The sequence below is a fragment of the Burkholderia sp. FW306-1C-G01B genome (assembly GCF_058781685.1).
The window spans coordinates 56,890-111,946 of the sequence record NZ_JBYSWZ010000020.1; the positions used below are offsets into that span (position 1 = coordinate 56,890).

A 55,057-nucleotide genomic window follows, 5' to 3' on the forward strand; every position below is an offset into this window, starting at 1 on the left:
CGCGCTCGCCGTCGAACGCGAGCGTGCCGCGCTCGAACGGAATCGTCTGCCACGCGCCCGGTTCGAGCCGCTCGCAACTGCGCATCACGACGCGGTCGACGCGGCCCGGTGCAATCGGCGCGACGAGCGGCGTGCCGGCCGTCGTGCCTTCGTCCGCGAAGCGCATCGCGAGCCCGTGCGGCGCGCTGCGCTCGAGCGGCGCCCATGCGCCGCCGAGCGCGGACAGGCCGATGCCGTCCGGTTCCGCGAACGTCAGGTAGAGCGAGTCGATGTCGTCGGGCCCCGAAATCGCGCGGGCGCCGATGAAGCGCTGTCGCGCCGCGCACACGTCGACGAGCGCAATCTCTTCGCGCCCCGGCTGTGCACCCGCCACGCAGCGCACGACGAGCCGCTTGTTGCGCGTGAACGCAACCTCCGCCGGCACGGCGCCGGTCGCGGCGAGTCCGGCCGCGACGCCTGCGACGGTCGCCTCGCGATGTTCGGGAAAGGCGTTGTTGGTGCCGGTGGACAGCGCGACGAGCGGCGTCGCGCCGCAACACGCGGCAACCGCGCGATGGGTGCCGTCGCCGCCGAGCACGACGATCAGCGCCACTTCCATCCGGTGCAGGTACGCGGCGCCGGCCTGCGTGTCGGCGACGGTATCGGTGATCGGCAGGTCGACGAACTCGACCTCGGGCCAGCGCTCGTGCGGCGCGACCGCGCGATGCGTATCGAGCGCGCGCAGCAGCAGCGTCGCGATGCCCGTCCGGTCGCGCAGCGTCAGCACGCGCTCGACGCCCATCGCGCCGAGGCCGGCCAGCAGGCGCACGATCATGTTCGCCTTCTCCGCCGTCGGAAACACGGATGCATGCGTCGTGAGGCGGCGGATGTCGCGCCCCGATGCGGGGTTCGCGATCACACCGACGGTAACGGGCGTCGTCACGGGTTTGTCTCCATCCAGTTGACCGGCACCGGCGCATTGGCGCCCGCTCCGGCCCTGCCTGTTTCGTCCGCTGCCATCGACGGGCTGCGGATCGTCGTCGCCGACGCGACTGCGCCGAACTTGCCCGTGATCTCTGCAAGCGGCGTGCCATCGTGTGTGCAATGACCGCGAAACCCGCGCGCACGCTGGCGCGGCGGGCATGCACGTGTTCCGGGTTCGCGACCGTGACGACGCAGCGCGTGGCGAATCCACCCGTGCGTCTCACGTCGTCGTCGCGACGACGCGCTCGTCGCGGCGCCTGCGCAAGCGTGCCGCGCTGCCTGCAAACCCTGCGTTGATGCGGCGTGGCGCATGCCGCGACAAGCCGGACGACCGCTGCGCGCCACGCATGCGGGCGTCTCAACCGCGCGAGACCGGGCGAGAGACACATGAGACGAACGTCTCACGCGTGCTGCGTGCTGCGATGCAATGTGATCCGCCGGACCGGATGTGCTACAAGAACATCGAATTCCCCGCCGTACGGAACCGGAGTCGACCATGCCCTACGCCGTCCCCCAGGCCCAGCACGCCGACCGTGTACTCGGCGCGCTCGCCGGACGCCTGCCCGCGCCGGCCGATTCCGCGCGCCTCGTGTCGTCGTGGCAACGTTCGCTGGAGCGCTACTGTCTCGATCCCGCCTCGTCGATCGGCCCGCGCGTGCTGACCGCGTCCGAGCTGCGCGAAGTGCGCGACAAGGAGGAAGCTTTCCTGCGCGCGTCGGGCCAATGCCTGACGCGGCTGCACGACATGATCCGCGTCGCCGACTACTGCGTGATGCTGACCGACGCGCACGGCGTGACGATCGACTACCGGATCGACCGCGAGCGCCGCAACGACTTCCGCCATGCCGGGCTGCACATCGGCTCGTGCTGGTCGGAAAGCGAGGAAGGAACGTGCGGCGTCGCGAGCGTGCTGACCGATCTCGCGCCGATCACCGTGCACAAGACCGATCACTTTCGCGCGGCGTTCACGACACTCACCTGCAGTGCAGCGCCGATCTTCTCGCCGGGCGGCGAACTGATCGGCGTGCTCGACGCGTCGGCCGTCCATTCGCCCGACGGCCGCGACAGCCAGCGCCTCGTCTACCAGCTCGTGCGGCAAAGCGCGGCGCTGATCGAGGACGGCTACTTCGTGCACAGCACCGCGCAGCACTGGATATTGTTCGGGCATCCGAACCGTCACTACGTCGAAGCGCAACCCGAGTGGCTGATCGCGTTCGACGAATGCGGCAATATCGTCGCCGCGAACCGGCAGGCCCGCGACGCGCTGCCGGCGCTGCGCGAACCGCGCCATATCGACGAGATCTTCGACGCAACCGAGATGCCGCTGCGCGATGCCGCGCGGCTCGACACGATCGTCGCGCTGCGGCTGCGCGCGACCGGCGCACCGCTCTATGCGCGGCTGCGTGCGCCGCTACGACGCGCCGGCCGCGAGCCCGGCACGGTATCGCGGCGCGCGGGCACCGCGCCACGCCACGTCGGCGCGCTGACGCCGTTCCTGCACAGCAGCGACGCGCACATCGCGCAACAGGCAGAGCTCGTGCTGCGGGTCGCGAGCAAGCGGCTGCCGATTCTCGTGCTCGGCGAGACCGGTGCGGGCAAGGAAGTATTCGCGCGCGCGATCCACGACGCCGGTGCGCGGCGCGCGCGGCCGTTCGTCGCCGTCAACTGCGGCGCACTGCCGGAAGCGCTGATCGAGAGCGAACTGTTCGGCTATGCGGCCGGCGCGTTCACCGGCGCACGCAAGCACGGCGCGCGCGGCAAGATCGCGCTTGCCGACGGCGGCACGCTGTTTCTCGACGAAATCGGCGACATGCCGCTCGCGCTGCAGACACGGCTGTTGCGCGTGCTCGCCGACGGCGAGGTCGTGCCGCTCGGCAGCGACACGCCCGTGCGCGTCGACCTCGACGTGATCTGCGCGACGCACCGCGATCTCGCGCGCATGGTGGCCGACGGCACGTTCCGCGAAGATCTGTATTACCGGCTGAGCGGCGCGACGTTCGAACTGCCGCCGCTGCGCGAGCGCGCAGACGTGCGCGACGTGATTGCCGCCGTGTTCGCCGAGGAAGCGCAGGCGACCGGCCACGTACTCACGCTCGACGCGACGCTCGCCGAACAGCTCGCCGCCTATCCGTGGCCCGGCAACGTACGGCAGCTGCGCAACGTGCTGCGCTATGCGTGCGCGGTGTGCGACACAGCGCGCGTGACGCGGCGCGACCTGCCGGCCGACCTCGCCGCACGGCTCGGCGGCGCCCCGGCCGGCGCACTGCCCGACGACGAGCGCGGCCGCATCGTCGCGGCGCTCACCGCGCACCGCTGGCGGCCCGACGCGGCCGCGCAGGCGCTCGGCATCTCGCGCGCGACGCTGTACCGGCGGATCGCGAAACACCGGATCGTCGCGCCGCACCGCGCTTGACGCGCGGGCGCGACCGGCATCATGCCGCGTGCGCGGCCGCTTCGCTTGCGTTCCCGGCCCCACCGGCCGCTTCGTCGCGCCGCGCGAACACCTCGTGCGCGGCGAACAGCGCGTTGAGCGCGGCCGGGAAACCGGCGTAGACGGCCATCTGCATGAACACCTCGACGATCTCGTCGCGCGTGCAGCCAACGTTCAGCGCGGCCTCGATATGCACCTTCAACTGCGGCTGCGCATTGCCGAGCGCGGCCAGCGCCGCGATCGTCGCGATCTCGCGCGCTTTCAGATCGAGCTGCGGCCGGCTATAGATGTCGCCGAAACCGAACTCGACCAGGAGCCGCCCGAAATCCGGCGCGATCGGTGCAAGCGCCGCGATCACGCGTTCGCCCGCTTCGCCGTCGATTTCCTTCAGTTTGTTCCAGCCGCGCGTATAACGATCTTCAACGAGTTGTTCCATCGTGTCCGTCCTGTTCCGATTGAGAGTGAGAAGGTGTCGCCCGTCGTTCCGTATCGCGTTCCCGCGCCTCGTAGTACGCGATCTTGTCGCCGATCGCGTCGAGGCTCGCCTGCAGTTCCGCGATATGCACCCGCACCGCGTCGCGATGCGCAACCAGCAACCGGCGCCGCGCACCGAACGTCGGCTCGCCTTGCGCGCGCAGCGCCGCGAACTGCTGCATCTGCGCGATCGGCATGCCGGTCGCCTTCAGGCGCATCACGAACGCCAGCCAGTCAAGGTCGGCCGGCGCATAGAGCCGGTGCCCGGCCGCCGTGCGCGAAATCGCGCGCAGCAGGCCGGCCTGCTCGTAATACCGCAGCGTATGCGTCGACACGCCGGTCAGCTCGGCGACTTGCCCGATCGTCAGCGGACCGGCGGCGGAAGGTTTGGATACGGTTTTCGACATGGCAGGAACAAGGTTAGGAGTTAGAGTTCACTCTAAGTCAAGCCCTGTCGAACAGCCAGCGTCGCGATAACCCGCGATTCCCCCTCGACACCGTAAAGAATGGTCAAAAACGCCGCCCGGCGCGGCTCTCGGCCTTTACAGCGACGCAAGCCTTCAGCAAGATTCGGTCAGCCTGTCTTAAAAAGGGCACGCATTTGTCCTATGCTTAACGGCGACGCCCGGCCAGGTCTCGCCCCGCCGTCCGTTGCAACAGCCATTCATCCGTCAGAACCAGGGAGCCTTTGCCATGCTGAAAAAGCTGCTGATGCTGTTCGTCGCGCTATCGCTGTCGCTCGCCGCAGGCTTTGCCGCGGCCGTCGAAGTCAACACGGCCGACCAGGCCGCGCTCGAAGCCGTGAAGGGTCTCGGGCCCGTCAAGTCGAAGGCGATCATCGACGAACGCACCAAGAACGGCCCATTCAAGGACGCCGACGATCTCGCAAATCGGGTGAAGGGCCTCGGCACGAAATCGGTCGGGCATCTCGAGGAAAACGGCCTGACGATCGGCGGCTCGTCGACGCCGCCGAAAGGCGTGAAGCTGTCGAAGCCGGCCGCGACGACGTCGGCCACCACATCGGCAACGACGTCGGCAGGCACCGCATCGACGTCCACGACCGCGACCGCCGGCACGACGGCTACGGCGCCGGCCCCGGCGGCAAGCGCGCCGGAAGCGGCAACGAAGCCGGCGAAGACCAAGCGCGCGTCGAAGAAGGAAAAGGCGGCAGCGGCCGCAGCGGCATCGGCCGACGTGGGTGCGAGCGCACCGGCCGCAGCGTCGTCCGCGAAGGCGGCGAAGGGTTCGAAGAAAAAGAGCAAGAAGGACAAGGCAGCCTCCGCCGCCGCGGCGTCGGGCGCCTGATGTGCGCCGCGCGCGCGACGGCGTGCGCGCGGCATTCGTTCAACGGGCGCCCTTATTGCGGCGCCCTTATCGGTAAAGGTGAAGAACCATGGGTCTCCTCGACATCGTAGGCGGTCTGATCGGCGGCCAGGCCGGCGGCAACTCGCAAAGCGCGCTCATCGCGACCGCGCTCGAATTCATCAACAACCAGCCGGGCGGCCTGAACGGCCTGATCGAGAAGTTCCAGAAAGGCGGCGCCGGCGAGGTCATCGGCTCATGGGTCGGCACCGGCGAGAACCAGCCGATCTCGGCCGACACGTTGCAGAACGTGCTCGGCTCGGACGTCGTCGGTTCACTCGCGAGCAAGATCGGCATCGATCCGGGTCAGGCCTCGTCGATCCTCGCGCAGGTGCTGCCGCACGTCGTCAACAGCGCGACGCCGAACGGCGAAGTGCCGGCCAGCGGCCAGATCGATACGTCGAACGTGCTCGGCACGCTGACGCAGCTCGCCGGCATGTTCGGCGGCAACAAGCAGGCCTGAGCCCGCGCCGCTTCGCGGCCCCGCTTCATGGCCCCCGCTTCACGGCCCAATCGGGCCGCTCCATATGCAAACACCCCGCCGAGGCGGGGTGTTTGTTTTTGCGCGCCCGGCGCGAACCGGGCGTGCGGCCAGTGGCCGGCGTTCAGTGAACGACGCGGTCGAACACGAACTTGCCGTCGTTGACGTCGACCGGAATCACGTCCTTCGGACCGAAGCGGCCCGCGAGGATGAGCTTCGCGACCGGGTTCTCGATCTCCTGCTGGATCGCGCGCTTCAGCGGCCGCGCGCCGAACAGCGGATCGTAGCCGACCTTCGCGATCTGCTCGAGCGCCGCTTCCGACACGTCGAGCGCCATGTCGAGCTTCGCGAGCCGGTCGTGCAGGCGCGCCAGCTGGATCTTCGCGATCGACTCGATGTTGCTGCGGTCGAGCGCATGGAACACGACGACGTCGTCGATCCGGTTCAGGAACTCGGGGCGGAAATGCTGCTTCACCTCGAGCCACACCGCGTCCTTGATCTCGTCCTGCGGCGCACCGGTCATCGCCTGGATCACCTGCGAGCCGAGGTTCGACGTCATCACGATCACCGTGTTCTTGAAGTCGACCGTGCGCCCCTGCCCGTCCGTCATGCGGCCGTCGTCGAGCACCTGCAGCAGCACGTTGAACACGTCCGGATGCGCCTTCTCGATCTCGTCGAGCAGGATCACGCTGTACGGCTTGCGGCGCACGGCTTCCGTCAGGTAGCCGCCTTCCTCGTAGCCGACATAACCCGGCGGCGCGCCGATCAGCCGCGCGACGCTGTGCTTCTCCATGAACTCGCTCATGTCGATGCGGATCAGGTGCTCTTCCGAATCGAACAGGAACGACGCCAGCGCCTTGCACAGCTCGGTCTTGCCGACACCCGTCGGGCCGAGGAACAGGAACGAGCCGTACGGACGGTTCGGATCGGCGAGACCCGCGCGCGAACGGCGGATCGCATCGGCCACCGCGCTGATCGCCTCGTCCTGGCCGACCACGCGCTCGTGCAGCTTTTCCTCGATGTGCAGCAGCTTCTCGCGTTCGCCCTGCATCATCCGCGACACGGGAATTCCCGTCGAACGCGACACGACTTCCGCGATTTCCTCGGCGCCGACCTGCGTGCGCAGCAGGCGCGGACGCGTCGGGTTGTGCTGCTCCTGCTCTTCGGCCTGCGTGACCTGCTTCAGTTGTGCCTCGAGCTGCGGCAGCTTGCCGTACTGCAGCTCCGCGACCTTCTCCAGCTTGCCTTCACGCTGCAGCCGCGCGATGTCCGCCCGCGCCTTCTCGATCTCTTCCTTGAGCTGCGCGCTGCCCTGCACCGCGGCCTTCTCGGCGGTCCAGATTTCCTCGAGATCCGAATACTCGCGACCGAGCCGCTCGATCTCTTCCTCGATCAGCTGCAGGCGCTTCTGCGACGCTTCGTCCTGCTCCTTCTTCACGGCTTCGCGCTCGATCTTCAGCTGGATCAGCCGGCGGTCGAGCTTGTCCATCTCTTCGGGCTTCGAATCGATTTCCATCTTGATCTTCGAAGCGGCTTCGTCGATCAGGTCGATCGCCTTGTCGGGCAGGAAGCGGTCGGTGATGTAGCGGTGCGACAGCTCGGCCGCGGCAACGATCGCCGGGTCGGTGATGTCGACGCCGTGGTGCAGTTCGTACTTCTCCTGCAGCCCGCGCAGGATCGCGATCGTCGCCTCGACGCTCGGCTCGTCGACGAGCACCTTCTGGAAACGGCGCTCGAGCGCGGCATCCTTCTCGATGTACTTGCGGTATTCGTCGAGCGTGGTCGCGCCGATGCAGTGCAGCTCGCCGCGCGACAGCGCCGGCTTCAGCATGTTGCCCGCATCCATCGCGCCTTCGGCCTTGCCCGCGCCGACCATCGTGTGGATCTCGTCGATGAAGACGATCGTCTGGCCTTCGTCCTTCGCGATGTCGTTGAGCACGGCCTTCAGGCGCTCCTCGAACTCGCCGCGGTACTTCGCGCCGGCGAGCAGCGCGGCCATGTCGAGCGACAGCACGCGCTTGCCCTTCAGCGTCTCGGGCACTTCGCCGTTGACGATCCGCTGCGCGAGCCCTTCGACGATCGCCGTCTTGCCGACGCCCGGCTCGCCGATCAGCACCGGGTTGTTCTTCGTGCGGCGCTGCAGGATCTGGATCGAGCGGCGGATTTCGTCGTCGCGGCCGATCACCGGATCGAGCTTGCCCGAACGGGCGCGCTCGGTCAGGTCGACCGTGTACTTCTTCAGCGCCTCGCGCTGGCTTTCGGCATCCTGGCTGTGCACCTGCGAGCCGCCGCGCACCGCGGCGATCGCGGCTTCGAGCGCCTTGCGCGTGAGGCCGTGCTGACGCGCGAGCTTGCCGGCGTCGCCCTTGTCGTCGGACACGGCGAGCAGGAACATCTCGCTCGCGATGAACGTGTCGTTGAGCTTCTGCGCTTCCCTGTCGGCCTGGTTCAGCAGCCCGGCCAACTCGCGGCCGATCTGGATGTCGCCGCCCGTGCCCGTGACTTGCGGCAGGCGCGAGATCGCTTCGTTCAGCGCGCCTTGCAGCGCCTGCACATGAACACCCGCGCGCGACATCAGCGAACGGGCGGAACCGTCGTGCTGCGCGACCAGCGCCGCCAGTACGTGAACGGGTTCGATGTATTGATTGTCGCGGCCTGCCGCAAGGCTTTGCGCGTCCGAGAGTGCTTCCTGGAACTTGGTGGTGAGCTTGTCGATTCTCATTTTGTCGAGACCTCCAATTTTCGATTAACACCAAGATGAGGATGGTTATGCGGCTTTCAAGCGAAATTCGGGTTGATTCAGCGCAAAAATCGCTGGATGGCAATGCCGCGGCCCAGAGGCGGGACGCGGCCGGATCGCGGGACGCGGTGCTCGCGTGTCAGCCGGCCGTCGACGGCGGCTCGACGGGCGCAGGCGATTCGTCCGGTGACGGTGCGGTGCGCACGAGCGCGACCGGGCGGATGCCGAGCAACGCAGCAAGCGGCGACGCGGGTTCGACCAGTTCGCCGAGCGTGTGACGATCGAGCTCGGCGAAGAACGCATCGCGCGCGGCCGCCAGCACCCCCTTCAGGCGACACTGCGGCTCGATCACGCAACCGCGCGACTCGCTGCCGTCGGTCGAAAAACAGCCGACCAGCGCGAAGTCGTTCTCGGTCGCGCGCACGACCTGGCCGACCGTCAGCAGCAGCGATTCGGGGAACAGCCGCAGCCCGCCGTTGCGGCCGCGGACCGTGTCGACCCATCCCAACTCGCCGAGCTGCTGCACGACTTTCATCAGATGGTTCTTCGAGATGCCGTAGGCATCCGAGATCTCCTGGATCGTCGCGAGCCCCTCGCCGCGCACGGCAAGGTACAGCATCACGCGCAGCGAATAATCGGTGTAGTCGGTGAGTCTCATGGGCGAATACGGAAATGATCGATCGTGCCCCGATTGCGCGGGCCGGGCCGGCCGGGACGCGCGCCGGGCCGGCTGACGGCCCCGTTCCGCGGCCCCGGGTTGCCCGGATGGCGCGAGCACAATAAGATGCGTTACATCCGCACGTTTTCCAGGGGTTGTTGGACGCTATTTTGCGTCAAAATCCTGCCGGCGTCCTGCGCGTTGCCCGCGCCGCCGCTTCGTCGTTGCCTCGATCTCCCGGCCCTTTTTGCCATGACCGCCCTGCCTGCCTCGCCCGAAACCGCCCCGGCCCGCCCTCGCGATGCCGAGCCGACCGAAGACAACATCCGCGATCTCGTCTACGCGTTCTACGACCGCGTGCGCGCCGATCCGCTGCTCGGGCCCGTGTTCGACGCGAAACTGGCCGGCCGCTGGGACGACCATCTGCCGAAGATGGTCACGTTCTGGTCGAGCCTTGTGCTCGGCACCAAGGGCTATCGCGGCAACGTGCAGCAGGCGCACCAGCCGCTCGACGGGATCGAGCCGGCCCATTTCAGCCGCTGGCTGTCGCTGTTCCTGAAGACCGTCGAGGCGCGCTACGCGCCGCCTGCGGCGATCCGCTTCATGGAACCCGCGCTGCGGATCGCGCAAAGCCTGCAGTTGAGCCGGTTCGGCTGGGATTACCGGATTCCGCCCGAGCAGCAGGCGCTGCTCGATGCGATCGCGCCGCGCCGCCGCGACGCGGGCGACGATCCGCACGCATTGCCGTCGCGTGCCCGCGGCGAACCGTTTCCGACGAAGATCATCGGGCGCAGCGCCGATCCGGACGCGTAACGCGCACACATCGCGCGCGACGTTTGCGCACATGCGGCACATCGCCGCACCGCGCGGACGCCGCGCTCAGCGCGGCGTGTTGCCCGATTCGACGCCCCAGCGCGCGAGCGCCGCATCGTCGGTGCTGCGCGCATCGACCCAGCGCTCGCCGTCAGGCGTCGTTTCCTTCTTCCAGAACGGCGCTTCGGTCTTCAGGTAGTCCATCACGAATTCGCACGACGCGAACGCATCGCCGCGATGCGCGGCGACCGTCGCCACCATCACGATCTGGTCGAGCGGCAGGAGCCTGCCGACCCGATGCACGATTGCGACGTCGACGCCCGGCCAGCGCCGGCAGGCCTCGGCGGCGATCTTCTCGAGCGCCTTCTCGGTCATCCCCGGATAGTGCTCGAGCTCCATCGCGGCGACCGAATCGCCTTCGTTCAGGTCGCGCACGGTGCCGACGAAGCACGCGATCGCGCCGATCTTCGGATTGCGCGCGCGTAATGCCGCGACTTCGGCGTTCAGATCGAAGTCGTCGGTCTGGATTCGTATCGTTGCCATCACACGCTCCGGTCCCATGCCAAGCTCAACCGCCCGTCACCGGCGGAAAGAACGCGACCTCGCAGCCCTCGGTGAGCCGCGTGTCGGGATCGGTCATCTCGTGGTTGCACGCCATGCGCAATGCGCGCCCTTCGGCGAGCGTCTCGGCCCACGCACCGCCGCGCACGCGCAGCCACGCGCGCACGTCGCCGACGGTCGTTACGGTGTCCGGCACGTCGGCCTGCTCGTCGGCGACGCCCAGCGCTTCTCGTACGCTTGCAAAAAATTTCAGCTGAATCTTCATGGTTCGGGAAGCCGCCGCGTTACGACAGCAATTCGGAAAACGGAATGAAACGCACGGTCTCGCCTGCGCTGATCGCGTGCTGCGGCGGATTGTCGATCAGGCCGTCGCCCCAGACCGTCGACGTCAGCACCGCCGAGCTCTGGTTCGGGAACAGATCGAGGCCGCCGGCCGCATTGACGCGTGCGCGCAGGAATTCGTTGCGCCGGTCGCCCTTGCCTTGCGAAAAGTCGGCGCGCAGCGACAGCGCGCGCGGCGCGACGTCGCGCACGCCGGACAGGCGCAGCAGGAACGGCCGCACGAACAGCAGGAACGTGACGAAGCTCGATACGGGGTTGCCGGGCAGCCCGATGAAGTGCGCATCGGGGCGATCGTCGCCGCGCCGCACCGCGCCGTACGCGAGCGGCTTGCCGGGCTTCATCGCGATCTGCCACAGCGCGAGCCGCCCTTCGGACTCGACGGCCGGCTTCACGTGATCCTCGTCGCCGACCGATACGCCGCCGCTCGTCAGGATCACGTCGTGATCGCGCGCGGCCTCGCGCAGCGTGTCGCGCGTCGCGGCGAGCGAGTCGGGCACGATCCCGTAGTCGGTCACGTGGCAGCCGAGCCGCTCCAGCAGCCCGCGCAGCGTGAAGCGGTTCGAGTTGTAGATCGCGCCGGGCTTCAGCGGCTCGCCCGGCATCGTCAGCTCGTCGCCGGTAAAGAACACCGCGACGCGAATCCGCCGTGCGACCGACAGTTGCGCGCAGCCGACCGATGCGGCAAGGCCGAGCGCCTGCGGCGTGAGCCGCGTGCCGGCCGGCAGGATCACCGCGCCCTGCCGGATGTCCGCGCCCTGCGCGGTGATCCATTCACCGGCCTTCGGCGTATGCAGGATCTCGACCGCATCGCCGTCGGCCGACGTCTGCTCCTGCATCACGACGGCGTCGGCGCCCGGCGGCACCGTCGCGCCGGTGAAGATCCGCGCGGCCGTCCCGGCCGCGAGCGGCACGGCCGGATGACCGGCCGGAATCCGCTGCGATACCGGCAGACGCCGCTCGCCGTGCAGCAGGTCGGCGACGCGCACCGCATAACCGTCCATCGCGCTCGTATGCATCGGCGGCACGTCGAGCGGCGAGCTCACGTCGGCCGCCAGCACGCGGCCGAGCGCGTCGAGCGTGGCGACGGTTTCGGTGCCGGGCAGCGGCTTCGCGGCATCGAGCAGCGCGGCGAGCGCCTCGGCGGTCGACAGCATCGGCGCGCGCGGCGCCGCGGGATTCGGGTTCGACATCGATGGAATCGGGGAACGTTGGAGTCAATACCTCATTGTAGCGACGCCGTCGCGCGGGCGCGCGATATGGCGGACATGCGAGAACTGTGATCGTCGCGAACGCGCGGGTCTGGCACCTGTTTCGCGCGACGTTCGGCTGCAGACGCGCGGCGGGCTGCCGAACGCCTGCATATCGCAGTACCGCTGCACCGCATCGCCAAACGAAACGGCCGGAACCCCGATCCGTTCGACGAATCGGCATTCCGGCCGTCCTGCGCAACCGGGCCCGCGGGCCCGGCCGTGCGTCATGCGCCCGTGTGCGCGGCGATGAAGTCCTTCACCTGCTGCGCGTCGGCCTTCACGACCTCGAAGCGCTGCGGCAGCGCCTCGAGCCCGTCGAATGCGGCCGGCCGCTCGGCTTCGCGATCGAGCGCTTCACGGATCGTCTCGCCGAACTTGATCGGTTGCGCCGTCTCGAGCACGACCATCGGCACGCCTGCGTCGAGATGTTCGCGCGCAACCTTCACGCCGTCGGCCGTGTGCGTATCGATCATCGTGTCGTAGCGCGAGAACACGTCGCGGATCGTCGCGATGCGGTCCGTGTGGCTGCTGCGGCCCGACACGAAGCCGAACTCCGCGACGCGCGCGAAATCGCCGCTCGCCGCGAGGTCGAAGCCGCCCTTCTCCTCGACGTCGCGGAACAGCTGCATCACGCGCGCCGGATCGCGGCCGAGCAGGTCGAACACGAAGCGCTCGAAGTTCGACGCCTTCGAGATGTCCATGCTCGGGCTGCTCGTGTGATACGTGTTCTCGGCGCTGCGCACGCGATACGCGCCCGTGCGGAAGAACTCGTCGAGCACGTCGTTCTCGTTGGTCGCGACCACGAGCTTCGCGATCGGCAGCCCCATCATCCGCGCGATGTGGCCTGCGCATACGTTGCCGAAGTTGCCGGACGGCACCGTGAACGACACGCGCTCGTCGTTGGACTGCGTCGCCGCGAAATAGCCCTTGAAGTAGTACACGACCTGCGCGACGACGCGCGCCCAGTTGATCGAGTTGACCGTGCCGATCTTCTGCTGCGCCTTGAACACGTGATCGTTCGACACGGCCTTCACGATGTCCTGGCAGTCGTCGAACACGCCTTCGACCGCGAGGTTGAAGATGTTCGGATCCTGCAGGCTGAACATCTGGGCCGTCTGGAACGCGCTCATCTTCTTGTGCGGCGACAGCATGAACACGCGCACGCCGGCCTTGCCGCGCATCGCGTATTCGGCCGCGCTGCCCGTGTCGCCCGACGTCGCGCCGAGAATGTTCAGCGCTTCGCCGTGCTTCGCGAGCGTGTACTCGAACAGGTTGCCGAGCAGCTGCATCGCCATGTCCTTGAACGCGAGCGTCGGGCCGTTCGACAGTTCGAGCAGCGAGATCGGCGCGCCGTTCTCGGTGCCGAGCGTCTTCAGCGGCGTGATGTCGGCCGCGTTCTCGCCGTGGCGCGTGTTGCTGTATACGTCGGCCGTATACGTGCGGCGCGTGATCGCGCGCAGATCGTCGGCCGGCACGTCGTCGCAGAACTTCGACAGGATCTCGAACGCGAGATCCGCGTACGGCAGCGCGCGCCAGCGCGCGAGCTCGTCGGTGGACACCTTCGGATACTCGGCCGGCAGGTAGAGCCCGCCGTCCTTCGCGAGACCGCCGAGCAGGATGTCGGAGAACGTATGGCGCTCGCCGATGCCGGCGCCGCGCGTGGAGATGTAGTTCATGTCGCCCTCAGTCCTCAGTTCAGCGCTTCCATGCGCAGCTTCGTCACCTTCGACACGACCGTCGCGAGGTTCTCGATTTGCGCGATCGCCGCGTTGACGTTCTTCTCGAGCGTCTCGTGCGTGATCAGGATGATGTCGGTTTCGCCGTTCGCGCCGTCGACCTGCTCCGATTCCTTCTGCAGCAGCGCGTCGATCGAAATGCCCGATTCGGCGAGGATGCGCGTGATGTTGGCGAGCACGCCGGTCTGGTCGGCCACCCGCAGGCGCAGGTAGTAGCCGCTCGTGACTTCCTCGATCGGCAAAATCGGCGTGTTCGACAGGCTGTCGGGCTGGAACGCGAGGTGCGGCACGCGATGCTCGGGGTCGGCCGTATGCAGGCGCGTGACGTCGACGAGATCCGCGACCACCGCCGACGCGGTCGGCTCCGCGCCCGCGCCCTTGCCGTAGTACAGCGTGGTACCCACCGCGTCGCCGTGCACGACGACCGCGTTCATCGCGCCTTCGACGTTCGCGAGCAGGCGCTTTTCCGGGATCAGCGTCGGGTGCACGCGCAGCTCGATGCCGTTTTCGGCGCGGCGCGCGATGCCGAGCAGCTTGATCCGGTAGCCGAGTTCTTCCGCGTAGCGGATGTCGGTTGCGTCGAGCTTGCTGATGCCCTCGACATACGCGCGATCGAACTGCACCGGCACGCCGAACGCGATCGCGCTCATGATCGTCGCCTTGTGCGCGGCGTCGATGCCTTCGATGTCGAAGGTCGGATCGGCTTCCGCGTAGCCGAGCTCCTGCGCGGCCTTCAGCGCGGTCGCGAAGTCGAGCCCGCGGTCGCGCATTTCCGACAGGATGTAGTTCGTCGTGCCGTTGATGATGCCCGCGATGTACTGGATGCGGTTCGCGGTCAGGCCTTCGCGCAGCGCCTTGATGATCGGGATGCCGCCGGCGACGGCCGCCTCGAACGCGACCATCACGCCCTTCGCGCGCGCGGCCTCGAAGATCTCGGTGCCGTGCACCGCGAGCAGCGCCTTGTTCGCCGTCACGACGTGCTTGCCGTTCGCGATCGCGCGCAGCACGAGCTCGCGCGCGATGCCCGTGCCGCCGATCATCTCGGCGATGATCGCGATCGACGGATCGTCGACGACCGAATTGAAATCGTCGGTGATCTGCGCGGCGCCGGCATCGCCGCCGAGCGCAGCCTGCGCCTTGGCAGGGTTGCGCACGGCAATGCGCGTCACCTCGATGCCGCGCCCCGCGCGTCGCTTGATTTCTTCCTGGTTGCGGCGCAGCACCGTGAAGGTGCCGCTGCCCACCGTGCCGAAGCCCAACAGGCCAACTTTGATCGGTTCCATGCTGCGTGTGATCGATGAGTAAGAAGTAATGGGTTCCGTGTGGTCCTGTCCGCTCAGACCGAATGGCGCTTGCGGTAGCCGTCGAGGAAGCGTGCGATCCGGTTGATCGAATCGGTCAGGTCGTCGAGGTTCGGCAGGAAGACCACGCGGAAGTGGTCCGGCGTCGCCCAGTTGAAACCCGTGCCCTGCACGAGCAGCACGCGCTCTTCGAGCAGCAGGTCGAGTATGAACTGCTGATCGTTCTGGATCGGATAGATTTTCGGATCGAGGCGCGGAAACATGTACAGCGCGGCCTGCGGCTTCACGCAGGTCACGCCCGGAATCGACGTGAGCATGTCGTAAGCGAGCTCGCGCTGCTTGTACAGGCGCCCGCTCGGCACGATCAGCTCGTTGATGCTCTGGTAGCCGCCGAGCGCCGTCTGGATCGCGAACTGCCCCGGCACGTTCGCGCACAGGCGCATCGACGACAGGATGCCGAGCCCTTCGAGGTAATCCTTCGCGCGCCGGCGGTTGTCGCCGCCGAGGCCCGACACGGCCATCCAGCCCGCGCGGTAGCCACACGAGCGATAGCTCTTCGACAGGCTGTTGAACGTGACGGTGATCACGTCCTCCGACAGCGAGCCCATCGCCGTGTGCTCGAGGCCGTCGTAGACGATCTTGTCGTAGACCTCGTCGGCAAACACGATCAGCCCGTGCTGGCGCGCGATCTCGAGCAGCTCCAGCAGCAATTCGTCGGAATAAAGCGCGCCCGTCGGGTTGTTCGGGTTGATCACGACGATCGCCTTCGTGTTCGGCGTGATCTTGCGGCGGATGTCGTCGAGATCGGGCATCCACGCGTTCTGCTCGTCGCACACGTAGTGCACGGGCGTGCCGCCCGACAGGCTCACCGCCGCCGTCCACAGCGGGTAGTCGGGCGCAGGCAGCAGCACTTCGTCGCCGTCGTTCAGCAACGCCTGGGTCGCCATCACGATCAGCTCGGACGCGCCGTTGCCGATGTAGATGTCGTCAAGGCCGACGCCCACGACGCCCTTTTCCTGCGTGTAGTGCATCACGGCCTTGCGGGCCGAGAACACGCCTTTCGAATCCGAATAGCCCGACGACGCCGGCAGGTTGCGGATCATGTCCTGGATGATCTCGTCCGGTGCGTCGAAGCCGAACGGCGCGAGGTTGCCGATGTTCAGCTTGATGATGCGGTGGCCTTCTTCCTCGAGGCGCTTCGCGTGCTCGAGCACCGGGCCACGGATGTCGTAGCAGACGTTGAGCAGCTTGTTCGACTTCTGAATCGGTTTCACGACGACACGGTTCCTGGGTTGGCCTTGCGGCCGGGGGGCGGGATCAAAACTGGAAAGCGGCCGGTCTGTGCGCGCTGTCTAGACTGGGAAAAAGCGGGCGATCGGGCGCGGCTTGTGGCAGCGCGCGATGCAAGTGGCGCCCGGGGGCGACCAAAAAGTTATAATTTAGCGGATTTTGGCCGACTTTCGCAATGCACCATAGCCGCGCCGGGCCCGCGCCGTCAGGCGTCCCGCGTGCACAGGCGCGCGAAACCGGCCGCCCCGGGCCCGTGCGGCCCTGCAACACATTCCCCTACGGAACCGCGGAATACCGATTTGAAACTGCACCAGGACGCGAGCGGCGCGCTCAACACCGTCACCGGCTACGGCCCCGATTATGTCGACGTCAATCTCGAACGCCATGAAACGAGCGTCATCGTGCTGCCCGGCGCGCCGGTCCAGGCATGGCCCGTGTCGTCGTTCGACGCGCTCGCGCCCGAGCATTTCGCGATGCTGCTCGACCCGACGCCCGAACTCGTGATCTTCGGCAGCGGCGCGCGGCTGCGCTTCCCGCACCCGCGGCTGGTCGCCGCGCTCACGGCCAGGCGGATCGGCGTCGAGACGATGGATTTCCAGGCCGCGTGCCGCACCTACAACATCCTGATGGCCGAGGGCCGCAAGGTCGCCGCTGCGCTCTTAATTGAACGTTAATCCCCGATGCGGTAAAACTCGGGCCGGCGCAGCGGGTCGATCCCCGGATCGGCCCGGCCAGGCCGCCCGCCGCCGGCGCAATCCGCCGGCGGCCCGTCACAACAACCAACAGGCTGAAAACCCATGAACGATACGCCGTCGAGGCTACCGCTCAATCGCATCACGCTCGTCCTCCTGCTCGTCGCGCTCGCGATCGTCTGGTTCGCGCCGCTCGGGCTGCGCCACCTGATCCCGAGCGACGAAGGCCGCTACGCGGAGATGGCGCGCGAGATGTTCGTCACCGGCGACTGGATCACGCCGCGCTACAACGGCTACAAGTACTTCGAGAAGCCGCCGCTGCAGACCTGGCTGAACGCGCTGACGTTCGCGTGGTTCGGCATCGGCGAATGGCAGGCGCGCCTCTACACGGCCGTCGTGAGCTTCGCCGGCGTGCTGCTCGTCGGCTTCACCGGCGCGCGCCTGTTCAACCCGCTGTCGGGCTTCCTCGCGGCCGTCGTGCTCGCGAGCTCGCCGTACTGGAACCTGATGGGCCACTTCAACGCGCTCGACATGGGGCTCGCGTTCTGGATGGCGCTGTCGCTGTGCTCGCTGCTGCTCGCGCAGCGGCCCGGGCTGCGCCCGGCCGCGGTGCGCGGCTGGATGTGGGCGTGCTGGGCCGCAATGGCGTTCGCGGTGCTGTCCAAGGGCCTCGTCGGGCTGATCCTGCCCGGCGCCGTGCTCGTGCTCTACACGCTGATCGCGCGCGACTGGGCGCTGTGGAAGCGCCTGTATCTCGTCAGCGGCCTCGTGATCTTCTTCGCGATCGTCACGCCGTGGTTCGTGCTCGTCCAGCAGCGCAACCCCGAGTTCTTCAACTTCTTCTTCATCGTCCAGCAGTTCCGCCGCTACCTGACCCCGGAGCAGAACCGCCCGGGGCCGCTGTACTACTTCGTGCCGGTGCTGCTGGTCGGCTTCCTGCCGTGGCTGTCGGTCGCGTGGCAGAGCATCCGCCATGCGCTGCGGATGCCGCGCCAGCCGAACGGCTTCTCGCCGATGCTCGTGCTGCTGATCTGGAGCGCGTTCATCTTCCTGTTCTTCAGCGCGTCGCATTCGAAGCTGATCTCGTACGTGCTGCCGATCGCGCCGGCGCTCGCGCTGATCGTCGGCGCGTACCTGCCGCTGGTGTCGGCCGACCGGTTCCGCCGCCACCTGCTCGGCTACCTCGTGTTCTTCGTCGCCGCGGCATTCGGGATCATCTTCCTTGCGTACCAGGGCGATGCCCGCACGCCGAACGCACTGTACCGCGCGTTCCAGATGTGGCTGTACGCGGGCCTCGCGATCGCGGCCGCGCTGACGCTCGCGGCCGCGTGGCTGAACCGCCGCGCGGGCGTGGCCGCCGCGATTGCCGCGTTCGGCGCCGCCTGGCTCGCGTTCGGCACGATCGGCGGCACCGGGCACGACGAGTTCGGCCGCTACAGCTCGGGCGCGCAGCTCGCGCCCGCCGTGCGCGCCGAACTGGCGAAGCTGCCGCCCGACACGCCGTTCTACTCGATCGAGATGCTCGATCACACGTTCCCGTTCTATATGGGCCACACGACGATCATGGTTCAGCGCCAGGACGAACTCGCGTTCGGGATCTCGGTGGAGCCGAACAAATGGATTCCGACCGTCGACGAATGGATCACGCGCTGGAAACAGGAAACCCATGCGCTCGCGATCATGCCGCCCGGCCAGTACGACGCGCTGGTCAAGCAAGGCGTGCCGATGCGCGTGATCGCGCGCGACAACCGCCGCGTGATCGTCGAGAAACCGCAACCGTAAGGACGCCCGCCGCATGAATCCCGTTTCGTTCGTCTGCATCATCACCGGCGTGATGCTCAACGCCTGTGCGCAACTTCTGCTGAAAGCCGGCGTCAACGCCGTTGGACACTTCGAATTCAGCCGTGCGAACATCATCCCGGTCGGCCTGAAGATCGCGACCCAGTTGCCGATCATCGGCGGCCTGAGCTGCTACGTGCTGAGCGTCGTCGTCTGGATCCTCGGGTTGTCGCGGGTCGACGTGTCGATCGCGTACCCGATGCTGTCGCTCGGCTACGTCGTCAATGCATTCGCGGCCTGGTACCTGTTCGGCGAGGTGCTGTCGGTCCAACGGCTCGTCGGCATCGGCATCATCCTGATCGGGGTGCTCGTGCTTGCACGAAGCTGAGCATGCCTCGCGGCGTTAAGCGTCTGCCTACAAAAAATCACGGTACGAATCCGCCAACCGGTGTTTAATGCCGGTTTCGGACGGGATTGCCCGACCCTTTTATTACACGCCATTACAGGCCAAAGCGTTCATGAGCCAGACTACCGCTCCGTTTCTGCCGTTCACCCGCCCCGAGATCGATGAGGAAACCATCCAGGGCGTCGTCGAAGTGCTGCGCTCGGGCTGGATCACCACCGGCCCGCAGTGCCAGAAATTCGAAGCGGCGCTGTCCGAATACTGCGGCGGCCGTCCGGTCCGCGCGTTCAACTCGGGCACCTGCACGCTCGAGATCGGCCTGCGCATCGCGGGCGTCGGCGCCGGCGACGAGGTGATCACGACGCCGGCGTCGTGGGTCTCGACCAGCAACGTGATCCTCGAGACGGGCGCGACGCCCGTGTTCGCCGACATCGATCCCGTCACGCGCAACATCGACCTCGACAAGCTCGAGCAGGCGATCACGCCGCGCACGAAGGCGATCATCCCCGTCTACCTGGCCGGCCTGCCGGTCGACATGGACCGCCTGTACGCGATCGCGCGCGCGCACAACCTGCGCGTGATCGAAGACGCGGCGCAGGCGCTCGGCTCGACGTGGAACGGCAAGCGCATCGGCGCGATCGGCGACATCGTGTCGTTCAGCTTCCACGCGAACAAGAACCTGACGACGATCGAAGGCGGCGCGCTCGTGCTGAACAACGAGGACGAGGCGACGCTCGCGCAGAAGTACCGGCTGCAGGGCATCACGCGCACGGGCTTCGACGGGATGGACTGCGACGTGCTCGGCGGCAAGTACAACCTGACCGACGTCGCCGCGCGCGTCGGCCTCGGCCAGCTGCCGCACCTCGAGCGCTTCACCGCGCAGCGCCGTGCGCTCGCGCGCGCGTATTTCGCCGCGTTCGACGGTAGCCCGGCCGCGAAGCTCGGCGTCGGCCTGCCGGTCGCCGAATTCGAGAACGGCAACTGGCACATGTTCCAGATCACGCTGCCGCTCGAGCGGCTGTCGATCCTGCGCGCCGAGTTCATGGCGCAGATGAAGGAACGCGGCATCGGCACGGGCGTCCACTACCCGGCGATCCATCTTTTCACGCTGTACCGTGCGCGCGGCTTCAAGGAGGGCATGTTCCCCCACGCCGAACGGTACGGCGCGTCGACCGTCACGCTGCCGCTGTTCACGCAGATGACGGAGGGCGACGTGCGTCGCGTGGTCGACGCCATCAACCAGATTTGCGAACAATACGGAAAATAAGCGTACATGAGTCACCTAGAAGCACGCGCCGGGCATCCGGGCGCCGGGCAACCGGAAGTATCGGTCATCATCCCCGTGTACAACGAGGAAGACGGCCTCGCCGCGCTGTTCGCGCGGCTGTATCCGGCGCTCGACGCACTCGACACGTCATACGAAGTGATCCTGATCAACGACGGCAGCCGCGACCGCTCGGCCGCGATGCTCGCCGACCAGTTCCACGTGCGCCCCGACACGACTCGCGTCGTGCTGCTCAACGGCAACTACGGCCAGCACATGGCGATCCTCGCGGGCTTCGCGCAGTCGCGCGGCGAGATCGTCATCACGCTCGACGCCGACCTGCAGAACCCGCCCGAGGAAATCGGCAAGCTGATCGCGAAGATGCGCGAGGGCTACGACTACGTCGGCTCGATCCGCAAGCAGCGCCAGGACAGCCTGTGGCGACGCAAGGCGTCGCAGATGATGAACCGGCTGCGCGAGCGCATCACGCGCATCAAGATGACCGACCAGGGCTGCATGCTGCGCGCGTACAGCCGCCGCATCATCGACACGATCAACGTGTGCGGCGAAGTCAACACGTTCATCCCGGCGCTTGCCTATACGTTCGCGCAGAAGCCGACCGAAATCGAGGTCGCGCACGAGGAGCGCTTCGCGGGCGAGTCGAAGTACTCGCTGTACAGCCTGATCCGGCTGAACTTCGACCTCGTGACGGGCTTCTCGGTCGTGCCGCTGCAGTGGCTGTCGTTCATCGGCGTGATCCTGTCGCTCGGCTCCGCCGCGCTGTTCGTGCTGCTGCTCGTGCGGCGCTTCATCGTCGGCGCGGAAGTGCAAGGCGTGTTCACGCTGTTCGCGATCACGTTCTTCCTGCTCGGCGTGATCATCTTCGCGCTCGGCCTGCTCGGCGAATACGTCGGCCGCATCTACCAGCAGGTGCGCGCACGGCCGCGCTACCTGATCCAGGCCGTGCTCGAGCAGCACGACGGCATGCCGGCGGTGCCGGCCGGCGAGAACCGCGCGGGAGCCGCGCAATGAAGCCGCGCGCGGTCGTCTTCGCGTATCACAACGTCGGCGTGCGGTGCCTGCAGGTGCTGCTCGCGCGCGGCGTCGACGTTGCGCTCGTCGTCACGCACGAGGACAACCCGAACGAGAACATCTGGTTCGGCAGCGTCGCGTCCGTCGCGGCCGAGCACGGCATTCCGGTCGTCACGCCGGCCGATCCCGCCGATCCGGCGCTGCGCCGCGCGGTATCGGACGCGCAGCCGGATTTCATCTTCTCGTTCTACTATCGGCACATGCTGCCGGTGGACCTGCTCGCGATCGCGCCGCGCGGCGCGTACAACATGCACGGTTCGCTGCTGCCGAAATACCGGGGTCGGGTACCGACCAACTGGGCCGTGCTGAACGGCGAGACCGAAACCGGCGCGACGCTGCACGAAATGGCCGCGAAGCCCGACGCGGGCGCGATCATCGGCCAGACCGCGGTGCCGATCCTGCCGGACGACACGGCCACGCAGGTGTTCGACAAGGTCACGGTGGCCGCCGAGCAGACGCTCTGGCGCGTGCTGCCCGCGCTGCTCGCGGGCGAGGCGGCGCACCTGCCGAACGATCTCGCGACCGGCAGCTACTTCGGCGGGCGCAAGCCCGAGGACGGCCGCGTCGACTGGTCGAAGCCGGCAGCGCAGGTCTACAACCTGGTGCGCGCGGTCGCGCCGCCGTATCCGGGCGCGTTCACGGACGTCGGCGGCACGCGTTTCGTGATCGCGCGCGCGCGCCTCGCGGCGCCCGGCAGCGCGGCAGCGGCCGCCGCGGCAGATTTGCCGCCCGGCCTGCACGTAAGCGATAATGCGCTATTCGGCGTCTGCGGCGACAGCCGCGCCCTATCCATTCTCGAGCTGTGGCAGCAGCGCGACGGCAGCGAAACCGTCGTGACGCCCGCGGAATTCGCGCAGTTCATTCATTCTTCCCGTCATTCATGAAAGCAAAAAAAGTCCTGATCCTGGGTGTGAACGGCTTCATCGGCCATCACCTGTCGAAGCGCATTCTTGAAACCACCGATTGGGAAGTGTTCGGCATGGACATGCAGACCGATCGGCTTGGCGACCTCGTCAACCACGAGCGGATGCATTTCTTCGAAGGCGACATCACGATCAACAAGGAGTGGGTCGAGTATCACGTGAAGAAGTGCGACGTGATCCTGCCGCTCGTCGCGATCGCGACGCCCGCCACCTACGTCCAGCAGCCGCTGCGCGTGTTCGAGCTCGACTTCGAGGCGAACCTGCCGATCGTGCGTTCGGCCGTCAAGTACGGCAAGCACCTCGTGTTCCCGTCGACCTCCGAGGTCTACGGCATGTGCTCGGACGAGCAGTTCGACCCGGACGCATCGGCCCTCACCTACGGCCCGATCAACAAGCCGCGCTGGATCTACGCGTGCTCGAAGCAGCTGATGGACCGCGTGATCTGGGGCTACGGGATGGAAGGCCTGAACTTCACGCTGTTCCGCCCGTTCAACTGGATCGGCCCGGGCCTCGACTCGATCTACACGCCGAAGGAAGGCAGCTCGCGCGTCGTCACGCAGTTCCTCGGCCACATCGTGCGCGGCGAGAACATCAGCCTCGTCGACGGCGGCTCGCAGAAGCGCGCGTTCACCGACATCGGCGACGGCATCAGCGCGCTAATGAAGATCATCGAGAACAAGAACGGCGTCGCATCGGGCAAGATCTACAACATCGGGAATCCGAAGAACAACTTCTCGGTTCGCGAGCTCGCGCACAAGATGCTCGAACTGGCGGCGGAATTCCCCGAGTACGCCGATTCGGCCAAGCAGGTGAAGCTCGTCGAAACGACGTCCGGCGCCTACTACGGCAACGGCTACCAGGACGTGCAGAACCGCGTGCCGAAGATCGACAACACGATGCAGGAACTCGGCTGGGCGCCGCAAGCGACGTTCGACGACGCGCTGCGCAACATCTTCGAAGCGTATCGCGGCCACGTCGCCGACGCGCGCGCGCTCGTCGAACAGCAAGGCTGACCGGGACGCTCGCTTGGCTCGCATCGTCCTCAAGATCGACGTCGACACGCTGCGCGGCACGCGCGAAGGCGTGCCGAACCTCGCGCGCATCTTCGACCGCTTCAACGCGCGCGCGACCTTCCTCTTCAGCCTCGGGCCCGATCACACGGGCTGGGCGCTGCGGCGCGTGTTCCGCCCCGGCTTCCTGAAGAAAGTGTCGCGCACGTCGGTGGTCGAGCACTACGGCGTGAAGCAGCTGATGTACGGCGTGCTGCTGCCGGGCCCCGACATCGGCCGCCGTGCGATCTCCAACATGCGCGCGATCCACGAGGCCGGCTTCGAATGCGGGATCCACACGTGGGATCACGTGTACTGGCAGGACAACGTCCGCGTGCGCGATCGCGACTGGACCGCGCGTGAAATGCAGAAGAGCCATGCGCGCTTCATCGAGATCTTCGGCACGCCGCCCGTCACGCACGGCGCGGCCGGCTGGCAGATGAACGACTCCGCGTTCGAGCAGATCGACGCATGGGGGATGCGCTACGCATCCGACGGCCGCGGCCATTCGCCGTACCTGCCCGTCGTCGGCGGCCGCACGCTGTCGCACGTGCAGATGCCGACGACGCTGCCCACGCTCGACGAAGTGCTCGGCATCGACGGCGTCGACACGCATAACGTCGCCGCGCACATCCTCAGGTTCACCGAAACCAATCCGCACGACCAGGTGTTCACGCTGCACGCGGAACTGGAAGGCCAGAAGCTCGCGCCCGTGTTCGAGCAACTGCTCGCCGGCTGGCGCGCGCAAGGCCACACGTTTGCGACGATGGGCGACTACCACGCGACGCTGGACCGCGACTCGCTGCCATCGTACCCTGTCACGTGGGGCGAAATCCCCGGCCGCTCCGGCGAACTGATCGTCCAGCCCGACTGAGTTCGCACGCGAGCCGGCGTCGCCCGCCGCGCCCTTGCGGCGCGCTGCCGCGGCGCCCCGCCGAACCGCGCCGCAGCGGCGCCTTTCCATAACAACAGGAGAAACACGTGTCTGTCGAAGTTGACCGTCAAGTTCCCGATTTCACCGCACCGGCCACGGGCGGCGACATTTCGCTGTCCGACCTGAAGGGCAAGAAGCTCGTGCTGTACTTCTATCCGAAGGACAACACGCCGGGCTGCACGACCGAAGGGCTGCAGTTCCGCGATCTCTATCCGAAGTTCAAGAAAGCCGGTGCGGAAGTCATCGGCGTGTCGCGCGACAGCCTGCGCTCGCATGACAATTTCAAGGCAAAGCTCGAACTGCCGTTCCCGCTGATCTCCGATGCCGACGAAGCGCTGTGCGCGCTGTTCGATGTCATCAAGATGAAGAAGATGTATGGCAAGGAAGTGCGCGGAATCGAGCGCTCGACGTTCCTGATCGACGCCGACGGCGTACTCCGTCAGGCATGGCGCGGCATCAAGGTGCCGGGTCATGTGGACGACGTGCTAAGTGCTGTACAAGCGCTTTGAGGCGCGTTATATTGGGCCGCAATGAATGCCAGTTCGCCCCATATTTCTCGTAGCTGCGCCGGTGCTCGATGCGATGCTTCCCGGCACCTGACGCGCATCACGACGGTATCAGCCGAGCCGCATGCCCCTGTCGACGGGGCAGCGGCTTTTTTTATGGATTGCGCGCCGGCCCTCGGTCCGGCCCTCACCCCGTCAAGGAGCTGATCGACACTTAGGCGAACCGGCTAGACGAAATTCCTGTGCGCCACCGCGCGCAAACTGCATGCGTCTACGTCACGCAGGATGCGATCAGCGGCGCACGCCTTGCGACACGATTCCTCCCGAGGGACACCATGCCTTTGCCTACTCCCCCCAGCAAGCTCGGCAGCCTTCTGCCGCCCGACGAATACAAGGCGAAAGCGCGGCCCGCGAAAGCCGCGAAGAAATCCGCCGAAGGGGACGCATCCACAGCCGGTGACTATGGTCCGGCCAGCGTGGCCCAACCGATGATCGAAGCCGCGAACACGGCCGCGCCGCTGCGCGCCGTCGCGTCTTCGGCGCAAGATGCCGCGAGCGCACCCGCCCGCGGCCGCAAGACCAGGCAGACGGCCGCACTGTTGCAGCCGATGCCGGCGCCCGCCGCCCCCGCGGCGCCGGTCGTCGCGCGCCACGACAAACCGACCGCCGACAAGCCGGCCGCGGCTCCCGCGCGCGATGCCGGCGCGGCGACGAAATCGCGCGGCCGCAAGCCCGCCGACGCCGAACTGCAGAAGCTGTTCGTGCTCGACACCAACGTGCTGATGCACGACCCGAGCAGCCTCTTCCGCTTCGAGGAACACGACGTCTATCTGCCGATGATGACGCTCGAGGAACTCGACAACCACAAGAAGGGGATGTCCGAAGTCGCGCGCAACGCACGCCAGGTTAGCCGCACGCTCGACGCGCTCGTCGCCGATGCAGGCGCGATCACGGCCGGCATCCCGCTGTCGCGCCTCGGCAGCCGCGAGGCGCTCGGCCGCCTGTACTTCCAGACGAAGCTCGCCGACATCGCGCCCGTCGAAGGCTTGCCCACCGGCAAGGCCGACAACCAGATCCTCGGCGTCGTGCGCGCGCTGCAGCGCGACCGGCCCGACCGCCAGGTCGTGCTGGTGTCGAAAGACATCAACATGCGGATCAAGGCGCATGCGCTCGGCCTGCCGGCGGAAGACTACTTCAACGACCAGGTGCTGGAGGACTCGGATCTCCTCTACAACGGCGTGCGCGAACTGCCGCAGGACTTCTGGACCAAGCACGCGAAGGGCATGGAGAGCTGGCAGGACACGAAGACGGGCACCACGTACTACCGCGTGACGGGCCCGCTCGTCGCGTCGATGCTCGTCAACGAGTTCGTCTATCTCGAGCCGCAGAACGGCGAACCGACGTTCCACGCGATCGTCCGCGAGCTGAACGGCAAGACGGCGCTGCTGCAGACGCTGCGCGACTACAGCCACCACAAGAACAACGTGTGGGGCATCACCGCGCGCAATCGCGAGCAGAACTTCGCGCTGAACCTGCTGATGAACCCCGAGATCGACTTCGTCACGCTGCTCGGCCAGGCCGGCACCGGCAAGACGCTCGTCGCGCTCGCGGCCGGCCTCGCGCAGGTGCTCGACGACAAGCGCTACAACGAGATCATCGTGACGCGCGCGACCGTGCCCGTCGGCGAGGACATCGGTTTCCTGCCCGGTACCGAGGAAGAGAAGATGCAGCCGTGGATGGGCGCATTCGACGACAACCTCGAAGTGCTGCAGAAGACCGACGATGCCGCCGGCGAATGGGGCCGTGCCGCGACGCAGGAACTGATCCGTTCGCGCCTGAAGGTGAAGAGCATGAACTTCATGCGCGGCCGCACGTTCGTCGACAAGTACCTGATCATCGACGAGGCGCAGAACCTGACGCCGAAGCAGATGAAGACGCTCGTCACGCGCGCGGGCCCCGGCACGAAGATCGTGTGCCTCGGCAACATCGCGCAGATCGACACGCCCTACCTGACCGAAGGCAGTTCGGGCCTGACCTACGTCGTCGACCGCTTCAAGGGCTGGGGCCACAGCGGCCACGTGACGCTCGCGCGCGGCGAACGCTCGCGGCTCGCCGACTACGCGTCGGACATCCTGTAACGCGGCAGGCCGGCCTCTCCGGCCGGCTTTCGACGCATCGCGGCGCTCCGTTTCCGGAGCGCCGTTTTTATTTGGGGTCGAAAACGCAGGTAACACATCGTCACGCAACAGCTCCATTTACGCGCGAAACTTCAAGTAAATTCTCAAGAATGGTTGCTTAAGCCCCGCCGGAGCGTCTACCATCGGGTCTGTCTGTTGTCATACGATTCGCGAGTGCGCCGCGCTCGCCCGCCTTGCCATGCTTCGAATCTGGGTCCCCGTCGCCGTCGTTTCGCTGCTTGCGGCCTGCTCCAGCGTGCCGCCGCAGTCGGCATCGCGCGAGCCGGGAATGAAGATCACGACGCCGCGCGCGTTCCCGGCTCCCGCCAATTTCCCGAAATTCGTCGATCACAGCGTCGGCCAGGAAGAAATCTCGATCCAGGCGATGAGCCTGGTCGGCGTCCCGTATCGCTGGGGCGGCAATACGCCGACGAGCGGCTTCGACTGCAGCGGGCTCGTGCGCTACGTGATCGGCCGCGCGACCGACGTGAACCTGCCGCGCACGACCGCCGACATGAGCGGCCGCGGCGTGTCGATCGAGCCCGACCAGGTCGCGCCGGGCGACCTGATTTTCTTCAATACGACCGGGCGGCCGCATTCGCACGTCGGCATCTATGTCGGCAAGCTGCGCTTCGTCAACGCGCCGTCGACGGGCGGCACCGTGCGGCTCGACTACCTGACGAACCCGTACTGGGCCAAGCGTTTCGACGGCATTCGTCGCGTTGCGCCGCCGCGCGCGACGCCCGCGCCGTTCGACGCGCCGACCTACGAGGCGAAGCGCGACGAGCCGCGCAACCCGCCGGCGGTTGCGCCCGCCCCTGTCGTGACTGCCGCCGCGGCGCGGCAGCCTGCCTATGCGTCGTCGCAAGCCGGAGCGACGCAGTCGCCCCCTCCGGTCATGCCGGCCGTGACGACCGCGGCAGTGGCGCCTGCGGCCGCGCCCGCCGATCCGTACGAACCGCCGCCGCGCGTGCAGGCAGCCCGGCAGCAGGCAACATCGGCGATTGGCGATGGCGGCCTGACCGCGATGACGGCGAATGCAGCGCCGGCCGGCCCGGCCGAGGTCGGCACGCAGATTCCGACGACGGCACTGACGGCTGCCCAGGCGGCCGCATTCGATGCGGAACCGCCGCCCGCAGCGGCCGCGACGTCGCCGCGCGGCACCGAGCCCGTGCAGGTGCTGCGTGCGTCGACGCAATCCGCGCCCGTCAGCCCGCGCACCGGCACCGCGGACGATCCGATTGCACGGTTCGCGAACGGAAGTTACTAGCCCGCTGCTCAAACGCCGACGGTAACCCCGGCGGCATCCGCCGCGGCCCCGTCGTTCGTCGCAAACTTCCTCGCCTCCAAAGAAAATGCGCCGCAACCTTTCGGCTTGCGGCGCATTTCATGTCGATCCGGCAGCGTCGGCGATCAGAAGATCCGGTGTCCGAGCCACCATCCGCCGGCCGCGATCAACGCGGATGCCGGAATCGTCAGCACCCACGCCCACACGATGTTGCCGGCAACGCCCCAGCGCACGGCCGACAGCTTCTGCGTCGCGCCGACGCCGACGATCGCGCCGGTGATCGTATGCGTGGTCGAGACCGGGATGCCGAGGAACGACGCGATGAACAGCGTGATCGCCCCGCCGCTTTCGGCACAGAAACCGCCGACCGGCTTGAGCTTCGTGATCTTCTGGCCCATCGTGCGCACGATGCGCCAGCCGCCGAACAGCGTGCCGAGGCCCATCGACAGGTAGCACGCGCCGATCACCCACGCGGGCGGCGCCGCGGACGTCGCCGACGCATAGCCCGACGCGATCAGCAGCATCCAGATGATGCCGATCGTCTTCTGCGCGTCGTTGCCGCCGTGGCCGAGGCTGTACAGGCCGGCCGACAGCAGCTGGAGCCTGCGGAACCGCCGGTCGACCTTGCTGGGTGCGGTACGGAAATACAGCCACGACACGCCGAGCATGAACAGCGAACCGAGGATGAAGCCGAGCAGCGGCGAAATGAAGATGAACGCGACGGTCTTCATCAGCCCGTCGATGTTCAGCGAGCTCCAGCCCGACTTCGCGAGTGCCGAGCCGACGAGGCCGCCGATCAGCGCGTGCGACGAGCTCGACGGAATCCCGTAGTACCAGGTGATCACGTTCCAGCCGATCGCGCCGACCAGCGCGCCGAACACGACGTAGTGGTCGACGATCTCGGGATCGATCGTGCCTTTACCGACGGTCTGCGCGACTTTCAGGTGGAAGATGAAATACGCGATGACGTTGAACGCTGCCGCGAACACCACGGCCTGCTGGGGTTTCAGCACCCCGGTGGACACGACGGTGGCGATCGAGTTCGCCGCGTCGTGGAAGCCGTTCATGAAGTCGAATACGAGCGCGACGAGCACCAGCGTCGCGACCATCCATAGGGCGAGTTGTATCGAATGCATCGTGGTCCGCTCAGGCGTTTTCCAGCACGATGCCTTCGATGATGTTCGCGACGTCCTCGCACTTGTCGGTGATCTCTTCGAGCAGCTCGTAGATCGCCTTCAGCTTGATGAGCGTCTTCACGTCGTCTTCTTCGCGGAACAGCTTCGACATCGCGGCGCGCAGCACGCGGTCGGCCTCCGACTCCCAGCGGTCGATCTCCTCGCACTGCTTGAGGATCTGCGCCGACTGCTTCATGTCGGACAGCATCCCGACCGCCTGCTGCACGTGCTGCGCCGACTGCGTGACGATGTGCGCGAGCTGGCTCGCCTCGGACGTGACGGCCTGCACGTCGTACAGCGACACGGCCGTCGCGACGTCTTCCATCAGGTCGAGGATGTCGTCCATCGTCGTGATCAGCTTGTGGATCTCGTCGCGATCGAGCGGCGTGATGAAAGTCTTGTGCAGCAGATCGATCGCTTCGTGCGTGAGCTTGTCGGCGGCCTTCTCGGCCGTCTGCACGTTTTGCTTGTGAATCTCGGCGTCGGCGAGATTGTCGATCAGCAGTTCGAGTTCGCGTCCGCCGGCAACGATGTGCTTCGCGTGCGCGTTGAAGAGTTCAAAGAACTTGCCCTCGGTGGGCATGAATCGACCGAACATGGGATTCCTGAGAGATTGTCAAACTACTGTCACGAAAACGGGCGACATTGTACCGTTTTCGGTCGCGCCGCGACGCGCGCATATGCGCACGCCGGGATTGGATACAACGCTTGGCGAAATAAGAGTTTACATCCGGCGCTACTCGCCGTAGAAGTTCTGCGCCCCGGCAAAGTTGTCGAACTTCGTGTATTGACCCAGGAACGTGAGCCGAACGGGACCGATCGGGCCATTACGCTGCTTGCCGATGATGATTTCGGCCGTGCCCTTGTCCGGGCTGTCCGGGTTGTAAACTTCGTCGCGGTAAATGAACAGGATCACGTCCGCGTCCTGTTCGATTGCGCCCGATTCGCGCAAATCGGACATCACCGGACGCTTGTTCGGACGCTGCTCGAGGCCGCGGTTCAGCTGCGACAGCGCGATCACCGGCACGTCGAGTTCCTTCGCGAGGCTCTTCAGCGATCGCGAGATTTCCGAGATTTCGGTCGCACGGTTCTCGCCCTGCGACGAACCCGACATCAGCTGCAGGTAGTCGACGATGATCAGGCCGAGCTTGCCGCATTGCCGCGAGAGACGCCGCGCGCGCGAGCGCAATTCCATCGGGTTCAGGCCGCCCGTCTCGTCGATGAAAAGCTGCGCCTCGCTCATCTTCTGCACCGCGTGCGTCAGTTTCGGCCAATCCTCGTCCGTCAGGCGGCCCGTACGCATCCGATGCTGGTCGAGCCGGCCGATCGAGCCGAGCATACGCATCACGAGCTGGGTGCCCGGCATTTCCATCGAGAACACCGCGACCGGCAGCCCATACTCGACCGCGACGTATTCGCCGATGTTCATCGAAAATGCGGTTTTACCCATCGACGGTCTTCCCGCCACGATGATCAGTTCGCCGCCGTGCATCCCGGACGTCATCCGGTCGAGGTCGACGAAGCCCGTCGGCGTGCCGGTAACGTCGCTCGGGTTCGCGGTGTGGTAAAGCGTGTCGATGCGCTCGACGACCTGCGTGAGCAGCGGGCCGATCTCGAGGAAGCCCTGGTTGCCGCGCGCGCCCTCTTCGGCGATCGAGAATACCTTCGACTCGGCTTCGTCGAGCAGCTGGCGGACTTCCTTGCCCTGCGGATTGAACGCGTCGGCCGAGATTTCGTCGGCGACCGACACGAGCCGGCGCAGCACCGCACGGTCGCGCACGATTTCCGCATAACGGCGGATGTTCGCCGCGCTCGGCGTGTTCTGCGCGAGTGCGTTCAGGTACGCGAGCCCGCCGACGTCGTCGGCCTTGCCGGACGTGGTCAGCGCTTCGTACACGGTGACGACGTCGGCCGGGCGCGTCGACGCGATCAGCCGGCCGATGTGCTCGTAGATGATCCGGTGGTCGTAGCGATAGAAATCGCCCTGCGACAGGAAGTCGGCAATCCGGTCCCAGGCCGCGTTGTCGAGCAACAGGCCGCCGAGCACCGACTGTTCGGCTTCGACCGAATGCGGCGGGACTTTCAGCGATTCGATTTGAGGATCTTGCGGCGCGTTCATGGGTTGGGATTATCGCGAATTACACAGGACGACGCCATACCGGCCGCCAGTGATGCGGCAATAAAAAAGGCAGGCCCCGGTTGCCCGGGCGCCTGCCCTTGTCCGGACAGCGGAGGCCGCCCGGAAAGCTTGCGTACGCTTACGCGTGGTCGCCGATCACGTTGACCGTGACGTCGACGACGACGTCCGTGTGCAGCGCGACCTGGACGTTGTGCTCGCCGATCATCTTCAGCGGGCCTTCCGGCATGCGAACTTGCAGCTTCTCGACTTCGAAACCTGCCTTCTTCAGCAGTTCCGCGACGTCGCCGTTCGTGACCGAGCCGAACAGACGGCCGTCAACGCCCGACTTCTGCGTGATTTCGAACGTCTGGCCGTTCAGCTTCTCGCCGACTGCCTGCGACGCTGCCAGCTTTTCAGCGGCGATCTTTTCGAGTTCAGCGCGGCGCACTTCGAATTCGGCGATCGCTTCCTTCGTTGCACGGCGAGCCTTGCGGTTCGGGATCAGGAAGTTGCGAGCGTAACCGTCCTTGACCTTGACGATGTCGCCGAGGTTACCCAGATTGGCGACTTTTTCCAACAGAATGATTTGCATTCGAATTCTCCTTATGGCGTCGCCGAGTTACGCCTTGTGCTGATCGGTGTACGGCAGCAGCGCGAGGAAACGCGCACGCTTGATTGCCGTGTCGAGCTGACGCTGATAGTGCGACTTCGTACCCGTCAGGCGAGCCGGCGTGATCTTGCCGTTTTCGCCGATGAAGTCCTTCAGCGTTTCCGTGTCCTTGTAGTCGATCTGATCGACGCCGGCGGCCGTGAAACGGCAGAACTTCTTGCGCTTGAAGAGCGGGTTTTGTTGCTGACGACGCTTGTCGAATTTTTTACCAGTCGGGCGGGCCATGATTTCAGTCCTTTCCAATGTCCTGCAATGCAGTGATGTGAAACACCAAGGTTCTCGCGTTGCGGCTTTTCTTTGCCAGGAAGCCCGTGAACAGCGTCTCGACGCCCATTTCACGGCTTTCCAGCCTGCCGCTCGCCTCACCGGCCGCCACCGCCTCGATCGTCATTTCGACCTGACGGGGAATGCCTGCTTCGACGACTTCCGTGCGGTGATGCAATGTGGCGCTTGCGATCGGAACACCTGCCGGCGTATATCGCACCGGTGCGCGTTCGACGACGCTCGCCGTCAATTGCAACCTGTTCACGTGAGTGGCGCGCTCCTTGATGGCTTAATGAATGACGAACTTAAGCCTGCGCTTCGGTCGGCTGAGCTGCAGCCGCCTTCTTGGCTTCTTCGCGCTGAACTTCCTTCATCATCGGCGACGGGCCGGTTTCGGCCTTCTTCATCTTGACGATGAGGTGGCGCAGCACGGCGTCGTTGAACTTGAACGCGTGTTCGAGTTCGTCGAGCGTCGTCTGGTCGCACTCGATGTTCATGCAGACGTAGTGAGCCTTCGCGAGTTTCTCGATCATGTAGGCCAGTTGGCGACGGCCCCAGTCTTCGACGCGGTGGATCTGACCGCCGTGCGACGTGATCGTGGACTTGTAACGCTCGATCATCGCGGGCACTTGCTCGCTTTGATCGGGGTGCACGATGAATACGATTTCGTAATGACGCATTACACACTCCTTGTGGATTAAAGCCACCCGGGCGTCTGAACCGGTGTGGCAAGTGAGAAGCCGAAGATTCTAACCCGGATACGGGGCGCATGCAAGGCCAATCAACGATTCGCGACCGGATTCGGCCGTGTTTTCAAAGACTTGAAGGGCTGGGCCTGCGTAATCGGCCGCCCGTCGCCCTTTTTGCGATAGGGGTCGGGACACAAGCGAAGCGCACCGGGCCGCGGCCCGGTGCGCCGTCACTCGCTGTGCGTGCCGGCGAGCCGCGCGTCGAGCGCCGTCCTGAACGCCGCGAGGGCCGACGGCTCCGCGTCGGTCACCGCCCACCACGTCATCCCGGCCGCGTCCCAGCGGTCGAGCGCATAGCCCTGCGACACGGTCGCGTACGGGGCCGCCGGCCCTTCGCCGGCCGGCCGCACGTAGACGTCGATCACGTGCTGCCGGTAACGGTAGACGAGCACCGCGACGCGGCGCCGCCCGACATAGTCGAGCCGGCCGCCGACCAGTGCGAAGCCGCTCGCCGCGAGATCCTCGACCGGCGGCGCATAGTCGAGCCGGCCGTTGAACCATGGCTTGACCGTATGCCGGTCGGTCGAGATCACGTCGATGGCGCGCGCCGACAGGTCGGCCCGCACGTGGCTCGCGACGAGTTCATCGACCGTGCGGTCGGTGTCGGCGTGGCGCGCGGACAGCGCCATCCCGGCCGCCGCGGCAAGCGCCACCAGCAGCGCCACGCCCCAGCCAAGCCCGGGCAGCGCGGCGACGCGCGGCCCCGGGCCCGCCGGCGCCGGGCGTGCCGATACACCGCCGCCCAGCCAGGAAAACCAGCGACGGCCGCGCGGCCGCGGCTGCGATCGCCGCTCGGGCTCGGGTTCCGCCCGGGATTGCCCGCGGGCGCGCCCGTCCCCGGCGGCCGGCAGGCTCGCAAGGATGCTCGCCCGCAGCGCATCCGGCGCGCGGTGATAGTCGGCCTGCCGCACGGCCTGCACCAGCGTGACGATCCGCGCGCGATCGCGGCGGCACGCGTCGCACCCGTCGACATGCTGCTGGACCCGCAACGCATCGGGCGCCGACAGCTCGCGGTCGACGTCCGCGTCCAGCAATGCTCGCGCTTCGTTACAGTCCATCGATAGCCTCCGATGCGGTTCCGCCTGCCGGCGTATGGCCCGGCCTGCCTTTGGCCGCCGGCGTGGTGTCGCCGCCCAGCAGCACGGCGAGCCTGCGACGGCCGCGCGCGAGCCGCGACATCACCGTGCCGACCGGCACGTCCGCGATCGCCGCGATCTCGCGGTAACTCAGGTCCTCCATCTCGCGCAGCACGAGCACCTCGCGGTATTCGGGCGGCAGCTTCGCAAGCGCCGCATTCACGAGCCGTACGTTCTCGCCGCGCAGCAGTTGCGCGAGCGGATCCTCGGTCGCCGGTTGCCAGTCGTCGGGAACGTCGGTGTCGTCGAGCGTGTCGGGCAGCGCGACCTCGTGCGCGTGCGTACGGCGCCGCCATTCGGTGTACCAGGTGTGGCGCACGATCGTCAGCAGCCACGGCCGCGCGTTGTCGCCGCGACACGAATCGATGAAGCGCAGCGCCCGCATGCACGCGTCCTGGACAACGTCGTCCGCATCGCCGGCGTTGCCGCTCAGCCAGCGCGCGAGGTTGTACGCGGCGTCGAGATGCGGCAGCACGAGCGTACGAAACCGCTCGCCGCGCGCTACCGCGTCGTCCGCCGCCCGCTCATCGACCGCCTGTCCGGCTTGCCCCACATGGCCTCCCTGGTCCCGGCGGCCGAAACCGCGCCCGTTCCGCGCATGGCGCCCGGACAGACCGGCAACGTGCGCGCTCGATGACCTTACCGTCGTTGCGTCGAGTTTATTCCCGCGCAACGCACATGAAGCGTAAAAAAACGCCGGACGCCCCGGATGCCGTGCCGCCCGCCGCCGTTACGGCGTGGTGCTCCAGTAGCCGGGGCGCGCGTACGCGTCGCGCAGGTAGTCGATGAAATAGCGCACGCGTGCCGGCACGTAGCGCTGTTGCGGGTAGACGGCAAGGATGTCGTAGTCGGGCAGTGCATACTCGTCGAGCACGGTCTCGAGCTCGCCCGTTTCGAGCTGCGCGGCGATTTCCCACGTCGAGCGCCAGCCGAGCCCGAGGCCTTCGGCCACCCAGCGGTGCAGCAGCTCGCCGTCGTTGCAGTCGAGATTGCCCGCGACGCGCATCGTCGCGATCTTGCCGTGGCGCTGGAAATACCAGCCGCGGTTCTGCCCGCCCTGCAGGTTGAACGCGAGGCAGTTGTGCTTCAGCAGGTCGTCGAGCGACTTCGGCCGGCCGTGCCGGCGGAAATAGTCGGGCGTGCCGCACACGACGCGCCGGTTCGATGCGAGCTTCACCGCGACGAAGTTCGGGTCGACGGCGCCACCGATCCGGATCGACAGGTCGTAGCCTTCGCGCACGAGATCGACGACACGGTCGGTCAGGTTGAACGACAGCTGCATCTCGGGTTTGTCGGCCAGAAAGCCGGGCGCGTGCGGCGCGACGTGCTTGCGCCCGAACGCGGCCGGCGCGGACACGATCAGGTGCCCGCTGACCGCGCGCCGCCCGGCGGCCAGCTCGTTCTCGGCCTGGTCCCACTCGGACAGCAGCCCGCGGCAGCGTTCGAGGAACGCGGCGCCCTCCTCGCTGACCACCAGCCGCCGCGTCGAGCGGTACATCAGCTTCACGCCGAGGCGCTTTTCGAGCGCGTCGATGCGCCGCCCGAGCACCACCGGCGACACGCCTTCCTCGAGCGCCGCCGCCGCGAGGCTGCCGGCGTCGGCAACCCGCACGAACGTCTCGATCTGCTTGAAGCGATCCATCTGCCGTCTCCGTTGCGACACCGACGGGAAGCCCCGTCCGGCCGTCATTCCATACTTTTAGTTTCGAAATAAGCGACTTCGGCTGATCTTATCAAACCTTTCCTGCATCCCTAAAGTGTTCCCAACAGACCGATTCGCAGATCCGCCACATTCAAGGAGACATTCATGGCCAAGATGAGAGCCGTCGACGCAGCAGTGCTCGTGCTCGAGAAGGAAGGCATCCAGACCGCGTTCGGCGTGCCGGGCGCAGCCATCAACCCGTTCTACTCCGCGATGCGCAAGTCGGGTGGCATCAGCCACGTGCTGGCCCGCCACGTCGAGGGCGCCTCGCACATGGCCGAAGGCTTCACGCGTGCCGCGCCGGGCAACATCGGCGTGTGCATCGGCACGTCGGGCCCCGCCGGCACCGACATGATCACGGGCCTCTACTCCGCATCGGCCGACTCGATTCCGATCCTCGCGATCACGGGCCAGGCACCGCGTGCACGCCTGTACAAGGAAGACTTCCAGGCCGTCGACATCGAGTCGATCGCGAAGCCGGTCACCAAGTGGGCCGTCACCGTGCGCGAGCCGGCGCTCGTGCCGCGCGTGTTCCAGCAGGCATTCCACCTGATGCGCTCGGGCCGTCCGGGCCCGGTGCTGGTCGACCTGCCGATCGACGTGCAGCTCGCCGAAATCGAGTTCGACATCGACACGTACGAACCGCTGCCGGTCTACAAGCCCGCGGCCAGCCGCGCACAGATCGAGAAGGCGCTCGCGATGCTCAACGACGCGGACAAGCCGCTGATCGTGTCGGGCGGCGGCGTGCTCAACGCAGCGGCCGAAGACCTGCTCGTCCAGTTCGCCGAAACGATCGGCGTGCCGGTGATCCCGACGCTGATGTCGTGGGGCGCGATTCCGGACGACCACCCGCTGATGGCCGGCATGGTCGGCCTGCAGACGTCGCACCGCTACGGCAACGCGACGATGCTCGCGTCCGACTTCGTGCTCGGCATCGGCAACCGCTGGGCGAACCGCCACACGGGCAGCGTCGAGGTCTACACGAAGGGCCGCAAGTTCGTGCACGTCGACATCGAGCCGACGCAGATCGGCCGCGTGTTCGGCCCGGATCTCGGCATCGTGTCGGACGCCAAGGCCGCGCTGGAACTGTTCGTCGCCGTCGCGCAGGAATGGAAGGCCGCCGGCAAGCTGAAGGACCGCAGCGCATGGGTCGCGGATTGCCAGCAACGCAAGCGCACGCTGCAGCGCAAGACGCACTTCGACAACGTGCCGGTCAAGCCGCAGCGCGTGTACGAAGAGATGAACAAGGTGTTCGGCCGAGATACGTGCTACGTCAGCACGATCGGCCTGTCGCAGATCGCCGCCGCGCAGTTCCTGCACGTGTTCAAGGCACGCAACTGGATCAACTGCGGCCAGGCCGGCCCGCTCGGCTGGACGATCCCCGCCGCGCTCGGCGTGCGTGCGGCCGACCCGAGCCGCCCGATCGTCGCGCTGTCCGGCGACTACGACTTCCAGTTCATGATCGAGGAACTTGCGGCCGGCGCGCAATTCAAGCTGCCGTACGTGCACGTCGTCGTGAACAACTCGTACCTCGGGCTGATCCGCCAGGCACAGCGTGCGTTCGACATGGACTACTGCGTGCAGCTCGCGTTCGACAACGTGAACGCACCGGAACTGAACGGCTATGGCGTCGATCACGTGGCCGTTGCCGAAGGCCTCGGCTGCAAGGCGCTGCGCGTGTTCAAGCCGGAAGAGATCGAGCCGGCGCTGCGGCAGGCGCAATCGCTCGCGGAAGAGTTCAGCGTGCCGGTGGTCGTCGAAGTGATCCTCGAGCGCGTGACGAACATCTCGATGGGCACCGAAATCGACGCGATCAACGAATTCGAGGATCTCGCCGAAAAGGCCGAGCACGCACCGACCGCAATCTCGATGCTCGACTGATCCGCAGGACATTCTTGACTGACCGACCGAAGAGGCTTAGCTCATGCCGAAGTTTGCTGCAAACCTGACCATGCTGTTCAACGAAGTGCCGTTCCTCGACCGCTTCAAGGCGGCCGCGGACGCGGGCTTCGACGCCGTCGAGTTCCTGTTCCCGTATCCGTACGCGAAAGAGGAACTCGCCGAGCGGCTCGAGACGCACCGCCTGCGCCCCGTGCTGCACAACCTGCCCGCCGGCAACTGGGACCAGGGCGAGCGCGGCATCGCGTGCCTGCCCGATCGCGTCGGCGAGTTCCAGGAAGGCGTCGGCCGTGCGATCGAGTACGCGAAGGCACTGAAGGTGCCGCAACTGAACTGCCTCGTCGGCATCCCGTCGGCCAGCACGGCGCGCGACAAGACGTTCGTCACGATCGTCGACAACCTGCGCTTCGCGGCCGACGCACTGAAGCGCGAAGGCATCCGCCTGCTCGTCGAGCCGTGCAACAGCTTCGACATCCCGGGCTTCGCGCTGAACCGTTCGGCCGAAGGGCTCGACGTGATCCGCGCGGTCGGCTCGGACAACCTGTTCCTGCAGTACGACATCTATCACATGCAACGCATGGAAGGCGAACTGGCCGCGACGATCGAACGCAACCTCGCATCGATCGGCCACGTCCAGCTCGCGGACAACCCGGGCCGCAACGAGCCGGGCACGGGCGAGATCAACTACGCGTTCCTGTTCGCACTGCTCGACCGGCTCGGCTACAACGGCCACATCGGCTGCGAATACAAGCCTCGTACCACCACGACGGAAGGCCTCGGCTGGCTGCAAAGCGTCGCCGGCTGCGCGCCGGGCTCGGCGCGCCGCGCCGCCTGAGATCCGCCCTTCCCGCTTTCGCCCCTCTAGGAGACTTTCACATGGCAACCATCGGTTTCATCGGCCTCGGCATCATGGGCGCGCACATGGCGCGCAACCTGCTCAAGGGCGATCATCAGCTCGTCGTGAACGGTGCGTTCCCGATCCCGGACGACCTGCGCGCGAGCGCGAAGATCGTCGCGAATTCGACCGAAGTCGCACGGAATGCGGACATCGTCATCTCGATGGTGCCGGACACGCCCGACGTGCGTAACGTGCTGTTCGCCGACGACGGCGTCGCAAAAGGCCTGACGGCCGGCAAGCTCGTGATCGACATGAGCTCGATCTCGCCGCTCGACACGCAGGAATTCGCGAAGCAGATCAACGCGCTCGGCTGCGACTACCTCGACGCGCCGGTGTCCGGCGGCGAAGTCGGCGCACGCGAAGCGACGCTGACGATCATGGTCGGCGGCCCGGAACAGGCCTTCGAGCGCGCGAAGCCGCTGTTCGAGAAGATGGGCAAGAACATCACGCTCGTCGGCGACAACGGCGCGGGCCAGACCTGCAAGGTCGCGAACCAGATCATCGTCGCGCTGAACATCGAGGCCGTCGGCGAAGCACTGCTGTTCGCCGCACGCTCGGGCGCCGATCCGGAGCGCGTTCGCCAGGCACTGATGGGCGGCTTCGCCGCGTCGCGCATCCTCGAAGTGCACGGCGCGCGGATGACGAAGCGCACGTTCGATCCGGGCTTCCGCATCGAGCTGCACCAGAAGGACCTGAACCTCGCGCTCGACGGCGCACGCAAGCTCGGCCTCGCCCTGCCGCACACCGCGAGCGCGCAGCAGCTGTTCAGCGTGTGCGCATCGCACGGCGGCAAGGCGTGGGATCACTCGGCACTCGTGCGCGCGCTCGAGATCATGTCGAACTTCGAGATCGGCCAGACGCCGGCCGCGTAACGCGGACGCAAAAACGCGCGGTTCCGCTGCAATGGCGGACGCGCGCGAAGAACACGCGCGATCCGGCCGCGGCCGGTCGCATCGGTGCGCGACGCACGCGCGCATCACGGTGGGGCGCCCCGCCGCGCATCGCCAACCGCATGCGCGACGGGGCGAAAAACGCCGCTCTGGGCTGAGAGCGGCGTGGTGGGGTCCGCAGCGGCACCCGGCGGCGCCGGGGAAGCCTTGGTCGGTCAGACGTCGTCGTCGGGTGTCCGCCTGTCGGATTTCGCGTATTACATTTCTTTACGTTCGAGCGTGCGATTTTTCATGCAATCGTCGCGCTGAACGCCTACACTTTCGCCACGCCTTTCGAGAAAACCGCCGCGCTTGCGTTCACTCCGATGAATGCGCCCAGCGCGGTGTTTTTTTCGCCACTTCACGGCGCGTTTTCTTTTCAACCACCTAAGGAGTGCAGCGATGGGTCTTCTTTCGTTTATCAAAGAGGCGGGTGAAAAACTGCTGGGTCATGCCGACGCGCAAGCGGCGGAAGATCCGAATGCCGCGAACCAGACCGCGGCCGATGCGATCAAGAACTACATCAGCACGCAGGGTCTCGACACGTCGAACCTGACGGTCGCGTTCGACGGTGCATCGCGCACCGTCACGCTGTCGGGCAGCGTCGCCGATCTCGACACGAAGGCCAAAGTCAAGGTCGCGGCCGGCAACGTGCAGGGCGTCGCGGGCGTCAACGACGACGATCTGCAGCCGGACGATCCGGAAGTGCAGTACCACGACGTGAAGCCGGGCGACACGCTGTCGGCGATCGCCAAGGAAGTGTATGGCGACGCGAACAAGTACCCGGCGATCTTCGAGGCGAACAAGCCGATGCTGTCGAGCCCGGACAAGATCTATCCGGGCCAGAAGCTCGTGATTCCGCCGCAGTCCTGAGCATCCGTGCAGGATTGAAAAACGGAAAAGGCAGGCCATCAGGCCTGCCTTTTTCTTTGGCGATGCCGCGCCGCGCGAGCGGCGGGCGGACATCGGTCAGAACGTATCGAATACGCGCTGCAGTTCGTCGCGCGCGCTGATGCCGTTCGCCAGCGCGAGCATCAGCAGCACGCGCGCCTTGAACGGATTCAGCGAGCCCGCGCTGACGAAGCCGAGCGCATCGTCGTTGGCCGCGCCGTTGCGCATCACATGCCCCGAGCCGACGCGCGACGCGCGGACCACGGCAACGCCCGCGCTCACCGCATCGGCGAGCGCCGCCTGCAGCGTCGCATGGATCGACCCGTTGCCGGTGCCGGCCACGACGAGCCCGCGCACGCCGGCCGCCACCAGCGCATCGACGGCCGTGCGCGTCACGCCCGCGTAGCTCGCGACGACTTCGACGGGCGGCCACGTTGCGGCGATCGCCAGTTGCGCATCGCGCGAGCGCGTGACGCGGCGCGCGAATTCGACGCGGCCGTCCTGCACCCAGCCGAGCGCACCGAGTTCCGGCGACTGGAATGCGTCGACCGCATAGGTGCTCGTCTTCACGACGTCGCGCGCGCCGTGGATCCGGTTGTTGAACGCGATCAGCACGCCCTGCCCGCGCGCGGCCGGATGCGCGGCCACCGTCACCGCGTTCAGCAGGTTCAGCGGGCCGTCGGACGACAGCGCGGTCGCCGGCCGCATCGCGGCCGTCAGCACGACCGGCTTGTCGCCTTTCACGACCAGGTGAAGTGCATACGCGGTTTCCTCGAGCGTGTCGGTGCCGTGCGTGATCACGATGCCGTCGACCGCAGGATCGGCCATCAGCACGTCGATCCGCGCGGCGAGCGTGTTCCACAGCGGCAGTGCGAGATCCTTGCTGTCGATGCTGGCGATCTGCTCGGCGTCGATGCGCGCGACCGACGCGAGCGCCGGCACCGCGTCGACCAGGAAACCGACGCCGAGCGCGCCGGCCTGGTAACCGGCCGTGCTGGCCGCGTCTGGCGCGGCTCCGGCGATCGTGCCGCCGGTGGCGAGCACGGCGATGCGCGGCAGGGCCGCCGCGGACGGGGGGGATGCGGGATTCGGAGTATTCATGGCCGCGATTGTAATGGCTCGCGGCCGGGATCCGGCAGGTTCCGGCGCCACGGCCGATGCCGGCCGCCGCGCATCATGGTTTGTCCCGATCGTCCAGTCGCGCGCGTCGTCAACGGCCGCGGCGCCCGCAACGTTATAGGAAGTGCCGTTTCGGTGTTTTTCACATTGATTTGCCATAATCGGAGCGCACGGTGCGATGTGGCCCTATCCTCATCGCAACGTGCTTCGTGACGGCGTCGATAACACGCAATTCACCCCATGGGAGTGTCGAAATGAAAATCCAATCGCTCGTAGCCGCAGTGCTCCTCGGCGGCATGCTGGCTTCCCCCGCGTTCGCGGCGAACAGCCAGCAGGACAAGATGAAGGCCTGTAACACCCAGGCAGCAGGCAAGACGGGCGACGAACGCAAGGCGTTCATGAAGGACTGCCTGTCGGCGAAGCCCGCGAAGGCAATGACGCAGCAGGAAAAGATGAAGGCCTGCAACACGCAGGCCACCGGCAAGAAGGGCGACGACCGCAAGGCGTTCATGAAGAGCTGCCTGAGCAGCCAGCCGGCCGCCTGAGTTCCGGCGCTCCCGTATCGAATGCCGCGCACCGCTTCGGCGGTCGCGGCATTTTTGTTTTCGTTGCATGCGCATCGACGCGTACGTGCCTGAAGCGCCTGCCGCACGTGTCGCATGTGTCGCGCACCTCGACCTGCCGCACGCGTTCCGCCGCCGCCGTTCGACCGCCCACCTCCACCCGTCCCGCTTTCCGGGCCCGCCGTACCGGCGCCGCCACATGGTGCGGCAATTCGCCGCGTTTTCTTCTATGATGGCTGCAACGCGGCCCACCCAAGTACAAGAAGCGCCATCGGGCCGCCCTCGAGACGGACGCGCACGCGCGCCAATTGGAGGCATGGATGGCATGGAGACAACACCGCTGGTTCCGCCGCTGGCTGATCGTGATCGTGTTCTGGGCCGTGCCCGTCGCGATCGTCGCCGTGCGCGAGATCCGCGAGGAAATGGCCTACAACAAGGCGGACCTGCAGCTCGCGCTGACCACCTGGCAGCTCACCGACGCGCAACAGGCAGCCGGCGCCGCCGCGAAGTGCCACGGGGATCCTGACGAGGCGCGCGCGGCCGGCTGCCCGGCCGACGTGCTCGCCGCCAACGCGCCGCGCCAGCAGGCGGCCCGCGACGAATACGTGGTGCGCCGCACTACGCTCGCGGGCTATCTGTGGCATGCGTTCGTCGGCTACTGGGTCGTACCGGCCGCATTCCTGTTCGCCTGCGGCGTCGTGATTGCACTGATCCGCCGCGCGCTGCGCCGCCCGCCGATCAAGCCGCCCGTCCCGCCGGTCACGCACTGACCCGCCCGCAAGCGCCGTCGCCGCCCGATCTGCCGCCCTTGTTCCCCGCATGCCGACCCGCGCGGGGCGCGTCGGCGCGCGGGCGCCGATCCGATCGGTCCGTTGGCGCGCAGCGACACCGCCCCCCCGATTTGACGCTCTTTCACGCACGAACGAAAAGGGGTTGTAATCCACTGTGATATAACTGCCGACGTGATCCGCTCCTTGAGCGAGACTCACTCCGAACGTCATCCGATGGAGAAGAACGATGCAAAAACGGAATCTTGTGCTGAAAGCCGCCGCTGCGCTCATCGTCGGTAGCCTCGCGCTCACCGGTTGCACCACCACCCCGGACAAGCCGGACAACGCCGCGACCAGCGCGTCGAAGCGTCAGGCAATCGACTCGAGCGTCGACGCAACGCTGTCGCGCCTGTATTCCACGGTCAAGGGTTCGCGTGAACTCGTCGCGAAATCGCGCGGCGTGCTCGTGTTCCCGAACGTGCTGCAAGCCGGCCTCATCGTCGGCGGCCAGTCCGGCAACGGCGCGCTGCGCGTCGGCGGCAGCACGGTCGGCTACTACAACACGTCGTCGCTGTCGGTCGGCCTGCAGGCCGGTGCGCAGTCGAAGGCGATCGTGTTCCTGTTCATGACGCAGGAAGCGCTCGACGAATTCCGCGGCTCGGACGGCTGGGCAGCCGGCGCCGGCGCATCGGTCGCGCTCGTGAAGATGGGCGCGAACGGCGCGATCGACACGACCACGGCCACCGCACCGGTCCAGGTCGTCGTGCTGACGAACGCGGGCCTGATGGGCGATGTGTCGATCAACGGCACGAAGGTCACGAAGCTCAAGATCTGACGCTCACGCACCGCCCGTGCGCACCGCGCGCGGGCCATGCGCAAACGGCGATGTCCTTGCGGGCATCGCCGTTTTTTTTATCCGCCCGCGCGCCGCGTCAGGTCGTCGAGTCGATCACCTTGAAGCGCGAGCGCTTCTGCGCGCGGATCACCGACTGGTAGACGTCGACATACTGCTGCGCCATCCGCCGCGACGTGAAGCGTTCCTCGAAGCGCTGCCGCACGCGCGCACGCGGCAGCAGGTGCAGCCGGTTCACGGCAGCCACCGCACTGATTTCATCCTCGACGATGAAACCCGACACGCCCTCGTCCAGCACCTCGGGCACCGCGCCGCGATTGAACGCGATCACCGGCGTGCCGCACGACATCGCCTCGATCATCACCAGGCCGAACGGCTCCGGCCAGTCGATCGGGAACAGCAGCGCATGCGCGCCCGACAGGAATTCGGCCTTCTGGTGATCGGCGATCTCGCCGATGTATTCGACGTGCGGCAACGCGAAGAGCGGCTTGATCTCGCGGTCGAAGTATTCCTGGTCGGCCGCATCGATCTTCGCGGCGATCCGGATCGGCAGCCCGCACTGGCGCGCAATGCGAATCGCCGTGTCGACGCGCTTCTCCGGCGAGATGCGGCCGAGGAACGCGAGATAGCGCGGCTCGACGGGCTGCGGCATGTACAGCGTATCGGGCAACCCGTGGTAGACGGTCGTCAGCCATTTCGCCTGCGGCAGCGGCTGGCGTTGCGAGTTCGAAATCGAAATCACGGGCGCCGTGTTGAACGTGTCGAACACCGGCTGCTGCTCGGGCAGGTCGAGCCGGCCGTGCAGCGTCGTCACGTAAGGCGTTTCCTGCCGGTTGAAGACCGAGAACGAGTAGTAGTCCATGTGGAAATGGAGCACATCGAAGTCCTTCGCGCGGCGCGCGACCGTCTCCATCAGCAGCATGTGCGGTGCGACGCGGTCGCGAATCGACGTGTCGAGCCGCAGCGCGCGCGGCCAGACCGGCTCGAGCTTCGCCCGTGTCGTCGAGTCGCCGCTCGCGAACAGCGTCACGTCATGGCCGAGATCGACGAGCGCCTCGGTGATGTAGGACACGACGCGCTCCGTGCCGCCGTACAGCTTCGGCGGCACCGATTCGGTCAGCGGGGCGATCTGGGCAATTCTCATGGTCCACGTCTCCTGTGTGCTGTCCCGTACGGCAGGCGGGAGCATGCGCTTTTCGCGCGCCCCCGCCCCGTGCAGCGCCGGCCGGATATCCCGCCATTATTCGCGATCCCGATCCCCGGAACCGCCTGCCTTGCATTTTATGGGCGTTGTTACAGACAGGATACATTCGTTCCGCCTCGCCCGATCGCACCGCATCGTGCACCGTCGGGCCATGCCCCCGCCCGGGCGCGGCCAAATGCACGCGGCCTGGCCCGTCAGCGCGACGGCCACTTCCACGGCGGCAGGTCGCGCGTGTCGGCATCGACGAGCGCGGTCGCGCCGAGCTGCTTGTCGAGCACCAGCGATTCGCAACCGGCCTCGCGCTCGAGCGTCGCGATGAGCCGCGCCGCATGCGACACGACCAGCACCTGCGAGCGCTGCGCGGCCTGCGCGATCAGGCGGCCGAGCGCCGGCAGCAGATCGGGATGCAGGCTGGTCTCCGGTTCGTTCAGCACCATCAGCGCCGGCGGCCGCGGCGTCAGCAGCGCGGCCGCGAGCAGCAGATAGCGCAGCGTGCCGTCGGACAGCTCGGCCGCCGCGAGCGGTCGCAGCAGCCCCGGCTGGCGCATCAGCACGTCGAAGCGGCCGCGGCCGCCCGGATTGTCGATCTCGACCGATGCGCCCGGAAACGCGTCGTCGATCGCCGCATCGAGTGCAGCGCCGTCGCCGATTTCGCGGATCGTCTGCAGCGCGGCGGCGAGGTCGGCGCCGTCGTCCGCCAGCACCGGCGTATGGGTGCCGATATGCGACTGCCGTGCCGGCGCCTGCGCATCGGTCCGGAAATGGTCGTAGAAGCGCCACGAGCGAATCCGCTCGCGCACCGCGATCATCTCCGGCGCGCCGGTCGGATCGGCGAACTCGGTCATCATGCTGTCGAAGCTCGCAACCGGCTGCGGAATCGTCCGCCAGTCGCCCGACGCGGTGCGTGCGCGGATCTGCGCCCCCTGCCGATCGACCAGCAGCGTCGACGGGCGCGGCAGCGCGCCGCCCCAGATGCATTCGCGCTTGACCACCGGATCGAGCCGGAACATCGACGCGTCGTTCTTCACCGGCAGGCCAAGATCGATCGCGTAGCCAAAATCGTCGCACGCGAAGCCGAGCTTCAGGCTCACCGGCTCCTTGCGCACCGTGCCCGTCACAGGCTCGTCGCCGTTCAGCATCGCCCGCGAAAAACGCTCGGGGCCGGCCCATAGCGTCGACGGCAACCCGCCCTCGCGGGCGAGCGACGGGATCACGCGGCCCTGCGCGGTGTCGGCGAGCAGCCGCAGCGCGCGGTATACGCTCGACTTGCCGCTGCCGTTCGGCCCCGTGACGACGTTGAGCGCCGCGAGCGGCACGATCAGCTCGCGCAGCGAGCGGTAATTGGCGATGGCGAGCGTGTTCAGCGCGGTCATGACGATGGATGGCGGGCAGGCACCGGGCCGCGTTCAGCGGCCTTCGACGGCCTGCGGATCGGCTGCGGTGTTGGCCGCCGTGCTGGCGGCGGGCGCCCGCGCGTGCGGCCGTTCGGGATTCGGCGCGTCCGGCGCGGAATCATGCGGATACAGTTCCATCCGGCTGCGCGGCAGGCACTGCGGATAGCGGCCCTGCAGGTATGCGATCAACCCTTCGCGCACGCGGCAGCGCAGATCCCAGCACGACGACGAATCGGCCGCGCTGACGAGCGCGCGCAACTGCATCGTGCGCTCCGCCGCATCGGTCACCTGCAACACCTGCACGCGGCCGTCCCACTCGGGCGCCGCATGGACGAGCCGCGCGAGCTCCTCGCGCAGCGGCGCGAGCGGCGTGCGGTAGTCGACCGACAGGTAGACCGTGCCGATGATTTCCGCGCTGTTGCGCGTCCAGTTCGTGAACGGGTTCTCGATGATCCACTGCAGCGGCACGACGAGGCGCCGCTGGTCCCACAACCGCACCGACACGAACGAGCCGGTGATTTCCTCGATGCGCCCCCACTCGCCCTGGATCACGACCACGTCGTCGAGCCGGATCGGCTGTGTGAGCGCGATCTGCAGCCCGGCAATCAGGTTGCCGAGCACCGGCCGCGCAGCGATACCGGCGACCAGGCCCGCGACGCCGGCCGACGCCAGCAGGCTCGCGCCCACCTGGCGCACGTTCGGGAACGTCATCAGCGCGGCGCCGGTGCCGATGATCACGATCAGCACCATCACGGTCCGCACGAGCACCTTGGCCTGCGTATGGATGCGCCGCGCCTGGAGGTTGTCGGCCGTATCGAGCGGATGCGCCCGGATGATCGCGTCGCCGACGCCCGCCGCGAGCCGCACCAGCAGCCACGTGAGCGACACGATGGAGCCGACCGCCGCCGCGGTGCGCATGCCGCCCACGAACGACATGCCGTCGTCGGCCTGGACCCACAGGAATTCGAGCGCAAGCAGCGCGAGCACGACGAGCGACGGCTTGTCGATGTAGCGCAGGATCGCGCTCATCAGCGGATACGGCTGCGCGATGCGCTTGACGATGCGTGCGCCGAGACGGTGCACGATCGTGACGACCAGCACGACGATGACCGACACGGCCAGCGTGCCGAGCCACGAATGCAGCGGCGCATCGGCGATGCGCTGCAGTTCCTCGATTGAAATCATCGGCGCCCGGGATGCTTCGGTTATGAGGCGCGCACGCCTCGTCCTGGATGTGCGTCGGCGACGTCCGGGGTAGCGCACGCACCGGCACGCGCCCGGACACGGCGTCAGATCAGTTGCCGCCCCTGCAGGGAAACGCCTTGCCGAGACCGAGCGACACCGCGGTGCTCGCGTTGTAGTCGGCCAGCTTCGGATTTTCAGCAATGTACTTGCGCACCGCATCGGTCATCTGCTGCGCCCGGATGTCGGGCGGCAGGCAGAAATACTGGCCGACACGCGGCCCCGTGGTGCCGCCGATCGCGTCGATGGTGTTGTAGACGCCATCGGCAGCGCCTTCGATGTAGGCCGCGCACGACGCCCGCGACTTGACGTCCGTCTTCGCGCACAGCCGGTCGAGATCCGCGCCCGTGAAAGCCGCCGCCGACAACGGCACGGCAAACGCCGCGGCACAAAACATTGCGCGCAACATGGTGTTCCTTATGTCAATGCGGCCCGAGACCGCCTGCTGCGTTGGCCGGCGCGGCGCCGGACCCCCTTCTCCGGCCGGAATCCGCCCGGCCGGGTGCGCACCGCCGCCCTGGCCGGTGCACCGAAAACCGTCATTTTGCACTCTTTTGCGCATCTGCCGGCGCCGACGCGCCGATACGCACCGTACGCTTGCTCAGGATGTCGATCGCGTCCGGCGCCTTGTAATGCTTCGCGAACTCGAGCGCGGTGATGCCGAGCTGGTTCTTCACCTGCGGATCGGCCCCCTGGTCGAGCAGCAGCGTGACCGTCGACGCATGGTTGCCGCGCGCGGCCATCATCAGCGGCGTGGTGCCGTTCGGCGAAGCCGTGTCGATATATGCGTCATGGTCGAGCAGCACCTTGACGACCGCGTCCTGGCCGTTGGTCGCCGCGTAGTGCAGCGGCGCCCAGCCCTTCTTGCTGACTTCCGCGCCCTTGTCGATCAGCAGCTTGACGAGGCCGACGTCGCCGTTCAGCGACGCGAGCATCAGCGCGTTCTCGCCGGCCTTGTCTTCCTTCTCGAGGTCGACGTTCGGCGTCGTGGCGATCGCCGCCGCGACCTTGTCGGATTTCTCGCGCGCGGCGATCACCAGCAGCGGGTCGCCGTTCGGCGCGAGCGTGTTCGGATCGAGGCCGTTCTTGAGCTGCTTGCCGATGTCGGCGATGTCGTCGAACTTGACGGCCTTGACGATCGCGTCGAGCGACTCGGCATGCGCGCCGGCTGCAGCGAACAGGCCGCTCGCGATCAGCGCGGCGGCAACGAGTGCGCGTTTGGTCGGATGGTTGGTCGGCTTCGTCATTGTTGTGGGCTCCTTCCCTGGGTTGTCGGCTGCGCGCGCGTCGTTAGCGGGCGATCTTGAACAGCCGGAAAAAGTTCTGTGTCGTCGCATCGGCCAGCGCCTCGACGGCGATCCCGCGCTCGGATGCGATAAAGCGTCCGACATGGCTGACGTACGCAGGTTCATTCGGCTTGCCGCGATACGGCACCGGCGCGAGGTACGGCGAGTCGGTCTCGATCAGCAGCCGGTCGAGCGGCACGCGCCGCGCGACGTCCTGCACGTCGGTCGCGTTCTTGAACGTGACGATGCCCGACAGCGAGATATGGAAGTTCTGCGCGAGCGCCTGCTCGGCGACGGGCCACGGCTCGGTGAAGCAGTGCATCACGCCGCCCGGCACGTCCGCGCGCTCCTCGGCCATGATCCGCAGCGTGTCCTCCGACGACGACCGCGTATGGACGATCAGCGGCTTCATCGTCGCGGTCGCCGCGCGGATGTGCGTGCGAAAGCGTTCGCGCTGCCATTCCATGTCGGCGATCGAGCGGCCCTCGAGACGGTAGTAGTCGAGGCCCGTTTCGCCGATCGCGACGACCTTCGGGTGCGCGGCCAGCTCGACGAGTTCCGCGAGCGTCGGCTCGCGCGCGTCCTCGTGATCGGGATGCACGCCGACCGACGCGTAGACGTTGTCGTACGCGTCCGCGATCGCGAGGACCTCGGGCAGCGTCTCGAAATCGACGGACACGCACAGCGCGTGCGTGACGTCGTGCTCGCGCATGTTCTCGAGAACGGCCGGCAGGCGGTCGGCCAGGCCCTTGAAATTGATGTGGCAGTGAGAGTCGACGAACATCGTGTTTCCTGAATACGTAAGGCGGGCGCTCATGCGCTCGCCGGCGTGCTGCAGCGGGCGGCGTTCGCGGGCCGGCCGGCCGCGGTCGCGTCGCCGAGTAAGCCGAACATCGTTTCGCAACCCATCAGAAGCAATGCCGGGTCACGCGAACATTTCCCGATATCCGAGAAACAATTCCTCGAATACGAGCCGCGCGTTCAGCGGATGGTTCTCGACCGTCCGCTGCCGCGTCACGGCCTTCATGAAGCGCGCGAACGCGTTCGCGTCGACCGATTCCGCGCAGCGCGCGAGCGCCGCCGCGTGCATCGGGAAGTAGCGCGGCGCGCCCGCCATCCGCTGCGCGAGCAGATCGTACAGCCAGCGCTGCAGCCAGCCGAGCACCAGCGGCACCGGCAGCTTCTGCAGCGTCTCGCCGCATGCGAACGGGTCGCATGCCGCACCGGCCGCGAGCTGCCCGAGCGTGTAGTCGCGCAGCGGGCGGTTCTCGTCGCTCGCGAGCGCCAGCGCGGCGAGCGGCGCGCCGCCGGCTTCGGCGAGCAGCGCGCTCGCATGGTCGACGCCCTGCGCCGCGAGCCAGGCCGCGGCCGCGTCGGGCGCCGGCACGGTCATCGGCCACTGCCGGCAGCGGCTGATGATCGTCGGCAACAGGCGGTCGATGCGCGCCGACACGAGCAGGAACACGACGCCGGACGGCGGCTCCTCCAGCGTTTTCAGCAGCGCGTTCGATGCGGCGACGTTGAGCGCCTCGGCCGGATACAGCACGACGACGCGCGCGCCGCCGCGGTGCGAACCGACCCCGCAGAAGTCGAGCAGCGCGCGCACCTGCTCGATCTTGATTTCCTTGCTCGGCGCGCGCGTCTTCTTGCCGCCTTCGTCCGCGTCGGCCGGCTTCGCGTCGTCCGCGGCGCCCGGCGCTTCGCCGGCCAGCACCTCGGGCAGCACGATCCGGTAGTCCGGGTGGTTGCCCTGCGAGAACCAGGTGCAGGCCGCACACGTGCCGCACGGCTCGCCGTTCGGCAGCGGCGATTCGCACAGGAAGCCCTGCGCGAGATGCTGCGCGAACTGCAGCTTGCCGATCCCGGCCTGGCCGTGCAGCAGCAGCGCATGCGGCCATTGCGCGCGCAGTTGCTGCAGGCGGTTCCAGTCGTCGGTCTGCCACGGATAGATCATGTGGTGCGTTCCTTGCGGGTTACAGCGCGGCGAGCACGCGTTCGAGCTGCCGGCGGATCTCGGGAATCGACTGCGTCGCGTCGACGATCGCGAAGCGGTGCGGCGCCTCTTCCGCGCGCCGCAGGTATTCGCCGCGCGTGCGCGTGAAGAACGCGTCGGACTCGCTTTCGAACTTGTCGGGCATGCGCGCCGCGCCGCGGCGCTCGCTCGCGACCTGCGGCGCGACGTCGAACAGCACCGTGAGATCGGGCTGGAAACCGCCCTGCACCCAGCGCTCGAGCGTCTCGAGCTTGTCGCGCGGCAGCCCGCGGCCGCCGCCCTGGTACGCGAACGTCGCGTCGGTGAAGCGATCGGACACGACCCAGTCGCCGCGCGCGAGCGCCGGCTCGATCACGAGCGCAAGATGCTCGCGGCGCGCGGCGAACATCAGCAGCGCTTCCGTCTCGAGATCCATCGGCTGGTTCAGCAGGATCTCGCGCAGTTTCTCGCCGAGCTGCGTGCCGCCCGGCTCGCGGGTGACGACGACCTGCCGGCCGGCCGCGGCCAGCTTGCCCTGGAGGCGTTCGCAGAACCATTGCAGGTGGGTGGTCTTCCCTGCCCCGTCGATGCCTTCGAACGTAATGAATTTACCGCTCGCCATTATTGCCCTCGTATGTACTTGTCCACGGCCTTGTTGTGGTCGCCGAGCGTGTCCGAGAACACGCTGGTGCCGTCGCCCTTCGCGACGAAATAGAGCGCGCTCGTCTGCGCCGGATTGATCGCCGCCTGCAGTGCGGCGACGCCCGGCAACGCGATCGGCGTCGGCGGCAGGCCGCGTCGCGTGTAGGTATTGTATGGAGTGTCGGCCTGCAGGTCGCGCTTGCGCAAGCGGCCGTCGTACGCATCGCCGAGCCCGTAGATCACCGACGGATCGGTCTGCAGCGGCATGCCGATGCGCAGCCGGTTCGCGAACACGGCCGCGACGAACGCGCGGTCGGCCGCGTGGCCCGTTTCCTTCTCGACGATCGACGCGATCGTCAGCATTTCGTAAGGGGACTTGTACGGCAGCCCCGGCGTGCGCGCGGCCCAGGCCTCGTCGAGGCGCGTCTGCATCAGGTGGTACGCGCGCCGGTAGATGTTCAGGTCGCTCGTGCCCTTGTCGAACAGGTAGGTATCCGGGAAGAACAGCCCTTCGCCGCTGCCGCGCTGCACGGTGCTGTCCGACGCGCCGATCGCGCGCAGCAGCTCGGCGTCGCTCATGCCGGCCGTGGTGTGCGCAAGATCGGGGTTCCCGTCGAGTTCCGCGCGCATCCGCTTGAAGGTCCAGCCTTCGATCACCGTCGCGACGTATTCGTTCACGTCGCCGCGCGCGATCTTCTGCAGGACTTCGTAAGGCGTGATGCCCGTCTTGAATTCGTAGTTGCCGGACTTGAGCCGGCTCGACAGCCCGAGCACGCGCGTCATCGCGACGAAACCGAACGGCTCGACCGGCACGCCGCCGCGCTTGAGCTGCAGCGCGACGCTCTTCACGCTGCTGCGCGGCTTGATCGTGACGTCGAGCGATGCCGAACCCAGCAGCAGCGGCCGGGTCGCCCAGTAATATCCGCCGCCCGCGCCGGCAGCGGCCACAACGACGGCCAGCGCCACGATCGTCGCGGCGCATTTCTTCAGTAGGGACATGGAAACGTGACTCAGGTAAGACCCATATAATACTTGTTCGCCTCCGTCAAAGTCAGGGTTGACTGTTCCCTCATTCCATGAGCTCACCGTTCGCTTCACCGGCTGCCCAGGCCGCATCCGCCTCGCTCCCCGTATTCCCCCGCCCGTCCGCCGCCGATTTCGATGCGCCGGGCGCCTGCATGCCGCTGCCGCAGTTCGGCGTAATCGACGTGGCCGGCGACGACGCCGCGACGTTCCTGCACAGCCAGCTGACCAACGACATCGAGCATCTCGATGCCGCGAGCGCACGGCTGTCCGGCTATTGCTCGCCGAAGGGGCGCCTCATCGGGTCGTTCCTCGCGTGGCGTGCCGGCCACGATGTGCGCCTGCTGGTTTCGAAGGACGTGCAGCCCGCCGTGCAGAAGCGGCTGTCGATGTTCGTGCTGCGCGCGAAGGCGAAGCTCACGGATGCGAGCGACGCGCTCGCGGTGGTCGGCTTCGCGGGCGACGTGCGCGAAGCGCTGGCGGGCATCTTCGATGCGCTGCCCGACGGCGTGCACGTGAAGGTCGACGGGCCGGCCGGCACGCTGATTCGTGTGCCCGATGCGGCCGGCCGCAAGCGCTATCTGTGGATCGGCCCGCGCGCGGAAGTCGATGCACGCATCGCCGCGCTCGCCGGCACGCTGCCGGTCGTGTCGCCGGCCGTGTGGGACTGGCTCGACATTCGCGCGGGCGAGCCGCGCATCACGCAGCCGGCCGTCGAACAGTTCGTGCCGCAGATGGTCAACTTCGACGTGATCGGCGCCGTCAACTTCCGCAAGGGGTGCTACCCGGGCCAGGAAATCGTCGCGCGCAGCCAGTACCGCGGCACCATCAAGCGCCGCACCGCGCTCGCGCATGTCGCCGGCGAGACCGATACCGTGCATACCGGCGTCGAGCTGTTCCACAGCGACGATCCCGGCCAGCCGTGCGGGATGATCGTCAACGCGGCGGCCGCGCCCGCGGGCGGCGTCGACGCGCTCGTCGAGATCAAGCTCGCCGCGCTCGATAACGGCACCGTGCACGTCGGTTCGGCCGACGGCCCGGCGCTCGCGTTCGACGCGCTTCCGTACGCGTGGCCGACGCAAGCGTGACGCACTGACAACCCGTTCGCGCGCCGGCTCGCGAGTCGCAGCCGGCGCCCGATGTTTCCTGCGAGAGATTCGCCCGATGTGTCTGATTGCCTTCGACTGGCAGCCTGATGCCGCCGCCGGTCCCGTCTTTACCCTCACCGCCAACCGCGACGAGTTCTTTCGCCGCACGAGCGCGCCGCTCACCTGGTGGGAGGATGTACCGGGCGTGCTGGCCGGCCGCGATCTCGAAGCCGGCGGCACGTGGCTCGGCGTATCGCGCGACGGCCGCTTCGCGGCGCTGACGAACTACCGCGCGCCGTTCGACATCCGCGCGGGCGCGCCCACCCGCGGCAAGCTCGTGTCCGATTTCCTTCGCGGCTCGTCCGTCGCGCCGCTCGACTATCTCGGGCAACTTGCCGAGCATGCGGCCGTGTACAACGGCTTCAACCTGCTCGTCGGCGACTGGACGCGGCGCGAACTCGCGTGGTTCTGCAACCGAGCGCCCGACGGCGAAAGCAGTGTCGCCGCGCCCGTCGCGATCGCGCCCGGCGTGCATGCGCTGTCGAATGCGCGGCTCGATACGCCCTGGCCGAAAGTGGTGCGCAAGCGCGCGGAGCTCGGCACGCTGCTCACCGACAATCCGACCCCGTCGCTCGACGAACTGGTCGATCTGATGCGCGACCCGCATGTCGCGGACGACGACGCGCTGCCGCACACGGGCATTCCGATCGAGCGCGAGCGCGCGCTGTCGGCCGCGTTCATCGAGACGCCCGAGTACGGCACGCGCGGCACGACCGCGCTGCGCGTCACGATGAAGGAAGGCGTGCGGCTGACAGTCGAGATCAAGGAGCGCTGCGACGACGACGGTTCGCACCGCACCGTCCGCCCGGGTGCGTTCGAGCGCGCATTCACGTTCGACGTCGACGCAACGCGGCCGCGCTGAACGCGCATTGCCCGCGCTACGGCGCGCGCGCCATCTCG

The 55,057-nt window shown here is 67.2% G+C and carries 56 protein-coding genes and 1 pseudogene (2 of these 57 running past the window's edge); 24 read left to right on the top strand and 33 right to left on the bottom strand.

What is annotated here, in order from left to right; translation table 11 throughout:
- Positions 1-922, bottom strand: partial view of an ATP-NAD kinase family protein gene (locus AC3WLY_RS31245; RefSeq protein ID WP_492308747.1) — the 5' portion only. Its footprint begins 137 nt before the window's first position; only the first 922 of its 1,059 coding nucleotides appear in the window; the start codon lies at positions 920-922; its stop codon lies off the left edge, out of view.
- Between the two features lie 537 nt (positions 923-1,459).
- On the opposite strand from AC3WLY_RS31245, the gene AC3WLY_RS31250 reads away from it, so the two are divergent.
- A complete protein-coding gene (locus AC3WLY_RS31250; RefSeq protein ID WP_492308748.1) occupies positions 1,460-3,376 on the top strand; it encodes a sigma-54-dependent Fis family transcriptional regulator in 1,917 nt (638 codons plus the stop codon).
- A gap of 19 nt (positions 3,377-3,395) precedes the next feature.
- On the opposite strand, the gene AC3WLY_RS31255 is transcribed toward AC3WLY_RS31250, so the two are convergent.
- Together AC3WLY_RS31255 and AC3WLY_RS31260 are read right to left on the bottom strand one after the other, a co-directional pair.
- Entirely contained in the window at positions 3,396-3,830 is a 435-nt protein-coding gene (locus tag AC3WLY_RS31255; RefSeq protein WP_492308749.1) for a carboxymuconolactone decarboxylase family protein, read from the bottom strand.
- Positions 3,814-4,275 (bottom strand): MerR family transcriptional regulator, encoded by a 462-nt coding sequence (locus AC3WLY_RS31260; protein WP_175960928.1) that lies wholly within the window; start codon positions 4,273-4,275, stop codon positions 3,814-3,816. The genes AC3WLY_RS31255 and AC3WLY_RS31260 overlap by 17 nt, the downstream gene beginning before the upstream one ends.
- Before the next feature lie 286 nt (positions 4,276-4,561).
- Here AC3WLY_RS31260 and AC3WLY_RS31265 point away from each other — a divergent pair, with 286 nt between their 5' ends.
- The gene (locus AC3WLY_RS31265; RefSeq protein ID WP_310141345.1) at positions 4,562-5,173 is read left to right on the top strand and encodes a helix-hairpin-helix domain-containing protein; all 612 of its coding nucleotides are present in this window, start codon (positions 4,562-4,564) and stop codon (positions 5,171-5,173) included.
- Positions 5,174-5,261: 88 nt separating this feature from the next.
- Positions 5,262-5,693 (top strand): YidB family protein, encoded by a 432-nt coding sequence (locus tag AC3WLY_RS31270; RefSeq protein WP_310141343.1) that lies wholly within the window; start codon positions 5,262-5,264, stop codon positions 5,691-5,693.
- Between the two features lie 142 nt (positions 5,694-5,835).
- Here the strand turns inward: AC3WLY_RS31270 and clpB are convergent, their stop codons facing one another.
- Complete coding sequence (gene clpB / locus AC3WLY_RS31275; RefSeq protein WP_492308750.1) at positions 5,836-8,433, bottom strand: ATP-dependent chaperone ClpB; 2,598 nt, start codon at positions 8,431-8,433, stop codon at positions 5,836-5,838.
- 157 nt (positions 8,434-8,590) lie between these two features.
- On the bottom strand, positions 8,591-9,109 hold the full coding sequence (locus AC3WLY_RS31280; protein WP_310141339.1) for an Rrf2 family transcriptional regulator: 519 nt from the start codon (positions 9,107-9,109) through the stop codon (positions 8,591-8,593).
- Positions 9,110-9,361: 252 nt separating this feature from the next.
- Between AC3WLY_RS31280 and AC3WLY_RS31285 the strand changes: the two genes are divergently transcribed.
- Entirely contained in the window at positions 9,362-9,922 is a 561-nt protein-coding gene (locus tag AC3WLY_RS31285) for a group III truncated hemoglobin (protein WP_072437207.1), read from the top strand.
- A 66-nt stretch (positions 9,923-9,988) separates the two neighbouring features.
- Here the strand turns inward: AC3WLY_RS31285 and moaE are convergent, their stop codons facing one another.
- The 6 genes from moaE to AC3WLY_RS31315 form a co-directional block, all read right to left on the bottom strand.
- A complete protein-coding gene (moaE, locus tag AC3WLY_RS31290; protein WP_310141335.1) occupies positions 9,989-10,465 on the bottom strand; it encodes a molybdopterin synthase catalytic subunit MoaE in 477 nt (158 codons plus the stop codon).
- A 25-nt stretch (positions 10,466-10,490) separates the two neighbouring features.
- Complete coding sequence (gene moaD / locus AC3WLY_RS31295; RefSeq protein WP_310141333.1) at positions 10,491-10,748, bottom strand: molybdopterin converting factor subunit 1; 258 nt, start codon at positions 10,746-10,748, stop codon at positions 10,491-10,493.
- Positions 10,749-10,767: 19 nt separating this feature from the next.
- Positions 10,768-12,015, bottom strand: coding sequence for a molybdopterin molybdotransferase MoeA (locus AC3WLY_RS31300; RefSeq protein WP_105392289.1), 1,248 nt, complete (start codon positions 12,013-12,015; stop codon positions 10,768-10,770).
- Between the two features lie 284 nt (positions 12,016-12,299).
- Complete coding sequence (thrC, locus tag AC3WLY_RS31305; protein WP_175960936.1) at positions 12,300-13,751, bottom strand: threonine synthase; 1,452 nt, start codon at positions 13,749-13,751, stop codon at positions 12,300-12,302.
- A 14-nt stretch (positions 13,752-13,765) separates the two neighbouring features.
- Positions 13,766-15,094 (bottom strand): homoserine dehydrogenase, encoded by a 1,329-nt coding sequence (locus AC3WLY_RS31310; RefSeq protein ID WP_175960937.1) that lies wholly within the window; start codon positions 15,092-15,094, stop codon positions 13,766-13,768.
- Between the two features lie 53 nt (positions 15,095-15,147).
- A complete protein-coding gene (locus AC3WLY_RS31315; protein WP_310141324.1) occupies positions 15,148-16,386 on the bottom strand; it encodes a pyridoxal phosphate-dependent aminotransferase in 1,239 nt (412 codons plus the stop codon).
- Between the two features lie 315 nt (positions 16,387-16,701).
- Between AC3WLY_RS31315 and AC3WLY_RS31320 the strand changes: the two genes are divergently transcribed.
- The 9 genes from AC3WLY_RS31320 to AC3WLY_RS31360 all read left to right on the top strand — a co-directional run bounded on the left by AC3WLY_RS31320 (position 16,702) and on the right by AC3WLY_RS31360 (position 25,047).
- Entirely contained in the window at positions 16,702-17,076 is a 375-nt protein-coding gene (locus tag AC3WLY_RS31320) for an Mth938-like domain-containing protein (RefSeq protein WP_034181247.1), read from the top strand.
- A gap of 123 nt (positions 17,077-17,199) precedes the next feature.
- Entirely contained in the window at positions 17,200-18,876 is a 1,677-nt protein-coding gene (locus tag AC3WLY_RS31325) for a glycosyltransferase family 39 protein (protein WP_492308751.1), read from the top strand.
- A gap of 13 nt (positions 18,877-18,889) precedes the next feature.
- Positions 18,890-19,261, top strand: a complete 372-nt coding sequence (locus tag AC3WLY_RS31330) for an SMR family transporter (protein ID WP_034181245.1) — start codon at positions 18,890-18,892, stop codon at positions 19,259-19,261.
- A gap of 130 nt (positions 19,262-19,391) precedes the next feature.
- Entirely contained in the window at positions 19,392-20,543 is a 1,152-nt protein-coding gene (locus AC3WLY_RS31335) for a DegT/DnrJ/EryC1/StrS family aminotransferase (RefSeq protein ID WP_492308752.1), read from the top strand.
- A gap of 6 nt (positions 20,544-20,549) precedes the next feature.
- Complete coding sequence (locus tag AC3WLY_RS31340) at positions 20,550-21,572, top strand: glycosyltransferase (RefSeq protein ID WP_072437199.1); 1,023 nt, start codon at positions 20,550-20,552, stop codon at positions 21,570-21,572.
- The gene (locus AC3WLY_RS31345; protein ID WP_034181242.1) at positions 21,569-22,516 is read left to right on the top strand and encodes a formyltransferase; all 948 of its coding nucleotides are present in this window, start codon (positions 21,569-21,571) and stop codon (positions 22,514-22,516) included. The genes AC3WLY_RS31340 and AC3WLY_RS31345 overlap by 4 nt, the downstream gene beginning before the upstream one ends.
- Positions 22,513-23,568, top strand: a complete 1,056-nt coding sequence (locus AC3WLY_RS31350) for a bifunctional UDP-4-keto-pentose/UDP-xylose synthase (RefSeq protein WP_051983717.1) — start codon at positions 22,513-22,515, stop codon at positions 23,566-23,568. Before AC3WLY_RS31345 ends, AC3WLY_RS31350 begins: the two co-directional genes overlap by 4 nt.
- A gap of 13 nt (positions 23,569-23,581) precedes the next feature.
- Positions 23,582-24,478 carry a polysaccharide deacetylase family protein gene (locus tag AC3WLY_RS31355; protein WP_310141307.1) on the top strand — a complete coding sequence of 299 codons (897 nt, stop codon included), beginning with the start codon at positions 23,582-23,584 and terminating at the stop codon, positions 24,476-24,478.
- A gap of 107 nt (positions 24,479-24,585) precedes the next feature.
- Positions 24,586-25,047 carry a peroxiredoxin gene (locus tag AC3WLY_RS31360; RefSeq protein WP_006756046.1) on the top strand — a complete coding sequence of 154 codons (462 nt, stop codon included), beginning with the start codon at positions 24,586-24,588 and terminating at the stop codon, positions 25,045-25,047.
- A gap of 192 nt (positions 25,048-25,239) precedes the next feature.
- Here AC3WLY_RS31360 and AC3WLY_RS31365 read toward each other — a convergent pair.
- Positions 25,240-25,484: pseudogene (locus AC3WLY_RS31365) on the bottom strand (hypothetical protein); the annotation flags it as partial.
- Here AC3WLY_RS31365 and AC3WLY_RS31370 point away from each other — a divergent pair.
- Positions 25,380-27,182, top strand: coding sequence for a PhoH family protein (locus AC3WLY_RS31370; RefSeq protein WP_492308753.1), 1,803 nt, complete (start codon positions 25,380-25,382; stop codon positions 27,180-27,182). The pseudogene AC3WLY_RS31365 and the gene AC3WLY_RS31370 sit on opposite strands and share 105 nt — an antisense overlap.
- Positions 27,183-27,420: 238 nt before the next feature.
- Positions 27,421-28,491, top strand: a complete 1,071-nt coding sequence (locus tag AC3WLY_RS31375; RefSeq protein WP_492308754.1) for a C40 family peptidase — start codon at positions 27,421-27,423, stop codon at positions 28,489-28,491.
- Positions 28,492-28,634: 143 nt separating this feature from the next.
- On the opposite strand, the gene AC3WLY_RS31380 is transcribed toward AC3WLY_RS31375, so the two are convergent.
- The 10 genes from AC3WLY_RS31380 to AC3WLY_RS31425 all read right to left on the bottom strand — a co-directional run bounded on the left by AC3WLY_RS31380 (position 28,635) and on the right by AC3WLY_RS31425 (position 36,264).
- Positions 28,635-29,645, bottom strand: coding sequence for an inorganic phosphate transporter (locus AC3WLY_RS31380; RefSeq protein ID WP_111016862.1), 1,011 nt, complete (start codon positions 29,643-29,645; stop codon positions 28,635-28,637).
- A gap of 10 nt (positions 29,646-29,655) precedes the next feature.
- A complete protein-coding gene (locus AC3WLY_RS31385) occupies positions 29,656-30,282 on the bottom strand; it encodes a DUF47 domain-containing protein (RefSeq protein ID WP_034181237.1) in 627 nt (208 codons plus the stop codon).
- A gap of 138 nt (positions 30,283-30,420) precedes the next feature.
- Complete coding sequence (locus AC3WLY_RS31390) at positions 30,421-31,803, bottom strand: replicative DNA helicase (protein ID WP_175960953.1); 1,383 nt, start codon at positions 31,801-31,803, stop codon at positions 30,421-30,423.
- 139 nt (positions 31,804-31,942) lie between these two features.
- On the bottom strand, positions 31,943-32,395 hold the full coding sequence (gene rplI / locus AC3WLY_RS31395; RefSeq protein ID WP_096471102.1) for a 50S ribosomal protein L9: 453 nt from the start codon (positions 32,393-32,395) through the stop codon (positions 31,943-31,945).
- A gap of 27 nt (positions 32,396-32,422) precedes the next feature.
- Complete coding sequence (rpsR, locus tag AC3WLY_RS31400) at positions 32,423-32,698, bottom strand: 30S ribosomal protein S18 (protein ID WP_034181234.1); 276 nt, start codon at positions 32,696-32,698, stop codon at positions 32,423-32,425.
- Positions 32,699-32,702: 4 nt separating this feature from the next.
- Entirely contained in the window at positions 32,703-33,002 is a 300-nt protein-coding gene (priB, locus tag AC3WLY_RS31405; RefSeq protein ID WP_011657069.1) for a primosomal replication protein N, read from the bottom strand.
- A 40-nt stretch (positions 33,003-33,042) separates the two neighbouring features.
- Positions 33,043-33,417: a 30S ribosomal protein S6 gene (rpsF, locus tag AC3WLY_RS31410; protein WP_004193673.1), complete on the bottom strand. Its 375-nt coding sequence runs from the start codon at positions 33,415-33,417 to the stop codon at positions 33,043-33,045.
- A 239-nt stretch (positions 33,418-33,656) separates the two neighbouring features.
- Positions 33,657-34,544, bottom strand: a complete 888-nt coding sequence (locus AC3WLY_RS31415; RefSeq protein WP_310141285.1) for a zf-HC2 domain-containing protein — start codon at positions 34,542-34,544, stop codon at positions 33,657-33,659.
- Positions 34,534-35,175: an RNA polymerase sigma factor gene (locus AC3WLY_RS31420; RefSeq protein WP_175960955.1), complete on the bottom strand. Its 642-nt coding sequence runs from the start codon at positions 35,173-35,175 to the stop codon at positions 34,534-34,536. The genes AC3WLY_RS31415 and AC3WLY_RS31420 overlap by 11 nt, the downstream gene beginning before the upstream one ends.
- Positions 35,176-35,352: 177 nt before the next feature.
- A complete protein-coding gene (locus AC3WLY_RS31425; RefSeq protein ID WP_034181231.1) occupies positions 35,353-36,264 on the bottom strand; it encodes a LysR family transcriptional regulator in 912 nt (303 codons plus the stop codon).
- 165 nt (positions 36,265-36,429) lie between these two features.
- Between AC3WLY_RS31425 and gcl the strand changes: the two genes are divergently transcribed.
- From gcl to lysM, 4 genes are all read left to right on the top strand, one after another.
- The gene (gcl, locus tag AC3WLY_RS31430) at positions 36,430-38,205 is read left to right on the top strand and encodes a glyoxylate carboligase (RefSeq protein ID WP_072437189.1); all 1,776 of its coding nucleotides are present in this window, start codon (positions 36,430-36,432) and stop codon (positions 38,203-38,205) included.
- Positions 38,206-38,248: 43 nt separating this feature from the next.
- Positions 38,249-39,058 carry a hydroxypyruvate isomerase gene (hyi, locus tag AC3WLY_RS31435; RefSeq protein WP_492308755.1) on the top strand — a complete coding sequence of 270 codons (810 nt, stop codon included), beginning with the start codon at positions 38,249-38,251 and terminating at the stop codon, positions 39,056-39,058.
- 41 nt (positions 39,059-39,099) lie between these two features.
- Positions 39,100-39,993 (top strand): 2-hydroxy-3-oxopropionate reductase, encoded by an 894-nt coding sequence (locus AC3WLY_RS31440; RefSeq protein ID WP_175960958.1) that lies wholly within the window; start codon positions 39,100-39,102, stop codon positions 39,991-39,993.
- Between the two features lie 459 nt (positions 39,994-40,452).
- Positions 40,453-40,923 carry a peptidoglycan-binding protein LysM gene (gene lysM, locus AC3WLY_RS31445; protein ID WP_047900890.1) on the top strand — a complete coding sequence of 157 codons (471 nt, stop codon included), beginning with the start codon at positions 40,453-40,455 and terminating at the stop codon, positions 40,921-40,923.
- A gap of 96 nt (positions 40,924-41,019) precedes the next feature.
- Here the strand turns inward: lysM and AC3WLY_RS31450 are convergent, their stop codons facing one another.
- Positions 41,020-42,042: an asparaginase gene (locus AC3WLY_RS31450; protein ID WP_492308756.1), complete on the bottom strand. Its 1,023-nt coding sequence runs from the start codon at positions 42,040-42,042 to the stop codon at positions 41,020-41,022.
- A 272-nt stretch (positions 42,043-42,314) separates the two neighbouring features.
- Between AC3WLY_RS31450 and AC3WLY_RS31455 the strand changes: the two genes are divergently transcribed.
- The 3 genes from AC3WLY_RS31455 (at position 42,315) to AC3WLY_RS31465 (ending at position 44,228) form a co-directional block, all read left to right on the top strand.
- Positions 42,315-42,605 (top strand): PsiF family protein, encoded by a 291-nt coding sequence (locus AC3WLY_RS31455; protein ID WP_034181226.1) that lies wholly within the window; start codon positions 42,315-42,317, stop codon positions 42,603-42,605.
- 338 nt (positions 42,606-42,943) lie between these two features.
- Positions 42,944-43,393 (top strand): hypothetical protein, encoded by a 450-nt coding sequence (locus AC3WLY_RS31460; protein WP_072437185.1) that lies wholly within the window; start codon positions 42,944-42,946, stop codon positions 43,391-43,393.
- A gap of 247 nt (positions 43,394-43,640) precedes the next feature.
- Positions 43,641-44,228 carry a BPSL1445 family SYLF domain-containing lipoprotein gene (locus AC3WLY_RS31465; RefSeq protein ID WP_072437184.1) on the top strand — a complete coding sequence of 196 codons (588 nt, stop codon included), beginning with the start codon at positions 43,641-43,643 and terminating at the stop codon, positions 44,226-44,228.
- A 97-nt stretch (positions 44,229-44,325) separates the two neighbouring features.
- On the opposite strand, the gene AC3WLY_RS31470 is transcribed toward AC3WLY_RS31465, so the two are convergent.
- The 9 genes from AC3WLY_RS31470 to mltG form a co-directional block, all read right to left on the bottom strand.
- Positions 44,326-45,390 (bottom strand): glycosyltransferase family 4 protein, encoded by a 1,065-nt coding sequence (locus AC3WLY_RS31470; RefSeq protein ID WP_425130767.1) that lies wholly within the window; start codon positions 45,388-45,390, stop codon positions 44,326-44,328.
- Between the two features lie 254 nt (positions 45,391-45,644).
- Entirely contained in the window at positions 45,645-46,823 is a 1,179-nt protein-coding gene (locus tag AC3WLY_RS31475; RefSeq protein WP_175960960.1) for an AAA family ATPase, read from the bottom strand.
- Positions 46,824-46,856: 33 nt separating this feature from the next.
- Positions 46,857-48,029, bottom strand: coding sequence for a mechanosensitive ion channel family protein (locus AC3WLY_RS31480; RefSeq protein ID WP_492308757.1), 1,173 nt, complete (start codon positions 48,027-48,029; stop codon positions 46,857-46,859).
- A 109-nt stretch (positions 48,030-48,138) separates the two neighbouring features.
- Entirely contained in the window at positions 48,139-48,495 is a 357-nt protein-coding gene (locus AC3WLY_RS31485; protein WP_011885036.1) for a Rap1a/Tai family immunity protein, read from the bottom strand.
- Positions 48,496-48,625: 130 nt separating this feature from the next.
- Positions 48,626-49,333 (bottom strand): ankyrin repeat domain-containing protein, encoded by a 708-nt coding sequence (locus AC3WLY_RS31490; protein ID WP_072437179.1) that lies wholly within the window; start codon positions 49,331-49,333, stop codon positions 48,626-48,628.
- 43 nt (positions 49,334-49,376) lie between these two features.
- Entirely contained in the window at positions 49,377-50,156 is a 780-nt protein-coding gene (locus AC3WLY_RS31495) for a TatD family hydrolase (RefSeq protein ID WP_152857514.1), read from the bottom strand.
- Positions 50,157-50,297: 141 nt separating this feature from the next.
- Positions 50,298-51,326: a DNA polymerase III subunit delta' gene (locus tag AC3WLY_RS31500; RefSeq protein ID WP_072437177.1), complete on the bottom strand. Its 1,029-nt coding sequence runs from the start codon at positions 51,324-51,326 to the stop codon at positions 50,298-50,300.
- 19 nt (positions 51,327-51,345) lie between these two features.
- Positions 51,346-51,966, bottom strand: a complete 621-nt coding sequence (gene tmk, locus AC3WLY_RS31505) for a dTMP kinase (protein WP_034181217.1) — start codon at positions 51,964-51,966, stop codon at positions 51,346-51,348.
- Positions 51,966-52,985 (bottom strand): endolytic transglycosylase MltG, encoded by a 1,020-nt coding sequence (mltG, locus tag AC3WLY_RS31510; RefSeq protein WP_175960966.1) that lies wholly within the window; start codon positions 52,983-52,985, stop codon positions 51,966-51,968. Before mltG ends, tmk begins: the two co-directional genes overlap by 1 nt.
- A gap of 77 nt (positions 52,986-53,062) precedes the next feature.
- Here mltG and ygfZ point away from each other — a divergent pair, with 77 nt between their 5' ends.
- Both ygfZ and AC3WLY_RS31520 read left to right on the top strand, forming a co-directional pair.
- A complete protein-coding gene (gene ygfZ, locus AC3WLY_RS31515; protein WP_492308758.1) occupies positions 53,063-54,097 on the top strand; it encodes a CAF17-like 4Fe-4S cluster assembly/insertion protein YgfZ in 1,035 nt (344 codons plus the stop codon).
- A 76-nt stretch (positions 54,098-54,173) separates the two neighbouring features.
- Positions 54,174-55,019, top strand: coding sequence for an NRDE family protein (locus AC3WLY_RS31520; protein WP_175960970.1), 846 nt, complete (start codon positions 54,174-54,176; stop codon positions 55,017-55,019).
- Positions 55,020-55,035: 16 nt separating this feature from the next.
- Here AC3WLY_RS31520 and AC3WLY_RS31525 read toward each other — a convergent pair whose 3' ends face one another.
- Positions 55,036-55,057, bottom strand: partial view of a GNAT family N-acetyltransferase gene (locus tag AC3WLY_RS31525; RefSeq protein ID WP_492308759.1) — the 3' end only. It continues 419 nt past the right edge of the window; only the last 22 of its 441 coding nucleotides appear in the window; its start codon lies beyond the right edge, outside the window; it ends in the stop codon at positions 55,036-55,038.

Coding starts and splice junctions, on each gene's coding strand:
- AC3WLY_RS31250 (WP_492308748.1), top strand. CDS start 1,460: ATGCCCTACGCCGTCCCCCAGGCCCAGCACGCCGACCGTGTACTCGGC.
- AC3WLY_RS31255 (WP_492308749.1), bottom strand. CDS start 3,830: ATGGAACAACTCGTTGAAGATCGTTATACGCGCGGCTGGAACAAACTG.
- AC3WLY_RS31260 (WP_175960928.1), bottom strand. CDS start 4,275: ATGTCGAAAACCGTATCCAAACCTTCCGCCGCCGGTCCGCTGACGATC.
- AC3WLY_RS31265 (WP_310141345.1), top strand. CDS start 4,562: ATGCTGAAAAAGCTGCTGATGCTGTTCGTCGCGCTATCGCTGTCGCTC.
- AC3WLY_RS31270 (WP_310141343.1), top strand. CDS start 5,262: ATGGGTCTCCTCGACATCGTAGGCGGTCTGATCGGCGGCCAGGCCGGC.
- clpB (WP_492308750.1), bottom strand. CDS start 8,433: ATGAGAATCGACAAGCTCACCACCAAGTTCCAGGAAGCACTCTCGGAC.
- AC3WLY_RS31280 (WP_310141339.1), bottom strand. CDS start 9,109: ATGAGACTCACCGACTACACCGATTATTCGCTGCGCGTGATGCTGTAC.
- AC3WLY_RS31285 (WP_072437207.1), top strand. CDS start 9,362: ATGACCGCCCTGCCTGCCTCGCCCGAAACCGCCCCGGCCCGCCCTCGC.
- moaE (WP_310141335.1), bottom strand. CDS start 10,465: ATGGCAACGATACGAATCCAGACCGACGACTTCGATCTGAACGCCGAA.
- moaD (WP_310141333.1), bottom strand. CDS start 10,748: ATGAAGATTCAGCTGAAATTTTTTGCAAGCGTACGAGAAGCGCTGGGC.
- AC3WLY_RS31300 (WP_105392289.1), bottom strand. CDS start 12,015: ATGTCGAACCCGAATCCCGCGGCGCCGCGCGCGCCGATGCTGTCGACC.
- thrC (WP_175960936.1), bottom strand. CDS start 13,751: ATGAACTACATCTCCACGCGCGGCGCCGGCATCGGCGAGCGCCATACG.
- AC3WLY_RS31310 (WP_175960937.1), bottom strand. CDS start 15,094: ATGGAACCGATCAAAGTTGGCCTGTTGGGCTTCGGCACGGTGGGCAGC.
- AC3WLY_RS31325 (WP_492308751.1), top strand. CDS start 17,200: ATGAACGATACGCCGTCGAGGCTACCGCTCAATCGCATCACGCTCGTC.
- AC3WLY_RS31330 (WP_034181245.1), top strand. CDS start 18,890: ATGAATCCCGTTTCGTTCGTCTGCATCATCACCGGCGTGATGCTCAAC.
- AC3WLY_RS31335 (WP_492308752.1), top strand. CDS start 19,392: ATGAGCCAGACTACCGCTCCGTTTCTGCCGTTCACCCGCCCCGAGATC.
- AC3WLY_RS31340 (WP_072437199.1), top strand. CDS start 20,550: ATGAGTCACCTAGAAGCACGCGCCGGGCATCCGGGCGCCGGGCAACCG.
- AC3WLY_RS31345 (WP_034181242.1), top strand. CDS start 21,569: ATGAAGCCGCGCGCGGTCGTCTTCGCGTATCACAACGTCGGCGTGCGG.
- AC3WLY_RS31350 (WP_051983717.1), top strand. CDS start 22,513: ATGAAAGCAAAAAAAGTCCTGATCCTGGGTGTGAACGGCTTCATCGGC.
- AC3WLY_RS31370 (WP_492308753.1), top strand. CDS start 25,380: ATGCCTTTGCCTACTCCCCCCAGCAAGCTCGGCAGCCTTCTGCCGCCC.
- AC3WLY_RS31375 (WP_492308754.1), top strand. CDS start 27,421: ATGCTTCGAATCTGGGTCCCCGTCGCCGTCGTTTCGCTGCTTGCGGCC.
- AC3WLY_RS31380 (WP_111016862.1), bottom strand. CDS start 29,645: ATGCATTCGATACAACTCGCCCTATGGATGGTCGCGACGCTGGTGCTC.
- AC3WLY_RS31385 (WP_034181237.1), bottom strand. CDS start 30,282: ATGTTCGGTCGATTCATGCCCACCGAGGGCAAGTTCTTTGAACTCTTC.
- AC3WLY_RS31390 (WP_175960953.1), bottom strand. CDS start 31,803: ATGAACGCGCCGCAAGATCCTCAAATCGAATCGCTGAAAGTCCCGCCG.
- rplI (WP_096471102.1), bottom strand. CDS start 32,395: ATGCAAATCATTCTGTTGGAAAAAGTCGCCAATCTGGGTAACCTCGGC.
- rpsR (WP_034181234.1), bottom strand. CDS start 32,698: ATGGCCCGCCCGACTGGTAAAAAATTCGACAAGCGTCGTCAGCAACAA.
- rpsF (WP_004193673.1), bottom strand. CDS start 33,417: ATGCGTCATTACGAAATCGTATTCATCGTGCACCCCGATCAAAGCGAG.
- AC3WLY_RS31415 (WP_310141285.1), bottom strand. CDS start 34,544: ATGGACTGTAACGAAGCGCGAGCATTGCTGGACGCGGACGTCGACCGC.
- AC3WLY_RS31425 (WP_034181231.1), bottom strand. CDS start 36,264: ATGGATCGCTTCAAGCAGATCGAGACGTTCGTGCGGGTTGCCGACGCC.
- gcl (WP_072437189.1), top strand. CDS start 36,430: ATGGCCAAGATGAGAGCCGTCGACGCAGCAGTGCTCGTGCTCGAGAAG.
- hyi (WP_492308755.1), top strand. CDS start 38,249: ATGCCGAAGTTTGCTGCAAACCTGACCATGCTGTTCAACGAAGTGCCG.
- AC3WLY_RS31440 (WP_175960958.1), top strand. CDS start 39,100: ATGGCAACCATCGGTTTCATCGGCCTCGGCATCATGGGCGCGCACATG.
- lysM (WP_047900890.1), top strand. CDS start 40,453: ATGGGTCTTCTTTCGTTTATCAAAGAGGCGGGTGAAAAACTGCTGGGT.
- AC3WLY_RS31450 (WP_492308756.1), bottom strand. CDS start 42,042: ATGAATACTCCGAATCCCGCATCCCCCCCGTCCGCGGCGGCCCTGCCG.
- AC3WLY_RS31455 (WP_034181226.1), top strand. CDS start 42,315: ATGAAAATCCAATCGCTCGTAGCCGCAGTGCTCCTCGGCGGCATGCTG.
- AC3WLY_RS31460 (WP_072437185.1), top strand. CDS start 42,944: ATGGCATGGAGACAACACCGCTGGTTCCGCCGCTGGCTGATCGTGATC.
- AC3WLY_RS31465 (WP_072437184.1), top strand. CDS start 43,641: ATGCAAAAACGGAATCTTGTGCTGAAAGCCGCCGCTGCGCTCATCGTC.
- AC3WLY_RS31470 (WP_425130767.1), bottom strand. CDS start 45,390: ATGAGAATTGCCCAGATCGCCCCGCTGACCGAATCGGTGCCGCCGAAG.
- AC3WLY_RS31475 (WP_175960960.1), bottom strand. CDS start 46,823: ATGACCGCGCTGAACACGCTCGCCATCGCCAATTACCGCTCGCTGCGC.
- AC3WLY_RS31480 (WP_492308757.1), bottom strand. CDS start 48,029: ATGATTTCAATCGAGGAACTGCAGCGCATCGCCGATGCGCCGCTGCAT.
- AC3WLY_RS31485 (WP_011885036.1), bottom strand. CDS start 48,495: ATGTTGCGCGCAATGTTTTGTGCCGCGGCGTTTGCCGTGCCGTTGTCG.
- AC3WLY_RS31490 (WP_072437179.1), bottom strand. CDS start 49,333: ATGACGAAGCCGACCAACCATCCGACCAAACGCGCACTCGTTGCCGCC.
- AC3WLY_RS31495 (WP_152857514.1), bottom strand. CDS start 50,156: ATGTTCGTCGACTCTCACTGCCACATCAATTTCAAGGGCCTGGCCGAC.
- AC3WLY_RS31500 (WP_072437177.1), bottom strand. CDS start 51,326: ATGATCTATCCGTGGCAGACCGACGACTGGAACCGCCTGCAGCAACTG.
- tmk (WP_034181217.1), bottom strand. CDS start 51,966: ATGGCGAGCGGTAAATTCATTACGTTCGAAGGCATCGACGGGGCAGGG.
- mltG (WP_175960966.1), bottom strand. CDS start 52,985: ATGTCCCTACTGAAGAAATGCGCCGCGACGATCGTGGCGCTGGCCGTC.
- ygfZ (WP_492308758.1), top strand. CDS start 53,063: ATGAGCTCACCGTTCGCTTCACCGGCTGCCCAGGCCGCATCCGCCTCG.
- AC3WLY_RS31520 (WP_175960970.1), top strand. CDS start 54,174: ATGTGTCTGATTGCCTTCGACTGGCAGCCTGATGCCGCCGCCGGTCCC.